Genomic DNA, 56,685 nt, shown 5'->3' with positions numbered 1-56,685 from the left:
ACCCTTGCTGTATATTTTCTAGAACATTTCAACGCGTGAACCGATTTCCGGTCGTGCGTCTGTTTTCGCGCGCGGCCGACCCGCGAACGGAACCCTTACCGCCGCGCTCGGGAAACGCCACTCCATGCGCGACCACTTCGAACTCCGCGACGGGGACCTCGCCGGCCGAATCGGCCGTCTGTCGGTCCCGCGTGCGGGGGTCACCGTCGAGACGCCGGCCCTCCTGCCGGTCGTCAACCCGAACATCGACACGATTTCGCCCGCGCGGTTGGAGTCCGAGTTCGGCGCGGACATCCTCATCACCAACTCCTACATCATCAAGACGAACGAGCACCTCCGCGAGGAGGCGCTCGACGTGGGCCTCCACGAGATGCTCGACTTCCACGGGGCAATCATGACCGACTCGGGGTCGTTCCAACTCGCCGAGTACGGCGAAATCGACACGACGACCGAGGAGATTCTGCAGTTTCAGCGCGACATCGGGACCGACATCGCCACCCCGGTCGACATCCCGACGCCGCCGGACGTGGCCCGCGAGCAGGCCGAGACGGACCTCGAAATCACCAGACAGGCCCTCGCCGACGCCGAGGCGTCCGACACGGGTGAGATGCTCGTCAACGCGCCCGTTCAGGGGTCGACCTACCCGGACCTCCGCGAGGAGGCCGGCCGCCACGCCGACGCGACCGACCTCGACGTGTTCCCCGTGGGCGCGGTCGTGCCGATGATGAACGCCTACCGCTACGACGACATGGTCGACGCCGTCGCGGCCGCCAAGCGCGGCCTCGGCGTCGACGCCCCGGTTCACCTGTTCGGCGCGGGCCACCCGATGATGCTCGCGCTCGCCGTCGCGCTCGGCTGCGACCTCTTCGACTCCGCCGCCTACGCCCTCTACGCCCGCGACGGCCGGTATCTCACGGTCCGCGGGACCGAACACCTCGAAGACCTCGAATACCTCCCGTGTACCTGCCCCATCTGTACCGAGTACTCGCCCGACGACCTGCGGGCCGCGGGGTCGAAAGAACAGGAGCAACTGCTCGCCGAACACAACCTCCACGTCACGTTCGCCGAACTCCGCCGCATCAAGCAGGCCATCCGCGACGGCGACCTGATGGAACTCGTCGAGGAGCGCGCCCGTTCGCACCCGGCGATGCTCGACGGCTACCGCGCCCTCCTCGACCACGTCGACCAGCTCGAACGCGAGGACCCCGCCTCGAAGGGCGCGTTCTTCTACGCCTCCAACGAGAGCGCCCACCGCCCCGAGGTCGCGCGCCACCACGCCCGGATGGACCGCCTGACCGCCGAGGGCCACGTCCTCCTCACCGAGGGCGGCACTCCCTCCGGCGACGACTTCGACGCGACGTGGCGGGTCGTCCCGCCGTTCGGCCCGTTCCCGCGGTCGCTCTCCGAGACGTACCCGCTCACCGCCGAGGTCCCCGAGCGACTCGACCGCGACGCCTACGAGCAGGCCGCCCGCGGCGTCTCGCGGCTGGTCGAGGAGAACCCCGACGCGGCGTTCACGCTGGCGCACGACGACTGGCCCGAGTCGGCACTCGCCCGCGTCCCCGAGTCGGTCGAGCTGGAGTCGCTTTCGACGGTCTCCGAGCGGTTGGGCGACGAGGCGTCGTCCGAGGGGGACGACGAAGGCGAGGCCGCTGACGCCGCCGACGGAGTCGACGCCGGCGACGTGGGCGACTCCGACGGACTGTCAGACGAGTAGCGCCGACCCGGGCGGTCGCGTCGGCGTCTGTCGGTCGATGCTCTTAGGTTCACCCGACGTATCAACGAACACGATGGAGGCTGTCCTCTGGTACGTGCTCACGGGAACCCGCGGCGGCGAAAACCGTGTGCGTATTCTCAAGACCGTAGAGGAGCAGCCGCGAAACGCCAACCAACTGGCCGAGACGCTCGACCTCGACTACAAGACCGTCCGGCACCACCTCGACGTGCTCATGGACAACGACGTGGTCCAGCGGAGCGGCGACGACTACGGCGCGGTCTACCTCCCGTCGCCGCGGTGTCGCGCCAACTGGGAGACCGTCGAGACGATCGTCGAGCGAATGGACTGAGCATGCGAGTCACGGACGCGGTGATTATGGAAAGATTTGGGAAAGCGTATATCAGGATGACGGGGAAAGGAGAGAACGAATGAGTATCTGGGTGGACGTCGCGACGGTCTCCTCGGGCGTCAACGTCGTCGTGCTACTCGCACTATCGGCGGTGTGGGCCCGAAACTACCTGACCTTCAGGTCCAAACACGCCGTCGGACTCCTCGTGTTCGGGGTGTTCCTCCTCGCCGAGAACGCGCTGGCGTTCTACATGTACATCCTCGACCCGACGCTCTCGGGGTGGTTCAGCACCGACGTGCCCGTCATCGCCTGGCGGCTGATGATGCTGTTGCACGTCTTCGAGACGTTCGGCCTCGTGTTCCTCGCGTGGATCACGTTCGACTGAAAACACGATTTTTCCCGCTCCCGTCCGGTTTTGACGCACCTTCGCCCGCTCAGTCGCGGTGTTTCCGCTCGTGGGTCGGGTGTTCGGAGATGAAGACGCTCGTGTGGTCCGGCACGTCCTCCGTGACCCACGAGTTCGCGCCGATGCTCACGTGGTCGCCGACGGAGACCGCGCCGAGCACCTTGGTCCCCGCGCCGATGACGACGCTGTCGCCGATGTCCGGGTGGCGCTTGTACCCCTTCTTGAGCGAGTGTTCGTCGTCTTCGTCCTCCTCGAAGTGGAGCGCGCCGAGGGTCACGTCCTGATAGATGCGCGCCCACTCGCCGATGGTCGTCGTCTCGCCGATGACGACGCCGGTGCCGTGGTCGATGAAGAAGTAGTCGCCGATGGTCGCGCCGGGGTGGATGTCGATGCCCGACTCCATCTTCGCGTACTCGGCGAGTTCGCGGGCGTATTCGGGCGCGCCGGCCTCGTAGAAGGCGTTGGCGACGCGGTGGACGATAATCGCCTGCACGCCGGGGTACGACCGGATGATCTCGATGTAGCCGCGCGCGGCCGGGTCGCCTTTGTAGGCCGCCTCGACGTCCTTCTTCAGCGTCTCGCGGATGTCGGGCAGTCGCCTGACAACCTCGTCGACGACGGGCGCGGGGTCCTCGTCGGCGTAGGGGGCGATACCGGAGTGACAGAGCGCGGCGAAGTTGGCGACCGCGTCGCGGAGGAGCTCCTCGTCGCCGACCCACGGCCCCGCGTTCCAACAGCGCGGGAACAGGAGTCGCTTGATGAGGTCGACGTCCTCTCGCAGGTGATTCCGCCGCGGGAACGAAAGCGACGTGTCCGTGGGGAAGGGGTCGTCGTCGGCGCGGTAGGACGCCGCGAGCCCGAGGTGCGCGTCGCCCGAGTAGGTGTAGGACATCCGATAGCGATAGTTGGTGGACGAGCGGTATTTAACCCCGTCTCATCGGGCCCGATTCGCCGCCTTCGAACCGCGACTCTCGGGCGCGAATCGACCTCGCCAGTCGGCGCGTTCGCTCCGAGGAATCGGCGCGCCCCCGACCGACGGATAAGGCTTCTGGCCGCCGAAATCGGGCGACTGGGGACACAACGGGGAGAGATTTGGGTGACAGTTCGGAAAATCTTCTTTTAAATATTCGTCCCCCTCTGAGACATGCGACGCACACTCGCAGTGTTGATGACACTCGTCGTGGTCGTCGGGGGCATCCCGGCGGCCGCAGCGGCACAACAGGAGACCGCGTCCGTCTCCTTCGAGAACCAAGCGACAGGCGGCACGACGGTGACGGTCGACTCCGTCACGCTCCCCGACGGCGGCTTCGTGACGATTCACGACGCCTCCGTCACGGACGGCAACGTCCTCGGGAGCGTCGTCGGCTCGTCGGCGTACCTCGACGCCGGCACGCACGAGAACGTGACCGTCCACCTCGACGAACCGGTCGGCGAGTCCGGCACGTTCGTCGCCATGCCCCACATGGACTCCGACGGCGACCGCGTCTACTCGTTCGTCGCGGCTAACGGCGAGGCCGACGGCCCGTACACGGCTGACGGCAGCGCCGTCGTCGACACCGCGATGGTCAACGCGAGCGCGACCGTCTCGATGTCCGACCAGCCCACGACCGGCGACTCGGTCGTGGTCGACCGGGTCGAACTCTCGCAGGGCGGCTTCGTGACGATTCACGACGCGACCGTCACCGAGGGCGCGGTGTTCGAGAGCATCCGCGGCACCTCCGCGTACCTCCCGGCCGGCGTCCACGAGAACGTCCGCGTCGAGCTGGACGCGCCCGTGACCGAGAACACGACGCTCGTCCCGATGGCGCACATGGACACCGACGGCGACGAGATGTACACGTTCCCCGAGTCCGAGGGGGAGACTGACGGCCCGTACACGGCTGACGGCAGCGCCGTCGTCGACACCGCGATGGCCATGCCTTCGGACACCGCGAGCGTGAACTACACCGCGCAGGCCACCGGCGGCTACTCCCTCGTCGTCGACTCGGCGTACCTGCCCGACGGCGGCTTCGTGACGATTCACGACGGCACCGTCACCGACGGACAGGTCTTCGAGAGCATCCGCGGCACCTCCGCGTACCTCGAACCCGGCCTGCACCGCGACGTGCGGGTCACCCTCGACTCGCCGCTGAACGAGACGACCACCGTCGTCCCGATGGCCCACATGGACACTGACGGCGACGAGACCTACACCTTCCCCGAATCGGAAGGCGAGGCGGACGGTCCGTACACGGCTGACGGCAGCGCCGTCGTCGACAGCGGCAACGCGACCGTCTCCGCCAGCGTCGACTACACGATGAAGTCCTCGGACGGCGCGACCGTCGTGGTCGACCGCGTCGAACTCTCCGAGGGCGGCTTCGTGACGATTCACGACCCGTCGCTGTCGGGCGGCGCGGTGTTCGACAGCGTGGTCGGTACCTCGATGTACCTGCCCGCCGGCGTCCACGAGGACGTCGAAGTCACTCTCGACGAGCCGATTCGCTCCTCGCAGGTGCTCACCCCCATGGCGCACATGGACACCAACGACAACGAGGCCTACGACTTCGTGACCAGCGAGGGCGAGTCCGACGGCCCCTTCACGGCTGACGGCGGCGCGGTCGTCGCCAGCGCCCACACCTCGGTCAACGCGGTCGTGACCGCGATGGACCAGTCCGGCGACGGCACGACCGTCACCGTCGAGTCCGTCACGCTCCACGACGGCGGCTTCGTGACGGTCCACGACGCGACGGTCACCGAGGGCCAGGTCTTCGAGAGCGTCCGCGGCACCTCCGCGTACCTCGAACCCGGCACCCACGAGAACGTCGAAATCACCCTCGACACGCCGCTCGAGGAGTCCGGCACCGTCGTCCCGATGGCGCACATGGACACCAACGGCAACGAGGCCTACGACTTCGTGACCGGTGAAGGCGAAAACGACGGGCCCTACGTGGCCGCCGGCGGCGCGGTCGTCACGACCGCCGACTACACGGTCGAAGGCACGATGACGGACGAGCCGACCGAGACGATGACCGACGAACCCACGACCGAGATGACCGACGAGTCGATGGAGACGACGAGCGAGTCGTCCACCGACGCGCCCGGCTTCGGTCTCGTCGCGGCCCTCGTCGCGCTCGTCGCGGCGGCGCTCGTCGCCGTCCGGCGTCGGTAACCCCGCTGACGACGCACCGGCCCACCACCACACAGAGGCACCCTTTTTCGTACGCCGCGCGGGCCAAAAGCCACCCCGCGCGGCACGCGCCCCGCTTTGGGGTTATTTCGACTGTTTCATCCGCGCCGCGTAGTCCCACGTATGCAGCCGCTCGGGCCGAATCCGAATCATCACCTCGTCGCGCTCGGGCGAGAGCAGTCGCTCGGCCAGTTCCGAGTCGGTGTCGCCGAGATACCGCGTGATGAGTCGCCGCAGCACTGCCTTCTCCGCGTCGGGTTCGACGGTCGCGGTTCCCCGGCCGCGGACGCCCCGGTACGGCGGGTCGTTCGTCGAGATTTCGAACGCCACGTCGTCGTGGGCGCGGAGGAATCGCACCACGTCGGCGTCAGCCGCGGTGGCACACCGGAGTTCGGTCGCCTCGGCGTCCCACTCGTACCAAAGCGAGAGCATCCAGAGGTCGTCCGCCGGGGTGCGACACGAGAGTCGAACCGGGACGGTCGCGTCGGCGAGGAAGTCGTCGACGCGGTCGCGCGACCACGGGCCGGTGGGGTCGGGGGCGTTCATAGTGGTCGTTCGGGCGGGGCGGGCTAAATTCGGTAGGCTCGGTGGAAGTAGAGCGGCCGAACCGATGGGCTCGGTCGCCGGCGGGTTCGCCGTGCCACCAGACATACCAGTGTCTGGATACAAGGGCCCGTGATGACGGACACAGACCTCGGTACGGCGGTAATCGTCTACGACGACCCCGACGAGGGAACCGTCGAGAAACGCGTCGAAAACGAGAACATCGCCTACTTTCAGGACCACTGGATAGTCAAACTCGACGAGGACGCCGGCGGCAACGACGTCGTCCGCCGGATTCCGATCCAGCGAGTCCACTACGTCGAGCGCTCCGTCGAGGAGTTCGAGACGGAGGTCAAGACGCTCCGAAACCAGGTCGAGTCGTTCGCGAAGAACCTGCAATCGTCGCTACTGGGCGGCCGTGACGACGCCGACGCCGACGCGCAAACCGAAGAACCCCAGCGCATCGAAGTCGAAGACGGCCGGTCAAACGAGTAGTCCGTTCGTTTCCGCTGTTTTTCGCGTGGCTCGCCGTTTACGAAGACTCCCGGCGTTCCCCCGTTTCGGCGCGCCCGCAGAAGACAAGTTAATTGCCTATCGGGGGCCGAAAGCGGGTATGACCGATTACTTCGAGGTTCACGCCCGCGACGGCGCCGCCCGAATCGGGGAGTTGCGGCTCTCCGACTCGGTGACGACGCCGGCGGTCGTGGACGACGCGCTCGCGGACGCCGGCAGCCTCTGGGCGGCCGAGCGCGAGTTCCCCGACGGCTCCGACGACGTGCTGACCGTGCTCCCTCACCGCTCGCTTCCCGCCGGGAGCGCCGACGAGGTCCGCGAGTCCTTTTCGGTGGACTACCCCGACGTGGAGTTCCCCTCGGCCGCCGTCGTCACCGCCGACACGGCCGCCGACTACGGCGCTGACGCCTACATCCTCTCGGACGCGCAGGGCTTCGTCGGCCACGCGCGCGCCTTCCGCGACAACGTCATCGAGGCGAAGGAGAACCTGCCCGCCGACACGGCGCTCATGCTCTCGGGCGTCGCCACGCCCCGGAACGTCTCGCTGCTCGTCTACGCGGGCGTCGACCTCGTCGACGAGAAACTCGCCCGCGCCCGCGGCCTCGAAGGGTTCTACCTCACGAGCGACGGCGAGTACTTCCTCGAAGACCTCGACGAACTCCCCTGCGCCTGCGAGGCCTGCCGCAAACCTGCCTCCGAGTTCACCCGCGCCGACGCGGCCGACCACAACGCCAACGCCCTGCGCGCCGAACTCGCGCGGGTCCGCCGCCGCGTGCGCGACGGTCGGCTCCGGGACTACGTGGAGGGGCAGGCCCGCCACGACCAGTGGCTGACCGCCCTGTTCCGGCGGTTCGACCAGCAGTACAGCTTCATAGAAGAGCGGGTTCCCGTCATCCGCGACTCGGAGCTCACCGCGGCCTCCGAGGAGTCCATCGACCGCGTGGAGATTCAGCGGTTCGCCGACCGCGTGACGAAGCGCTACCGGAACCGCTTCGACCACCCGCTCGTGCTCCTGCCGTGTTCGGCGAAGAAACCCTACAGCGAGTCCCAGAGCCACCGGCAGTTCCACGAGGCGGTGCAGTACCGCGCGCACATGGTGTCGATGACTTCGCCCATCGGCGTCGTCCCGCAGGAACTCGAACTCACCTACCCCGCCCAGCACTACGACTCGGTCGTCACGGGTGACTGGTCAGAAGACGAGAAGTCGTTCGTCGCCGAGGTGCTCCGACGCTATCTGGAGCGCAACGACTACCCGCGAATCATCGCCCACGTCCCGCCGGGAGCCTACACGGAAATCGTCGAGCGCGTCGCGGACGACCTGAACCTCGACGTGGAGTTCACCGTCTCGGAGCACCCGACGACGACGGAGTCCATCGGGAACCTCATGCGAACGCTCGACGGCGCGCCCAAGTTCACCCGCGAGGAGCGCGAGCACAACGTCGTGAAGGCGCTCGCAGACTACCAACTCGGCCCGGACGCGGGCGACGCGCTCTTCTCCGACGTGGAGTTGGAGATGACGAGCCGCTACCCCAAACTGCAGGTGTGGAACGACGCGGGCGAGCAGCTGGCGACGATGGTCCCGCAGTACGGCGTGCTCTCCTTTACGCTCGAAGGTGCGAAGGTGTGGCGCGACAGCGACGCGCCGACGAAGACGGTCGAAATCGACGGGTTCGTCCCGCACGGGTCGGTCCTCGCGCCGGGCGTCGTCGACGCCGACGAGGACATCCGGCCGGGCGACGAGGTCATCGTCGAGGGGCCGAAGGCGTTCGCCATCGGCCGCGCCGAGATGGGCGGCCGCGAACTGGTCGAGTCCACGCGCGGCATCGGCGTCGAGATTCGACACGTCGAAGAGCGGTGACGCGAACGCGGGGCGGGTGACGCGTCCCCGACTCGCCTCGGAAATCGCAGGACATCTCGCCGCCACCGGGTGAAGTTACTTAACTTTGATATACTTATCGCCGTCGTTAATCGGCTCCGAAACGCCAGTAAATGGTACGTATAGTGGGTTTCCTATCGAACCCGAAACGTCGGAATTATCACGTCGCTATAACTTTAAATAGTATAACGTCCCAACGTGGGCCATGATGGCAGAACGATACGAGGGGGAGCGGTTGGAGTTCGACGAACTCCCCGACGACGGGACGGTAGACTGGACGATTACCCAGGCGCTGTTGGCGGCGAGTGACTCCACGTCGCGGGCCTTGGAGTCGCATTTGCTGCAGGCGCAGTACCACGATGACGCCGGAGTCGACACGGCGGCGACGGCGCGGCATATCGACGATGCAATCGACCGCCACACGCGGATTATCGAGGACTTGCGCCTCGCACGCGACGCGCTCGACCATCGGTAAGACCCGAAATCGCCGCCCTATCGCCCCTCGCCGCGCGAACCCGGCCGTAGGCCCTCGCAATAAGCTGTTTATTTAACAGCGGCTACGAACAACCATGTATGAAGTTGGCCGTCCCAACTGACTTCGATATCCTCGAGGCACTCTCAGATAGGAGGCGGAACACCGCCGTGAATCTCTCGTATATCCTCGATAAGAACCGTTCGTACATCAACACGCGACTGCCGATTTTAGCGGACTACGACCTGTTGGCGCGAGTCGGGCCCGCGCCGAACTCCGGGCTGTACGAAATCACAGACAAGGGGCTGGTCGTCATCGACAACCGCGACCAGTACCGGACAGACGGCGTCGACTTCGACGCCCTCGTCGAATCCGAACTCAGGGCGCGGACCGACGAGACGAACGCGTAACAGAGCGACGCGCCGCAACCGGAGGTCGGGACGGCCTTCGGAGGCACCCCGGCGCGCTGTTCTCGGTGACGAGTGGTGACGCTGTTCGACACCGCCATCCCGACGGCGTCGTGGTGTCGGATTCGTCCGCGCCGTGCTGCGACCGTCGCCGCCTTTTTGCCGCCTTGCCGCCCAGTTCGAGGTATGGCTATCGAACCACTCTCGCTCGGCGTTCCGAAGCCCATCATCGACTCGCTTCCGGAGGCCGACGGCACGGCGGCACAGGACATGCAACGCGCCGTCGAGGGGCTCGAAACCCGACTGAACCGGGCCATCGACGGCGCGGAGACGGAATCGGAGGCCGCCGGCTACGTGGTCGACGCTCTCGAACGCCTCGAAGGCCACTACGAGCGCTACGACGAGTTCATCCCCGAACTCCGCGCGTGGGGGCAATCGCCCATCTACGCCATCGCGTGGCGGAACCTCCAAGCGGACCTCATCCTCCAAATCGAGGAGTACGACTGGTTGAAGCCGCACATCGACCGGGAACGAAACCTTCGACTGGTCGAAGACGGCATCAGATTCGGCAAATAACCAACACAGTAGACTTTCTGACTCGGCTGGTCGATACCCGGTCCGGGTCGATTTTACCTAACGACAGTATTGGCAAATATGAGAACTTCTACTACGTAGTCGTGCGCCCCCACGTTCGCGCCAGAGTGGAATCTACAGCTTGACGAACTCTACGAACTAGATAAAAGCTGGCTAATCAGATTCGAAATCTTCCCTATCGAGAAGAAATCCACGCACTTATACTCATTTGGGTTATTGCGTATTCTGAACCCTCGTCCACAGATTCTTCGACCCCGATTCCAGAAACAGTCAGTATTGTCTGAATATATCAATATTGAAACGCCGATTTCGACCATAAATTCGAGCAGGCGAAATCCCACTCTCGATATCTATTCGTCTTCCCATACGAAATTTATCAGCTCGTCTGTCCCCCCGAGACGGTGTATAACGCTATCCTGTCTTTCGCCGGCAAAGCCCCATACATTAAGTGAACCCCCTACGAGTTCAAAACAGTGAAACACGTTGGGAACGGGGCACGTTCTCGCTCTCGTTCCCGCCCAGTCGCCACCGCTTCACGAACTCCCTCGCAACCCATGCTCACACCCATCGGCCACTATGGCAGACCGTGACGATGCGGAGTCGGGAGACTCCGACACCGAGATACAGAACTCGCCGTCGTTATCTGACCTTGCGGACCGCGTGGAAGACGGGACGCCGACCTCGGATAAATCGGGTGACACCGCCTCGCCGGCGGGAGAGGACGGACCGACGACCGACCGGACGCCATCGACGCTCTCCGAACTCGCGGAGTCGATTCGGCGGAAGCAGGGTCCGTCGGCGTCGCTACCGGACGACGAGGCGTCCGAATGGGACCTCATCGACGACCGCTCGGACACGCCGTTCGACGAGGCGAACTTCGACGAGAAGGCGGCGGCGGTGTTCGACCTCGTGTCCGAGCAGTCTAACATCCTCGTCGTCGGCCCGGCGGAGACCGCCGCGGAGTACAACCTCTGTACGCAACTCATGACCGGCGACTCGGGGGGCGCAAACCAGCTTCTCGTGTCCGTCGAGACGACGCCCGAAGAACAGCTCAACATCCTCAACAACTACCGCGTCGGGAGCGTCGAAAACCAGACGCTCATCAGCGTCCAGTCGTACGACGCCTCCGGGACAATCGACGCCGCCGACCTGCCGATAACTATCAAGACCGTCACGAAGGCGACGGACCTCCGTCGCATCGGACTCCTCATCACGAAGTCGCTGAACGAGTGGGGCGAGTCGTCGGTCCAATCGACGCTCTGTGTGCACTCGCTTTCGAACCTCATCGCCGCGGTGAACAACGACCAGCGCCTCTTCCGGTTCCTCCACATCCTCACGAATCGCGTCTCCTCGGCGGGCGCACGCGCCCACTACCACGTCGACCCGGCGCGACACGACGACCAGACGCTCCGGACCTTCAAATCCCTGTTCGACGCGGCGATAGAGTTCGAGGCCGACGGGTCGCTATCGCTCGGCTGAGGCGGGCGTCGCGCCTCACCGGAAGTCGTCTTCGTTCCACTCGAACGTGCTCTCGTCGGCGTCTATCGCCGCGTCCGGGTCGATAGCACCCGTCGCGTCCGCCGTCTCGTCGGTCCCGGTCGTCCCGTCGTCGCCGGTCGATACCGACTCGAACGAGTCGATTATCTCGTCGACCGCTTCCCGACTCTGGCTCACCGGGCGGTCGGACGTTCCGGACGCGCCGCGCTTCGGTTCGGACGGTTGGCCGCCGGAGTCCGCGGGGTCCCGCGCGGCGTCGAGGTCGGGTCGAGCGGTCGTCTCCGACGCGCGCCGCGTGCCCCCGTCGCTGCTCGCGACCGTCACGGTGTAGTCGGTGAGCACGAGCCACTTGGTCTCTTTTTCGACGCCGTGCAGCGGGCGCTGACAGTTCGGACACTCGGGACTGGTGAGAAGCGCGAGGTCGATGGTCTCCCCGCAGTGTTCGCAGTCTCCCTCGTGGGTATCGGCCTCCTTTGCGGCCTGTTTCACCCGACGCAACTGCTCGCGTTCGGCCCGAATCTCCCGTATCTCGGCCCCGTACTGCGTCTCTATCTCCTTGAGTTTCGTCTCGACGCGGTCGTCGGTCTCGACGAGGTACTCGAGAATCGTCTGGAGGTTGTCGAACTCGTCGTCGAACCGCGTGTCGAGCGCTTGGTGTCGCTCGCGGAACGTGGACTCGACAGCGTCGAGTTCGGCCGGTAGGTCTTCGACCTCGTCGAGCGCGTCTTCGACCTCGTCCAGTCGCGTCGTAAGCGTCTGAACCGACTGTTCGAGGCGCGCGCGCCGCTGTGCTTCCGTATCGACCTCCGATTGAAGTCCCTCGATGAGTTCGAGGACCTCGGCTAGTTCGTCGTCGCTCACGGGCTTGTTCGGTTCCGTATCATCTCTGGACGGCGAGCGCGTCGCGCTCTTCGCCTCGCTGGGTCTCTCGTCCGAGGCGTGGCTGTCGCGACCCAGAAGTTCCGTGATCTCGTTGAGTTGCCAGTGCGACGCGAGCAACTCCTGGCACAACTGGTCGCGCGATTTACCGGTCTCGCTCATTCGCTGGTCCAGCCAGGCTTCGAACGACGACGGGATGTCGTCTGCTCGGTCGTTGTCGACGGGGTCGGAGACCATGTACTGTACTGCCTCGCAAAACCTATCGGTCGCTAGGACAAAAGTTTTCTTGCGCCTCGAACTATCTGCCCGTATGTACATCCCGCGAGTGCCGCGCTCCCCTCTCGATAATGGGATTTGACGACCGCCTCGAACTCTTCGTCACGCAGCAGGCTCGGGTGCTGGTCGCCGTCCTCGCCATCGCGGGCGTCGCGTGTCTGGTCGCCGCCGGCTACGTCTTTCTCACGCCGACGACGCAGACGGTGACCGAAGAGACGAACGTGCAGTCGGTCGAGACCGGCGTCGACACGCGGGCGGTCGTCACCCAGAACACGACGCTCTACGAGCGCGGGTCGACGCTGGAGAACCGCTCTGTCTACTTCATGACGATTTCGCCCGACGTGTCGTTCCGCGTCCACACCGACGTCCCCGCGAACCAGTCGGTCAACGTCACACAGCGGTTGGTTCTGCGCACCGTCGGCGTTCGCGACGGCACGCCGTTCTACGAGAACGAGACCGTCCTCCTCGACGAACAGACGCTCGTCACCGACGGAACCGCCGTCGACGCGCCCTCGCTCAACGTCTCCACGCTCGACCGCGACCTCCAGCAAAAGCGGACCGAAACCGGCGGAGTCGGTCAGTTCAGGACGAGCCTCAACCTCACGGTCACGTACCAGACGGGGTCGTACAGCGGCACGCTCGAAGCGAGCACGCCGCTCGCGTTCTCCGGGCGGGCCTACTACCTCGAACGGTCGCTGGCCGACGACCGGCGACACTCGACGACCGTCGCGCGGACCGTGACGCGACCGCCGAACCCCGTCGAGTACGGCGGACTCGCCGCGGCCGCGTTGGTGCTGTTCGGACTCGCCGGCCTCGTCATCCGCACCGAGTACCGAAGCGACCCCGAGGAACTCCGCACGAGAATCTCGCACAGTCGCCACGAGGAGTGGATTTCTCGCGGCGAGTTCCCGACGGACGCGAACAAGCCGTACATCTCGATTCTCACCCTCGAAGACCTCGTCGACGTGGCCATTGACACGAACCGTCGCGTCATCTTCGACCCCGAAATCGAGACGTACGCCGTCATCGACAGCAGCGAGATCTACTACTACTCGCTCGACGAGACCAACACGCACGCGTGGCTCAATCTCTGAGCCGGCCCCTCGGGCGTGACCCGTCCTACGGCGGCCGTTCGAGGTTTTCGAACTGGTAGCGGCGGTTCGTCACGGTGTGGTACGCCGCCGAGAGGCCGAACGCCGCGACGATGACGGTCGGGTAGGCGAGAAGCGGGACCGTCCCCGTCGGCAGCACGTCGGCCCACAGGGCCGCCACGACGAGACTCGACAGGACCGAGAGGCCGAGGTAGTACACCCCCCACGGAACCGAGTTCTCGGGGACGATGTCCATGTAGATGTCGAGGCGCTCCATGCGCTCTGTGAGTTCGACTTCGCCCCGGTCGTATCGGAGGACGCCGGCCTGTTCGAGCCGCGGCAGGTGCGTCTGCTGGAGCGACGTGTAGACGGTCTTTCGCTCGGCGGAGGTCAGGTCCGAAATCTCCTTGTCCTGTTCCCACGCCGCGACCTGCTCTGCGAGGTCTCCGAGTTCGACCGCGCCGTCGGCCCGCTTGCAGTAGTGGAGGGTGTACCGCCGGCGGTGGTTGCTCATCAGGTCGAAAATCTCGTCGCGCGTCAGCGCGTCGCCGTCCTCGCCGCCGCCGTCCGGCGTCGAGGCTGACGTGCGGCCGAGCAACCCGCCGGCACCGCTGGGACTCATCTATCGACCGTCGATACTGCCCCGCCGCACATAGTTCCTCTGCTGTCAGCGGCCGCACAGATAGCGCCTCGCGCGGCGTACCGACGACACCAGCCCGATTAGTCGCCGGAGTCCGACGATTCTCGCTCGACGTGAATCCGTAGCGTGGCGCTGTACGCCTCGGGGTCCGGAAGATCCTCCAGCGTGCTCGGTCCGGTCCACGGGATGAGGTTGAGTTGGAGGCCGAACGGGACCGACTCCCCCGGTTCGAGCACGCCTTCCGGACCCGACACCGCCGTGCTTACGTCGAGCAGGTCGTCTCCGTCCGTGCCCGGGGCGAGCGCCTCGTCGCCCGCCGTGACCTGTAACGCCGCCTCGACGTCTTCGAGCGTCGAGTCCGAAAGCGAGTCGCTCGTCACGTCGAACTCGAAGTAGACGCCGTCGATGTCGGCCTCGCTGACGTTGGTGAGGCTGACGATGTCCTCGAAGCGCGTGATGGCGCGCTTGTTGACGCCATTCTCGTCGCCGCCGGGGGTGAGCCGCGTCACGTAGCCGGACGAGTCCGTCTCGACGTGAATCGGCGGGTCGTTCGTCGCCGTGAGAGAGAGGTAGTCGGGCGCGACGATGCGAAAGCTCGCTCCCGACGTCGATTGGGTCGTCGTCGTGGCGCTCACGCCGAGAACGCCGCCGACGATGAAGAAATTGCTGAGGGCGAAGAGGGTCTGGCGGCGTGTGGGCATTGGTTCTCTGTCTCGTGTTCTCCCGGAGCGCTACGCGTTCGGGTCGGTCTGTGTCGCGACCGCGGTCACTTCGTCGATGAGCGTGATGCTCTCGCTGTTGTTCCCGAAGTCACCAGGTGAGAGGGCGTCTTCGATGCTCTCCGCCGTCGTGTCCACGGCGAGTTCGACAGATTCGGTCCCGGCGTCCGCGGGTACTGTGACGTAGTTCGCCGGCTCGGTGGAGTCGGTCGTCGTGTCGGTTGAAACGGTGTTTGAGATGCTGTCCTTGAACTGGAAGGCGGTGTACGCCTCTTTTTTCGTGATGTCGCCGCCGGTGACAGCCGTGCCAAGTTCGGTGAACTCGAAGCCGACGTAGTAGTCGTCGTTATCGTTGTTGTTCGTGATGTCTAGGATATTCCCGAGGTTTTTGTCTTGGTTCGCTTCCACGGCGACCTGAATCTCTATCATGTCGCCGGAGGGCGTGCTTGACCGCTCGATGACGTGGACTTTGGGAAGTTCGTCCGGTTCGAGAGTCTCGAAGTCGATGTTCCCGTCGCTCGTCCCCGCGTCGGAGTACGTCGAAACGTTGCTACCCGGGTTGTCCGGGACGCTAATCGAGATGTTCGCCCCCGGCGAGACGACGCGGAAACTCCCGTCTTCGTTCGACGAGAGGACTTCGGTCGCGCCCGTCCCGAGGACCGTCCCGGTTCCGACTGCGAGCGTTCCAATCGCGGTGATGACGTTGCGTCGTTTCATTGTGTGTTACGATATCTCTGATTTGTGTGCTTACGAGGAACCTGCGTCATTCGCGACGATTGTCAAGTCGCTCGTTCCTTCGGCAGTAGTTACTGAATCACCCTCGGCTGCAGTCATGTCACTAGGTATCGTGTTAACCGTCACGTCAATTTTCGCTTGCTCACCGTTTGAGAGAGTCTGGACAGCTCCGTCGTCTTCAGGATTAGTTGAACCGCCGATCATGGTAAACGTGACTAGCGCGTCGTTTGTTGTACTACCATCTTCGGTAGTCTGGAAGAGTATCTGAGTACTTCCTTCTGGACTCGGACTCCCACCTGGGGCAGTTGTCGTAACTCCGACGTTGATGTTTTCTTCGTCGGCCGCGTTGTTCGTCACAGTCAGAACAGCACTTAGCTCGGTAATCGCGTTTTTGTTGAATCCATTGCTGTCGTTCCCACCGAGATTAATCGTCACGGTATCACTACTTCCATCGTCAGAAACGTAGTCTGAAGTCTCTTCGAGAGTGAGGAACGCGCTCCCGTCGCCGGCCGTGCTCACGCTCACTTCACGCGCCGCGCTCACGGTCGTAAACGCGCCCGTTCCGACGAGTGCGCCGCCGCCGCCGACGAGTGCTCCGAGTCCGATCAAGATGTTGCGTCTGTTGATTGCCATGGTTGTGTTCTCCCTGACACAGGTGACTGCGTCGTTATCCCTTCCAACAGGACCTACCCACTTTGTATTCCGGTGCTTGAACGAGTTCTCGGTCGTCGTTCCGTTCGACAAGCCCGGCTTTCTCCCCGTCGAGTCGGGTTCAAGCCCACCTTTCGCGGGTCGGTTTCGGCGTTCAATCGAGGGTTTAGGACGGTGCAACTGACTCGCAGTCTGTCGATTTCTGTTCGGAACCGGTGTCTGTGGTGCGCCGTTCCATGATGATTGGTAACGCGTGTATCGAACCGAGCTACCACAGAACACGACATACTAGCACATCGAAAGTGAGGGCCCCCAAGCCGGGACGCGTGACGACCCCACCGACACCCACGCGCCGGGGTCACGAGTGCTGTCGAGTCGGCGATAGGTAATTACGGGTTCACACGTAGTGTCTCATACACGCCGTGAAACTCAGCGACGTCCTCGAATACGCGGTGCTCGGCCTCCTCGTCCTCGCCGTCGTCGCGCTGCTGTTCGGGCAGGCGCTCGGCCAGCCGGTGCTCCTCGGCTACGTCGAGACGGGGAGCATGTCGCCGACGATGGAGCCCGGCGACGGGTTCATCGCGGTCCCGTCGGTCCTGCTCGAAGACCCCGAATCCGGCGACGTGGTCGTGTTCAACGCGCGCGAACTCCACGGCGGCGGGCTGACGACCCACCGGGTTGTCAGGTGGACCGAAGAGGGGTATATCACGCGCGGCGACGCCAACCCCTTCACCGACCAAGAGAGCGTCGAGCCGCCGGTCAAGCGGTCCCAAATCGTCGCCGAGGCGCTCCAGATAAACGGGAACGTCGTCGTCATCCCGCAGCTCGGTGCCGTCGTCGGAGCGGTCAACGGTCTCGCGACCGGCGCGTTCGACCTCCTCGGGAACCTGCCGGGGTTCGAGAGCGCCGCCGACGGGGAGCCCTCGCCCATGTTCCTCGTCGCTATCGGCGGGATTCTCATCGCGTTGAGCCTCGTGTTCGACGGCTCCGGGGGCGGGCGAAAACAGAGCTCGCACAGCCGTCGCCGTCCGGACTACTACACGAGCGGCGTCGTCCTCCTCCTGCTCGTCGTCATCGTCGTCACGCCCGCGACGCTGAGCATGGCTCTCGGGTCGGGACCGACGGAACTGACCATCGTGAGCTCCGAGTCGCCGAACGAGAACCCGCTCGTCGTCGGCGTCGGCGAGACGACGGTCATCGACTACACGCTGACGAACAACGGCTACGTCCCGATTATCACCGTCCTCGAATCCCGCGACCCGGGCGTCTCGTTCGGCCAGTCCGTGTTTGTGGTCCCCGGGAAGGGGTCGAAAAACACGACGCTCACCATCGAAGCGCCGGACCGAACCGGCGCGTACGACCGCGAGATACGCGAACAGCTGTACGTTCCCGTGCTCCCGCAGACGGTCATCCTCGGCTTACACGAGGTTCATCCGTTCCTCGCAATCGCGGCTATCGACGCCGTGTTGGCGTTCGCGACGCTCCTCGTGAGCGTCCTCGCGCTCGGTCTCGGCCCGATTCGGTTGCGCTCGACCGACCGGAACGTCTCGCTCGTCGAGCAGTTCAGACGCAAGTATCTGTGAGTGCGCTGGACGCCGGTGGTCTGCTGCGTCCGCGCGCTCCCGACTTCGACTACCCGCGAACCTGCCCGGCGCTCGGCGTTCCGGTCACTCCCGCGCCGCCGGGGTCGTAGTCGAGGGTGTCGTCTCGGTCTCGGATTTCGAGGCCGTCGACCGAGAGCGTCGCCGACGCGTCGCCGAGTTCGACGGCGAGTTCGGCGTTCGTGGTGCGCAGGTCGGCGTCGCGGAGGAACGCGTCGCCGTCGGCCGAAAGCGACACGTCCGCGTTCGTCGTCTCGAAGACGCTCTCGTTCGCGCGGAGGTCGCCCGCGGACTCGACGGTAATTTGGGCGTTCTTCGTCTCGACCGTCGCGCCGTCGAGCGTCACGTCGCCGGACCCCGACCGGAGGTCGATTTGGGCGTTTTTCGTCTCGATAGACGCGCCCGCGGCACCGATGCGCTCGCCGGTGAGGTCAATCTGCTTTTCCCCGTGGACCGTCGCGTTCTCGATGTCGAGGAGGCCGTCGTCGGCGTCGAGCGAAATCCGCCCGTTGACGACCGTAATCGAGGCGTTCCGCGCCGACACCGTCTCCCCGCTCACCTCGATGTCGCGGTTCTGGTTCTGGAGACTCGCGTCGCGGATGTCCACGGAGCCGTCGTCGGCCGCGAGGTCGATTTTCCCGTTTCGCGTGCTGATGCTCGCGCCGCGAGCCTGAACCGACTCGCCCGAGAGCGTGACCTTGCCGTTCTGGTTGTCGAGCGTCGCTCCCGTGACGTTCACGGGGCCGTCGTCGGCCGCCAGTTCGATTTCGTCGTTCGTGTTCCGGATGGTCGCGCCACCGGCCTGAACCGTCTCGCCGGTCAGTTCGACCTTGTCGTTCTTCCCCCGGACCGCACTCTCGCGCACGTCGAGCGTCCCGCCGTCGGCCGCGAGTTCTATCTTCCCGTTTTTCGCGTCTATCGTCGACCGACGGAGCGTTATCGACTCGCCCGAGAGCGTAACCTCGCCCCAGTCGGAGTTGACCGTCACGTCGGTGAACTCGATGCCCGTCTCCGCCTCGATGTCGACCGAGTCGCCGCTCGTGAACGTCGTGTGCGTGACGACGACGCGCTTGGCCGAGATGTCGATAGCGCGCCAACTGTTGTCGATGGTGCCGTTGTCGGTCCCGACGACGAGCACCGCGTCGTCGTCGTCGAACGTCGCGACCTCCTGTTCGGTCAGGACGCGCTCGCCGTCATCGTAGGCGATGTCTTCGTCGCTGTCGACGTAGGCGACGCCGTTCGACGGCCCCGAGGGGTTGCCGTCGCCGCCATCGCTCCCGTCGCCGCTATCTCCGCCGTCGTTGCCGCCGCCGTTCCCGGGGTTGTCGTCGCCGTTCCCGGGGTTACCGCCGCCGTTCCCGCTCGTGCAATCGTACTCGACTCGCGCTTCGAGCGTCGCACCGGAGATAGAGACGCCGTCCGCCTGCGCGGAATCGACTTCGACGACGAGTGTCGCCACGCCGCTCCCCGCGTTCGGTCGCCGGCAGTAGGCCGTCACCTGGTGCTCGCCGCCCCGGCTGAGCGTCGGAGAGCCGCCCGACTGCGCGAGCGAAAGCGCGTTCACGTCGATGCTGGCGGTGTAGTCGACGGTCACGTCGGTGCCGAGGTTGTTTACGATTGAGCCGACCGCCACGGCGTTGCCGCGGCTTGGACTCGTCACGACCTCGCCGGTCGGTTCCAGCGCGACGAGGGCTCGGTCGTCGTCGACGACCGAGACGTCGACCGGCCGCTGTCCGGAGACCGAACTAAAACTGCCCGTCGGAACCGCGGCGAGGGTGACGCCGAGCACCACGATGAGGACGCCGGCGTACCAGAGATTCTGATTCATGCGACGGTCTCCAGAGCCTACTCGTCAGTAGGACGTGGAGCGCCTTGTACACACCGACTGTCGGCGGTTCGGCCGGCCGCGCTTCTCGTCCGACGGACGTCACTCTTGAGAACAGTTTCGCCCCGTAAAGGGGTGACCGAACCTAAAGGGGAAGGGGGGAAGGGGGGATGAGTTCGGTCATGTGGATGCGTCCGAGGGGTTACTCTGTACGGTGCTGCATCCACGTAGGCGTAACCACTTCGAATATATAAATCATTCTGATTGTCAGCTCGGTAAACAATCTTGTGGCCAGCTATAACAGACATAACATTATTAGACACACTGAAACGACTATGCCATTTGCTGACCTAAGTCAAACAATGGCGGAACACACACCGGCACGACGGCCCAGCGACGCACTCGAACGGGCGACGGCTCACGTCGACCGCGCCGAGGAACTCCTGTGGGAGTGCGCTCGCGACCTCCCGGACGACGCGGACGACGAGTTCGACCGACTCTTCGAGCGGTTGTGGGCCGTACAGAACGAACTCGGACGGGTCTCGTTCCCGGCCGCCGACGCGGCCGACGAGGCGGAGCAGACGCTGGGCCCTTTCGACTTCCCGTCGACCGACGACTGACCGGTCTCGACCGGGTTCGGTGACTACTCCGCCTGCCGTTCTAACCACTCTCTCGCGTCGGTGACGAGGTCTAACAGCGCCTCCTCGATGGGGCCCTCGCCCGCGAGGTTCACGCTCCAGGTGACCTGCGACTGTACCGCTTGGAGGTTGAGCATCGTGTTCTGGATTCGCGACGCCAGCACCACCGGGACCGTCGCGTCGAACCGCCGGATACCCTTGACCGCCTCGACGCCGTCGAACACCGGCGGGGCGTGGAGGCAGATGATGAGATGGGCCGGTGCCTCGGTCAACCGTTCGAACAACTCTCTGCTCGACTCCACGAACTCCACGTCCACGTCGGACTGTGCTATCGCCGAACCCGCGGGTTGCGGGCCGTACGCGAGGATGCGCGGCGTCGCCGCTATGCTGGTCTCAGACACGCACCTAGCTGTTCGCCGAGAGAGTATTTGACAGTTTCTCCGGAACGAACCGCCGCCGGCCGCACCCCCGCCTCGGCGGCGGTCGGCGACGCGACCGAGTTAAAACAACGTATCGAGGCGCTCGTCGACGACGCCCTCCGCATCGTCGTCGGCGTCGGCGCTCGTGTCGTCGGCCTCGCGGTCGCGGCGGTCCCGCTCGGCCTCGACGGCGGTCGACCGGACCTCGGCCACGCGGTCGCTCCGCGACACGTCGCCGAGGAGGACGAGCACGCCGACGTGGTCCGACTCGGGGAGCGGGTAGTCGCCGCCGCGGACCTCCATGCTCCCGGTCTGCTCTTCGACCCACGTCCGACTCCGCTCGATGGCCTTCCGGTTGAGCCACTCGGGCGGGCCGCTGACGACGACCAACCCGCGGGACGCGGAGTCCACGTCACACGGGAGGGTGAGCCGACCGAGCACCGCCTTCCGCGTCTGGGTCGTGATGCGGTTGATGGAGTCGAGTTCGTCCACCGACGACGACCCCCCGCCCAGCAGTCCCTTGATGCTGAACCCGCCGCCGTCGTCGCTCTCGGGGAGTTCGCTCGCCGCGTAGCCGATAGTCGAGATGCCGCCGCCGCGGAGGGTGTTGATGACCTCCGAGGAGTCGACGACGCTCTCGCCGACCGTCCCCGACTCGCTCACCTCGCCCGAGGCGAAGAGGATGCCGAGGCGCCGCACCAGCTCTTCGTTCATCGAGTCGTGGGCCTGCGCGACGTCCTCGCCGCTTTTCGCCCACGCCCCGTTGTCGAACGCGAACACGTGGTCGGTCACGTCCACGAACGTCTTGAGCGACCGCGCGGCGTTGCGCGAGTAGAGCGCGCCCTCGTCTGCGGCGGGAAGGATGCCGACGCCGTAGATGGGCTGTTCGTAGATGCGCTGGAGGTGCTTTGCGAGCACGGGGGCCGCGCCGCTGCCCGTGCCGCCGCCGAGTCCGGCGAAGATGAGAAACGCGTCGGCCGTGGAGGTCGGGGAGTCGTCGGTGCCGCGAAGGAGCTGTCGGCTGTCGCGTTCGGCGAGTTCGGCGGCGAGTTCGTTGTCCGCGCCGACGCCGTGACCGCTCACCTCGTCCGCGCCGAAGAGGATGCGATTCTCCTCGGGGACGAGGTCGAGGCCGCGGAGGTCCGCCGACGCGGTGTTGTACGCCACCGCGTCGACGACGTAGTCGGCGTTCGTGCGCTGTTCGTACCGAAGGAGGGCGTCGAGGACGTTCCCACCCGCTTGTCCCACTCCGAAGCAAAGGACCTTCATCGTCTCTCTGTGACACGCCATCAGTGGTGAATCTTCTGTTAGCGGACTGTCACACGTGGGTCTTCGGCGCGGCCGACGGGGTAGTTCTATACGACCCGGGCGAGAACCACCGGCAAACTGCATGACCTGTCCGCGGTGTTCACAGCCCCTCTCGACGCTCTCGCTCGACGGCCGCGCGGCGCGCTACTGCGAGCGGTGCGGCTTCGTCGGCGTCGAGACGGTCCACGAGCGCGACGCGCCGAACCGAGAGTCGTGGGACGACGCGATAGCCCGCTTTCACGCACGGGCGGTCCGCGGGGCGCGCGAGCGCGACGAGGGCGTGGTGGCTGAAGACGAAGGCGGCGACGACGAGTCCGCTGGCGGCGACAGCGAGTCTGCTGACGGCGACGACGAGTCCGGAGCCGAGGGCGACGAAGCTGACGCCGACAACAGCGAGAGCGACGCCGTCACCGACGAGAGCGACGCGACTGAAGGCGTCGCCGAGTCCGGAGCCGTCGAGGCCGACGAGACGGGTGACAGCGACACCGCTGACCGCGAGTCCAGCGACTACCAGCGCAAAAACGGGGAGGACGGCGACCGCGGGGACCGCACGGGAGACGAGTAACGCGCTCGCTCGCGCGCTCCCGGCGGCGCGTCGACCTCGGTCGTGACGTACTGTCCGGTCGGGTGCGTCAGTTCGGGTCGGCGTTCAGTTCGATTCCGGTGCGGCTTCTGCTTCGGGTTCCGGTTCGGGCTCTGGTTCCGAGGCGCTCCCGTCGGACTCCTCTTCGGAGCGGGCGGCGACGAGCGACCCGCGGGCGACGCTGTACAGCGGGCGGTCGATGCTCCGAACCTCGTTGACCGAGAATGGAATCGTGGAGTCTTCGAGGTGGTGTTCGAACAGCTCTTCGAAGCCTTTCGGGCTGGAGGTGCCGCCGGTGACGACGACGGGCACGTCGAGGCCCTCTTCGATGTCTTCCTCGTCGACCTCGCGCTCGATGTTCTCGATGACGTAGTCGAGGAGGTTCTCGTAGTAAATCGACAGCGCGCCCTCGACGCCGCCGACGTCCGTGCGGAAGTCGAGCTGGAAGTCGTCTTCCTTGATGGACGTGACCTTGTCGACGGCCGTGCCGGTGGCCTGTGCGGTCTGCTGGTCGATCCAGTCGCCGCCGCGGGCGATGGAGAACTGCATGACCGGCACCGCGTAGTACGCCAGACAGATGTTCGTCATGCCCGCGCCGAAGGAGACGCCGAGACCGGTGAAGTTGTTGTCGGCGAGTTCGCTGTAGATGACCGCCATCCCCTCGTTGATGGGTTCGGGGTCGTAGCCCATGTCGCCGAGCATCGATTCGAGCGTCTTGTCGTGATACAGCGTCGAGAGGTCCGAGTCGATGGGGTCCGCCGGACTCGAATAGAAGAGGCGCTCGTTCGGCCGGGAGGGCGAGCCGACGACCTGCTCGATGATGAGCTTGATCATCGGAATCGCGGAGGACTCCTCACTGGAGAGGATGCCGTGTTGCATCGGCCGGCGCGTCTCCTTGCCGAAGATGTTCGCGAAGTTGAGCGCGTCGTCGCCGACGACGTACACTTTGTCGTCCTTGCGGATGTGGAGCACGTCGCTCCGCGAGAGCATCTGCTCCGCCATGTCGCTGTAGTCGATTTCGACGAACGAGTTTCGCTGCTGGACAAATACGGTCTCACTTCCATCCTGGCTCGCGGACAGGATGTTCATGGTACCTACGTCAAGGCCTTTCGCCATACCTCACGCGTCGTAGGGCTGTCGCATAAATCTGTATGCGCTTTTGACATTCACTTCTGCCGATGAATCCAACGCCGAACCGATAGCCCGGCGTCCCGCGACGACTCAGGAGAACAGTCCGCGAATCCGGTCGACCACGCCGTCCGAGTCCTCGCGTTCGGCGTCGGCCTGCTGTTGCTTCCGGAGTTCGGCCAGCGCGGCGGCCTGGTCGTCCGTGCTGTCGCCGACCGCCGTGTCCTTCTTCCCGCCGCGGAGCCCCTGTAGCCCGGCGACCGCGTCGTCGACCCCGCCGCCGCGCGTCTCGGTCACCTTGGCGTTCTCGAAGCTCGCCCGGTCCACGTCGTCGACGGCGGAGGTATCGAGCTTCAGGCGGGTGGTCTCGGTTTTGCGGACGCCACCCCACGACAGTTCGGTGTTCGACATCGCCTCGTCCATGTCGCGGCGGACCTGCGCGGAGACGGCTTCCTCGTCCTCGCCGTCGTCGGTCGCGTCGGTCTCCGCATCGCCCCCGCCCGCGGCGGGGCCGCTCGTCCTCGCGCGGGCGAGTTGGAAGCCGACGAGCGACGTGCCGCTCGCGGCGACGACCGCCACCGCGCCGAGCGAGTAGATGCCGACGATGCGGCCGCTCTGGTCGGCGCTCGCGGAGACGTTCCAGTTGTGGGGGTACGCGCCGACGAACTGGACGACTGCGACCGCGCAGACGAGGAGGCCCGCGCCCGCGAGGACCGTCGGGAACCGGTACTGGGAGGGAAGCAGGACCACGACGGAGACCAAGAGGAGGGGAATCCCGAGCGCGCCGGTGACGCCCGCGACCTCGCGGAGTTCGTACTTGAAGATGTTCTCGGGCGGGATGCCGCCGCTCCACACCACCGCCGCGAGCGCGACGGCGAGCAGTCCGATAGCCGTAAAGAACAGCGCGAAGCCCGCGTAGACGGTCGTCTCGTCGGGGTCGGCGTCGACGTACCGCCGGTAGAGGGCGATGAGGGTGTTCTGCCCGTCACTCGACATGCCTCAGACCACTCTCCGGCGCGACATATAATGTTCGCTGGGTTCGGGGTTCGTACCGCCGCCGGCGTCCGAACCGACGCCCCGTCACGACCCGCTGGCGCACCGTTACTGTCCGCCGAGTCGCTACTGTCCGCCGGCGTGCTCGACGGACATGTCGTAGGCCGCGACCGTGTCGCCGAGGGTCGCCTCGGTGAGCGTGGGGTCCGCGTCGAACCGCGCGCTGGTGAACCGAGCGGGCCCGCGGACGACGGTGTCGCCGAAGGCCGCGGCGTCCGTCACGTGCGTGTACGCGAAGTCCAGTCGGCCCTCGATTTCCACCCCGAAAACGAGCGAACCCACGGTGCAGTCGGAGAAGTCCACGTCGCGCGCGACGCGGACGCCCGAACAGAACACCTCGTCGCCGAAGCGCGCGTGGTCGCAGACGACGCTCCCGCCGACCGTGGTTTCGACCACTCGAACCGGCGAGTCGGCGGAACAGACCGCGTCGGAGAGGTCGAGGCCGCCGGTCACGGTCGCGCGGACGAACGACGCCGCCCCCGACTCGAATCGCGCGCTCCGGAACCGGAGCGCCCGCCCCTCGACGGTCGCGTTGTCGAAGGAGACCGGGCCGTCGAACGCGCTGTGCGTGAAGTCGACGGTCCCGTCGCGGGCGGTGAGCCCCGTGCAGTCGACCCGGCCGCCGAAGCCGGCGCTCGTCGCGTCGATGCCGCCGTCCACCGTGAGCCGCGTCGCGTCGAGTTCGCCGTCGACCGTCAGGTGTTCGAGCGAGAGGCCGTCGTCGACGGTCGCCGACGCGGCGACGATGTTCTCACGGACGCGGCAGTGCGCGAGGGAGAGCCGACGGTCGCACGCGACGTTCCCGAGGTCGAGGCGACCGCCCAGTCGGGTGTGGGAGAACCACGCCGGCCCGCCGAACTGCGCCTCCGCGACGGACACGTCGTCGTCGACGACGCCCTTCCGGAACGTCGCCCCGCCCTCGAAGCGCGCCTCGGTCGCGACGACCGCCCCTGCGCTGAAGCCGGTCGCGTCGAAGCGCTCGCCGAAGCGCGACTCGCAGAGCACCCAGCGGTCCCCGACCTGGAGACTGCGACAGGTGACTGTCGCGAGCGTGTCGAGCCGCTGCATGCACACCGCGCCGCCCACCGAGACGCGGTCGAGCCGCAGCGGGCCCTCGAGCGCCGCGTCGCGCAGGTCGATATCTCCTTTCACCATCGCGCCGCGGAAGTCGAGCGGCGCGTCGTCGGCGAGCGTCAGCCCTGCGAGGTCGATGCGTTCGAACGACCCGCCGACGAACGCCGACGGCCGTTCGGGGTCGGCAATCGTCTCGCGGAGCGCCTCGGTGACGGCCGCGGTTCGCGTTTCGCCGACGGGGCGGTGAAAGAGACAGCGGTCGGCCGCACCGCTCGCGGGGTGCGGACACCGCCACACGGATGGCGATTCGTCGGCACCCGTCTCGTCGTCGGCGTCGAAGACGTGCTTGTAAGCACAGCGAGCGGGGCGTTCCACGTCGCTCGACCGTTCGTCGTTATCACGTAAATAGGTTGTCACGATGTCGCGAACGTCCGATTTCACCTTCGTCGCCACCTCAGTCGGCTGCTCTGATTACCGCTCGATGAAGGGCGCGCCGGCCTCCGCGTCGCCGACGACGGCCGAGAACGTCGCCGCGAACTCGAAGTCGCGGACGGGGAGCGTGACCAGCCGAACCGTCTCGCCGGCGCTGTCGTGGAAGCCGACGACGGTCCGGTCCGATTCGAGTTCGACCGAACAGCCGGCGAAGACGGGGCGGTTGAGCTGTATCGTCCGCACCTCTCGGACTTCCTCGGGGGTCGCCTGCTCGCCGTCGTGTCGAATCTGCACGAGTCGCGTCTCGGTCAGAAGCACCGTCATCTCCTCGTAGTGGCTGACCGACCGGAGCGTCTCGTGTTCACCGACGAACTGGTGAATCGACTCGTAGAGGCTCATACGTCGCCTACTCGACCCACTCCTATCAACGTATCTACAACAGTTTTCGGCGTCTCTCGACCGTCAGCGCGGGTCGCGGACCTCGCGACTCGCGGCCTGAACGGTCGGGGCCCGACCGTCTGTCAGAGGCGTGCAGGCGGGACGGGCCGCCGTGACTGGGCAATCGCGCTGTCCACATCCTGACCAACACGACTGCCCGCTATACGGTCGTCGTCGGGAGTATATCAACGTATGTGCCCGTCGCTGCGTGGACAGTCGAAAACCGATGTTCGAGCTCAGTCGGCGGCCTCGATACCGGGGTCGCCCGTCAGGACGATGATGTCGGCCATCCCCCGCACGGACCTGAACGGGACCCGAATCCCCCGCGGACCGACTTCCATTCCCTCGGGAGGGTCTTCGACCGAGACGAGAAGCGCGGTCACGCGGTCGTCGTCGAGGTCGACACAGAGGTCGACTGCCTCGCCCAACCGGTTCCCCGAGGCGGTGTACACGGGGCGGCCTTCGATGCTCGGAATCGGTTCGATGCCCGTCGGTGACTGGGGGACCATACCTACGCCATCGAACGTGTCAATAAAAAATACCTCGGTCGATGCGGGCGGTTCGGTCCCGAGGGGCATCGAGGGGTACGAGGCGTTCCGGTCCAGACGCGTACCGCGCGATAGTCGCCGAGAGACGACGCGAGCGCTGGATATTCTCCCGCGTCGATATGTATTTAGGCACGCCTAATGGATATGAATCTGGTCAGGAAAACTGAGCCTCGGTGTTCCTTCCACAGACCCACCACCACTGCCGAGGCCGACTGACCATTTTCTCACGGGCAGGCGGTTGGTCGTGTTTATCCCGCTGTCGTCTCTCCCGCCGAGCGCCGTCGCCGCCTGCGCTGCGTACAGTCCCGTTGCCATGATGCAAAGTAATCTTCACATTTATGTTTTTGAATACACACTTTCTCCGTATGGTAGACAGTCCGGTCCGGGCGTATGGTGCGCTGTTCGTCGTCGTCGCGGCGGCGGTCAGCGGTGCCATCATCCTCTCGGGATTCGTCGCTATCGACTTCGTACTCGACACGGTCACGGTCTGGGGATACATGGCTGCGGTCGGCGTGATGGTCGTCTGTGCGGCGGTCAGTTGGCTGACCGACCTCCCCGGAATCCTGTCGAGCGAGTTCGGAAGCGGCGGACGGTGAGACGACGCTGAGGCTGCCACTACCGCGCGTTCGAAAAAGAACCCCTGTCGGGACGTTCCCCTGACGGGGGTGTTAGTCCCGAATCTCGACGAACAGCCGCTGTACGTCGACGATGTTGACCTCGCCGTTTCCGGAGAAGTCGAACGCGTCGGCGTTGTCGGTGATGCCCGGACTGTTCCGGTTCGCGAACATGGCCTGCACGTCGGAGACGGTCACGTTTCCGTCGCCGTTGATGTCTTCGAACGTTCCGTCGCCGTCCGGGTCAGTCGGCACGGCGTCCGATGCACCGACCGGCTCGAGCGCGACCGCGGTGAGGGTCGCGCCGCTCTCGGAGCCGACGTCGTATTCGGTACCCGGCTCGCTTCCCAGTACCGTCTCGGAGACTGCGAGTTCGGACGTTCCCGCCGACGTGAGTGTGACGTTCACGCGGGCGAAGGTGACGGTCCCGTTCTGCGCCGTGTCCATGCCGAACGCGTCGATTGCGACCGAGTCGTTCTCCGGGCCGTACGTCGCATTCGCTTCGAGCGGCGACCCGAGAACGGTCACGTCGGTAATCGTTCCCGCCGTGCCGTTCGTCAGGTTGAGCGTCGTTTCGAACGCGCCGACGCCGTCGGTGACGTTCGTCGCGACGAGGTCGACGGTCACCGTCTCGTTCACGCTCGCGGTCGTCGGCGTCGCGAGCGCGCGAACGTCGACCGCATCCGGCGTCGTGTTGCTCTCGTCGTCCTCGTCACCGTCCAACTGGACCGTCACGGTTCGGTCGTCGTCGAGCGAGAGCGTCTCGGTGGTCTCGATACCTTCGAGGTCGGTCGCGTTCGGCGGCGCTTCGACGGTCAGCCGAAGGTCGCCGACGAGTTCGACGCCGGGGCGACCGGTCGCGTCCAGCACCATCGTGCCGTTCGGAAGCGTGCTTCCGGAGACGAAGCCGACCGAACCGTTGTTGCGGTGGTCGACGGTGACGCGCGCGTTCTCGACCGCGTCGCCGCCGGCGTCGACGACGGAGACGTTGAGCTGGTGGGCCTCGGGGAGCGCGACTGTTCCGACGTCGTGCGGGGCGGCCCCCACGTCAATCGACGTCGCCGCGTAGACGTCCGGGACGCCGTCGCGCGGGAAGCTCGTTCCCTCCTCGGCGTACCGTTCCTGTCGGAACTTCACGTTGTAGGTCCCGTTTTCCGCGACGGACACGCCGAACGCCCCGTCGTCGGCCGTGCGGGCGAAGCCGCCGCCGGACGTACCGTTCGTATCGCCGAGGACGACCGCGGTCCGGTTGACCGCCGGTTCGCCGTCCGGCCGGACGAACCGACCGGTGACGTTCACTCGGTCGGTCAACTGAACCGTGAGGTTCGTGTCCGACGTGACGTTCAGCCGCGTCCCGACGAAGGTCTCGTTCGGGCCGTAGACTTGGACCTGCACGTTGCCGCCGTAATCGTTGGGGACCGCCTCCGGGCCGGCGACTTCGACACCCTGGGTCTGGCCGAAGATGAACTGGCCGTCACTAGCGGTCTGCCCGCTGACGGAATCGAACACGCGGTTCCCGCCGTACGCGACGACGACCGTCGCGTCGTCGGCCGGGTCGCCCTGCCGGTCGAGTACGGTCACGTTGAGGCGGTTGGCATTCGGTAGTTCATCGCTTCCGAGGTGCGTCGAGTCGTCGGCGTAGACGCGGTGGAGCGGGTAGAGGTCCGGCACCCCGTCGACTTGGCTACTCGGCTGGACGAACGAAACCTGATACGTTCCGCGGGCGGCCGTCAGGTCGTATTCGCCGTTCGGCCCGAGCGACGACACGTCGCCGTCGGGTGCGCCGAGACGAGTGTCGAGGACGACCTCACCGGGCGGGACGGTCCCGTCGGCGGCTTCAACGAAGCCGGTCAGATTCGCCGGCGACCCGTCCGTCTCGTTCGTGGCGAGCGTGAACGAGAGGTCCGTGTCGTTCGTCACGGTGACGCGCTGCCGTTGAATCGTGTCCTCGTACGCGTCGGACTCAACCGGCGGTGCGACCTCCACGGTCACGTTGCCGGTGACTTCCACGCCGGGCCGAGGCGCGTCGTTGATGATGAGTCGTCCGTTCGCATTCGTCCGGCCTCCGAACACCACTCTCGCGGAGCCGTTCGCGTGCGTGATTCGCAGCCGTGCGTCTTCGACCGCACTTTCGTTTTCGGCCGTCACGGAGACGTTGAGGACGTGGCCCTCGGGAATCTCGGCATCGACGGTCGTCGTCTGTGACGTGTTGATTCGGTCGACCGCGTAGATGTCCGCGACGCCATCGCGGGGCCACGCGTCGGCTCTGGAGGCCGACTCGCTCGCGTTGAACTGGTAGAACCCGACCTGGTACTCGGTGTCTTGGAGCACCGACTGGTCGAATTCGGCGATGTCCTGCGTCGTGTTGTAGAACCCGGAACCGTTCGTCGTTGCGGCGGCTGACGGGCTATCGAACGACTCGTCGAAGAACGCGACCGTGTCGTTGACCAGCGGCGTCCCGTTGGCCGTGGTTACGTGACCGGAGACGGACGTGGTCTCGCGGATCGGCTCTGCGTCCTGGTCGATGCTGATGTAGCCCTCTGCCGACGAGAGCCGACCGTCTGCGGTGACGGTCTGGACCATCGCCGAGTAGCTACCGGCTTCGGTCGTCGCCGGAATCCTGACCGACGCGTTCTCGCCCGGCGCGAACGTCCGGGTCGTGAGCACGCGTTCTTCGGCCTCTTCATCCCACGAATAGACGGTGAGCACGCCGCCCTCGACGGTCTCGTCGGGGACGTCGTAGTTAATTGTCACCGTCTCGCCGGGCGCGACTTCGGTGTAGCCGTTCCCGCTGTCAGTGACGTTGACGTCCACGACGTACTGGCTCAGCGACGGCGACGTCCAGTAGTTGAAGTCCCGCGTTCGGCTGTCGGCCGCGAGGGCGACCGAGAGCTGCGCGTCCGCGGGCACGTCGTAGGTGAACGACGCCTGCCCGCTCGCGTTCGTCGTCACCAACCCGGTCGCGAACACGCCGGCTCGCAGGCCGTTGCGTGCACCGACGTACGCGACAGGTGCGTTCGAGACGGGCGAGCCATCCGCGTCGATGAACGCTATCGAACCGTTCGCCGACTGGCCGGCTTCGGTTCCGAACTCCCCGTCAAGTTCGGTTTCGCCCTGCGAGATGTCCGTGTAGCCGTAGCCGACGACTGTGCTGTCGTCGACAGTTGTCGTCGCGCGCAGTCGGATGTTCCTGTTGTGGTAGTTCGCGAGCGACTGCGGCAGGTCGAACGAGACCGTTGCCGCGCCGGTGCTGTTCGTCGTTACGGTCCGGTAATCGAGAACTGTCGCGTCGACTCCCGAGAGCACGCGAACGTCCTGATTACTTACCGCCGTGCCGTTTTTCTCGACGACGACTGTCGCCGTCGCGCTTCCGTCCGGGCTGACGTCACCGCCCGTCCGGACTTCCACCTCGGCCGCCGGTTCGTCCGGCACCGGTTCGTCGTCTCCGCTCGTTCGGTTCTCGACTTCGAGTTCCGCGTCCTCGGCGATTCGGACGCCGTTCGTCTCGAGGGTGACGTCGTAGTGGACGCGGTACTCCGTCTGGTTCGCCGGCACGTCCCACGACGTCACGAACTGGCCGGCGGCGGTCGTCGTGAGCGTCTGGGTATCGAGGACCACGTCGCTCTCGTTTTCGACGCGCAGCGTTAGCTCCTCGTTCGCCAGCGGCTCGCCCGTCTCGGTGAGAACCGTCCCGGAAATCGACGCGCGCTCGCCCGGGCGAAGCTCCCACCAGTTCGGGATGTTGACGCTACTGATATACTCCGCCGAATCGATGGTCGCGCGCTCGGTTTCGCCGTTCGGTCCGGTCGCACGAACGACGTACGACCCCGTCTGTGTCGTCGTGAGATTGAGCCGAGCGAAACTGTCGGTCCCCGTCGTCACGTTCTGTTCAGTGACGCTCCCGTCGGGTGCCCGAATCTCGACGTGAACCGGGTCACCGGTGGTGGGTTCCCCGTCGACGCTCGTGTGAACGGCGACGCCCACGGTGCTGTTCTGCGGCGTCGTCTGGCGGTAGTACTGCGGGACGAGCTGGGCTCGCGCGCCAGCGGTAAAGCTCGCGTAGCCGGAGTACCCGCTCGTGTCCGACGTAACGAACACTTGGTACTCGCCGTCGTCGCGTCCGGCGAGGTCGTAGCTGACCACCGCCGTCCCGTCCTCACCGGTCGTCGCGTTGAACGTGTCCGTGCCGTTCGGCGTCTCGACTTCGACCGTGAGCGACGTGTTCGCCGGCACGTACTCCTCGGTCGTCACGTTCACCGCGCTCACGCGGATGTCGACAGTCCCGTCGCTGTCGTACGACGGTTCGCCGTACTCGTAGGCGACACTTGCCCCTACGTCGATCTCCGGTTCCGAGTCGTGACTGAACGAACTGAGGAGTTCGTCGGACGACTCGGCGTCGGTCGCCGTGACCGTCGAATCGTCCGAGAGCTCGACGCGTTCGGTCTGCTTCTGGATGCCGTCGTCGGTCCGCGTGTAGGTGACGACGAGATACTCCCCGCGCGGGAGCGACGACGTGTCCACGTCACCCCCTTCGAAGTGGTAGTCTGCCCCCGAGCCCGTGTCGATGAACACCACCTCGAGGACCCCGCTTTCGTTTATCGGTTGTACCTCTGTATCCGGTTGCTGCTGTATCTCCTCTGCCGCACTAACCCCAACCAATGCGACCGAGCAGACGAACAGCACTGCCCCTAGTGTAACTGCTATCCGTGCTCGCATCGCTCGCAAGTGTTTATCGAAATAGTATAATTGTATGGTTCGTTGGAAACAATTGACTGTCCCGCGTTTTCGACGGACTCCGCGGCTTTCTACTGACCCCTTTCGAGAACCGTTCTCGAGGTCTCTCAGAGCGGAGTCGATAGGTATAATGACTCTAACATTGTTACACCACTGTGCGACTTGGTAACGATACTTTCCCTCTCCGACTCGTCGACGCTGATGAACACATCGACTGTCACTCGGAGAAACAATTATTGGCTGTCACATGGACTTCCAACCGAATGAGTGCCTTCAGTACCCGTGAACGTGCGGATTCGTAGGTGCTGACAAGAACGTTCCATACAATATGGTGGCTACACACTACGAAGTGGGTGAAACAGTACCTGCGGACATCTGCTCGGTCCCCGCCGAGGAAGAAGAGATAACGTTCGCCGTCTCCGTCGACGTCTACGACGGATACGGGAGCGCCAAGCACGTCTATCCGACAGAGCAAGTCGAACGCGTCTGGGACCTGTTCGTCACGAACACCGAAACCGACGAGGTGGTGGTCGAAGACGAAGTTCGGCTCTACACGATTCCCCACGACGCGCTCCGCTGAGTGGGTCGTGGTCGCACGCTCGCTCGCCTCCGCGTCCTGCCCGAGTCGCGAACCCGAGTCGCGTTCGACGACCGTCCGCAGGGGCCGAAATATCCGAGAGCTGACTATGTACCGAACGGTCAGAGACTCGCGGACGTACCACCGAACCGACCAGACAAACCTGCGACAGCTATGCGCGACCGCGCGACGACGGCCGCATCGGTTCGGACCGGTCGTGGGGTGTCGATGCCGAACCGTTCGCGTACAGACGGCTCACGCGGCGCGTCAAGTGGCCGTGGTCAGAACTCGGAGACCGTGCCCAGACTGTGGCGCGGTGAGTCGACAGTCGGAGAACTCCCGTGTCAAACGTATCAATCTATCAGTTAGTTATGCGAGTTGAGTAATAATTATCACGGTGCTCGTTGGACATATGGCTGAAACTTGAGCAGTACGCCTTCCGGTGTATGGGTAGGGAGCGATACTGCTTATAGTATCGAAAAATCGTGTGGGTTGTCAACGCATGGCCAAAGAGAGATACGATGCAGGGGAAACCGTACCGTCGACCATCTGTACAATCGCCGACGACGAAGACGGCCTGACGTTCGGGGCGACAGTCGAAGTCGACGAGGGAGAGGTTGCGTTCGCCGTTCCGGTTGAGGTCTACCACGGCTACGGAAGCGCGAAGCACATCTATCCGGTCGAGCAGGTCGAAGACGTTTCGGACCTGTTCGCGACGGAGAGCCACTTCGAGGAGGTGACCATCGCGGAGAACGTGCAGTTGTACACGATGCCGCACGAGTCGCTCCGCTGACTGCGCGGCGCGCGAGTCGGCCTCCGCGTCGACCGCGACCCGCCTCGCTCCGCTCGTTCGCCTCCTCGTCGTGAAATCCCGGTTCTGTGTCTCCGTATTCTACATCATTATTTCTACGCGCGTCTCTGTCGGAGCGAAGACTCTACCTACCTCAGCGTTCCCATCACGAGCAATGACGCTCGAAGACGACGCCCGGGACTACCATCGACGGCCGCCCGCGGGAAAAGTGGAGATAGCGACGACGAAGCCGACGAACACGCAGCGCGACCTGAGCCTGGCGTACTCGCCGGGCGTGGCCGCGCCGTGTCTCGACATCGCCGACGACGAGACGGCGGCCTACGAGTACACGGCGAAGGGCAACCTCGTCGGCGTCGTCTCGAACGGCTCCGCGGTGCTCGGCCTCGGCGACATCGGGGCGCAGGCGTCGAAACCGGTGATGGAGGGCAAGGGCGTGCTGTTCAAGCGCTTCGCCGACATCGACGTGTTCGACGTCGAGTTCGACCACGACGACCCCCAGGCGTTCGTGGAGTCAGTCGCCGCGATGGAGCCGACGTTCGGCGGCATCAACTTGGAGGACATCCGCGCGCCCGAGTGCTTCGAAATCGAGGAGTCCCTGCGCGACCGGATGGACATCCCCGTGTTCCACGACGACCAGCACGGCACGGCCATCATCTCCGGTGCGGCGCTACTCAACGCCGCCGACATCGCGGACAAGGAGCTGTCGTCGCTGAACGTCACCTTCTCGGGGGCGGGCGCGGCCGCGACCGCGACGGCGCGGTTCTACGTCTCGCTGGGCATCCCACACGAGAACATCACGCTGTGCGACATCGACGGCGTTCTCTCGGAGTCGCGGGCCGAGGCCGGCGAACTCGACGAGTACGCCGAACCGTTCGCCCGCGGCGTCGACGACGGCGACCTCGAAGACGCAATCGAGGGCGCTGACGTGCTCGTCGGCCTCTCGGTCGGCGGCATCGTCAGCCAGGAGATGGTGCGGTCGATGGCCGACAACCCAATCATCTTCGCGATGGCCAACCCGGACCCCGAAATCGCCTACGAGGACGCGAAGGACGCCCGCGACGACACGGTCATCATGGCGACCGGGCGCTCCGACTACCCGAATCAGGTGAACAACGTCCTCGGGTTCCCGTTCATCTTCCGCGGCGCGCTCGACGTGCGCGCGACCGAAATCAACGAGGAGATGAAGCGCGCGGCCGCCGAGGCGCTGGCGAACCTCGCCCGACAGGACGTGCCCGACGCGGTCGTCAAAGCTTACGGCGACGGCCCGCTGCAGTTCGGCCCCGACTACCTCATCCCCAAGCCGCTCGACCAGCGCGTCCTCTACGAGGTGACGCCCGCCGTCGCCGAGGCGGCCATGGAGAGCGGCGCGGCCCGCCGCGAGCGCGACCTCGACGACTACCGCGAGGAGTTGGAGGCCCGCCTCGGGAAGTCCCGCGAGATGATGCGCGTCGTCCTCAACAAGGCGGCGACGAACCCCAAGCGGGTCGTTCTCGCCGAGGGCGAAGACGAGAAGATGATTCGCGCCGCGAGTCAGTTGGTCGAAGAGGGCATCGCCGAACCCATCCTCGTCGGCCGGACGAAGGAGATTCTCCGCACCGCCGAGGACCTCGGTCTCGATTTCGACCCGACCATCGCCGACCCCGAAAGCGGCGAGTGGAACCACTACGTGGACCACCTCTACGAGCGCCGCCAGCGCAAGGGCCTCACCCGGACGGAGGCTGCCGAACTCGTGCGGAGCGATTCGAACTACTTCGCCAGCGTGATGGTCGCCATGGACGACGCGGACGCGATGCTGACCGGTCTCACGCATCACTACCCCTCGGCGCTCCGCCCGCCGCTGCAGATTATCGGCACGGCCGACGACGCCGACTACGCCGCCGGCGTCTACATGCTGACGTTCCGGAACCGCGTCATCTTCTGCGCCGACGCGACGGTCAACCTCGACCCCGACGAGAACGTGCTCGCCGAGGTGACGAAACACACCGCCGAACTCGCCCGGCGGTTCAACGTCGACCCCCGCGCGGCCCTGCTCTCGTACTCCGACTTCGGGAGCGTCACCAACGAGGGGACGCGCAAGCCCCGCGACGCGGTCGAACAACTGCACGCCGACCCCGCCGTTGACTTCCCGGTCGACGGCGAGATGCAGGCCGACACCGCCCTCGTCGAGGAGATGCTGACCGATACCTACGACTTCGCGGAGCTCGACGACCCCGCGAACGTCCTCGTGTTCCCGAACCTCGAAGCGGGCAACATCGGCTACAAACTGCTCCAGCGTCTCGGCGGCGCGGAAGCTATCGGCCCGATGCTCGTCGGCATGGACAAGCCGGTCCACGTCCTCCAGCGCGGCGACGAAGTGAAAGATATCGTCAACTTGGCCGGTGTCGCCGTGGTGGACGCCCAAGAGGAGTAACGCGCTCCGAGCGGCGTCGAGCCACCTCGGCCGGCCGCGGCGGCCACTCCGTCGTGTCAGCACGAGAAATTAAATACGTTCAGCCGAGTCAGGGTGTATGGTCGAGTTGGGTACACACACGTCGGCGTCGGAGCGCCGGTTCGCACTCGGGTGGGTCGGGATGGCCATCGTGATGTCGCTCGCGGTGGCGGCCATCGATTTCCTCGAACTGCCGTTGCAGACGGTGTACGTGTTCGCGGCGGGCGTGACGCTTCGGGAGGTCATCGGACTGGCCGTCTGGCTGCTCCGACGCTGACGGCGGGCGGAGAACAGCTATATCGACGTCGTTCGAACGTTCGCGCGTGCCATCACGTCGCCTCGTTCTCGGGTCGTTCGCCTCGCTTTTCGCCGGCTGTAGCGCGTCGCCGTCGCCGCCGACGACGCCCGATTCGCCGACGACGCGAGCGGAGCCGGAGTCGCCGACGGCGACGTCGTCCCCTGACCCCTACGAGTCCCATCTCGCCTCGTTCGGACGGTTCCTCGACTCGGAGTCGGTGGCGCTCGCGGAACTGACCGCCGACGAACGGGCGTCTGTCGTCTCGCTCACTTACGAGAGCGACGCGCGCAGCACGGACCGCCTCAGCAACGAAATCGGGACCGTCGCCGGCGGGTTCTTCAGGGAGGTCGCCGCGGGGTGGACCGCGTCGCGGCTCGAAGCGACCATCGTCGCGGCCGCCGCCGACTCGGGCGCGGTCGTCGCCCGCTGGCGCGCCGAGTCCGCGTGGTTCGACGCCTACGACCGCGGCGACATCAGCGCGGACGAGCTATCGCTCCGGGTATTGCAGACTCTCGAACGAGCGTAAACCGAGAACGCGGGTCGACGAGACCGCGCGCCTGCGAGTCGCTGCTCGCGACGCCCCGCACCTACGTCCGTCGCCGAGCGAGTGCGACGAGCGCCGCCAACGCCGCCGCGAGCGCTGCGGTCACCGCACCGAAGCCGGGGGTACTGGTCCCGGTCGTCGCCGGTTCCGACTCGGTCGTCGCGGTCGGCGTCGGCGTCGACTCGGCGTCGACCCGGAGCGTTCCGGCCGAGACGCCGTCCACCGCGACGTCGTAGCGCCCGACGGCGTCGGCTGTGACCACGAACTCGACGGACCGCGTCTCGCCGGGGGCGAGGTCGAGCGTTCGCGACTCGCTGACCGCGCCGTCGACCGTCAGGTCGACTGTCGTCTCGCCGCGGGTCTGGCCGGTGTTTTCGACCGTCGCGGTCACGGTGACCGAGTCGCCGACCACCACCGAGGACGGCAGGGGCCCCGTCGTCACCGCGAAGGCCGCCCCGGCGGGCGCGGGGGCGAGCGCGAACACCGAGAGGCCGGGCGAGACGGCGGTGAATCGAACCTCGTCGTCGGTCTCGCCGGCGACGCCCGTCGAGAGCGCCCGCCACTCGCCGTCGCTGTAGCGGTAGAGCCGGAGGTCGGCCGGGTCGAGGTCGCGGTCCGTCAGCGTCGCCTTCGAGACGGAGACGGTGAAGTTCACGCCGGAGATGGCGCTGTCGTCCACGTCGTGGGCCACGTCGAGGTACGAAAGCGGCCCCCCGTCGAGCGCCGGCGTCCCGTCCGGCACGGAATCGAGCGCCCGCACCGTGAGTTTCGCGTCCGACTTCGCGCCGAGCGTAAGCGAGAGGCCGTCGACCCGGACGCCGCCGCGCTCGACGCCGGAGAGGTCGACCTCGACCGGCGCGCCGGGCTTCGCGTTTCGGATGTCGACCGCGAGGCCGCCGTTACTGGCCGACGTGCGAACCGACGTCCGCGCGCCGCCGGAGTTGGAACCGCCCGACGAGCCGCCGGTGTCGTCGTCGCTCTCGCCGCCCGGGTCGTCCGGGCTGTCCGTCGTGTCGCCGCCGTCGGTCTCGCCGCCGTCGGAGCCGCCGGTCACCTCGACGGACGCGTCGGCCGTCGTGCGCGTAATCGCCGACCCGTCCGCGTCGGCGAGGGTGTCGACCTCGACGCCGAGCGTCGCGTCGCCGGCCGACTCGCCCGTCACGTCGAGCGCCGCGAGCGCGACGTCGCCGGTCGGGCCGGACCGGGCGTCGGTGTAGCCGACGATTCTGAGGACGCCCGATTCGGGCGCGGCCGTCTCGACCGCGAAGTCGCTGTCGGCGACGCGCACCGAGACGACCGAGGGGTCGTAGGTGACGTTGACTGCGAACGCGCCGACGCCCGCGCCGGCGGGAACGTCCGCGGCCCGCAGGGTCGCCGTCGCCGTCTCCTCCAAGCCGACCGAATCGACGCCCGCGACGGAGACGGTCGCCGAAGATGCCGCGCCGGCCGCGGAGACCGCAGCGAACGGTGCGACGCCCGCGAGGACGACCGCGCAGACGACCGCCGCGACGACGACGCGCCGCGCGAACGCGAGACGGCTCATCGCGCACCTCCGTAGTCGGCGGTGCGGTTGCCGGCGTCGTACTGGGCGACGAGCATCGCATCGACCGCCGTCACCTCGCCGTCGCCGTCCACGTCGCCGTAGGGGTCGCCGTCGTCGACCGCGGCGACCGCGGCCGCGATATCCGCGGCGTCGCCGTCGTCGACGGTCCCGTCGCGGGTCGCGTCGCCGACCGGGAAGCCGACGAACTCGATGGCCACGTCGAGCAGGCCGGGCGAGTCGAGGGCGACGGTCGTGGTTCCACCATTGCGGCCGGGCGCGACCTGCTGGCCGTCCACGGTGGCCGTCACGTCGTGGTAGCCCGACGGGAAGGCAGCGGGGTCGGCGACGCCGACGACCGCCCGGCCGTCGGGCACGTCCGCGAGGAACGCGACTTCGAACCGCGCGCGGGCGGTGGCGTTGCCGGCCTCGGTGACGGCGCTCTCGGCGCTGCCGTTCGCGACGGCCGACTGTGCGTCGGTGGCGACGACGACCGCGGGGTCGTCCAGCGAGCCGTGGCGGTAGGTCACGTTGGTCTCGCCGCCGGCGACGACCGAGACGTTCAGCGCCGGGTAGGTCGCGCCGCCGACGCTGACGGAGACGGTGTGGTCGCCCGCGGTCACGTCGTCGCGGACGGTGGCCCCCGCGCGGTCGGTGCCGTCGACGGTGACGGTCGCGCCCGACGCCGGGTCGCCCGCCTCGTCGAGCACGTCCACGGAGAGCGCGCCGGTGGCGACAGCGGTCGCGGTCGTCTGCGCGCGGACGTTGTTCGACTCGTTGTACAGGGGGCGCACGTCAGCCCGAACGGTGCGCTCGCCCGCCGACTCGACGGTGACGGTGAAGACGTAGGTCCGCGACTCGCCCGCCGGGACGTTCCGGCCGTAGACGAACAGCGAGTCCCCGCTCGTAATCGTGCTGTTCTGGACGGCCCACGTCCGGGTTCCGTCGGTCGATTTCACCACTGGATTCGGGTCCGCCGGGGCCGACAGCCCGGCTTCGAGGGGGACCTCGACGATGGGGCTGAACAGGTCCGTGCCGCTCGCCGTGTTGTCGACGGTCACTTCGAGTCGGTTGTCGCCGACGTGGAAGTCGGCCGGCGCGTCGATTGAGACGCCGTAGCCGGCCGCGGCCGCGGTGGGCGCGGAGACGCCGGCGACGACGACCGCGACGAGCAGGAGTCCCGTCACGGCGCGTGCGACGGACATCTCAGGCACCTCCCTCGTTCGCGGCGTACTCGTCGCGGGCGACGAGTTGGTCGTTTTCGAGACCGACGACGAGCACGCCCGTCCCGGTCGTATCGACCTGCACGGTTATCGGCCCGTCGGCGTTGTCCCGGAGCGTCTGGAGTTCGCTCTCGGTGAGTTCGACCGAGTCGAGCGCGTCGGTCGAGTCCACGTCGATGGTCTTCGTCACGAGCGCCGGGGTCGACTCCGTGCCGAAGGTGACGGTCACGTCGTGGGTCGGGTTCGAGCCGCCCTGTCCGAGCGTCAACAGCGTGTTGATTGCGAGGGCGGTCGCGCGGGTGTAGCCCCACGACCCGCGGTCGTCGTAGACGGTGACGAGGTAGGTCTGGCCGGCCTGCACGGAGGCGTTCGTGTTCTCCAGTCCGGTCGCGTTGAGCGCCATGAGCGCGTACGCGGTCGTCTCGGAGGTGGTGCCGACGTCGCTCCACGAGGCGGAGCGACGTTGCGACCACGCCCCGCTGTCGGCTTGGTTGTCGAGCAGCCACGCCCGGCCGTCGTCGATGGCCGTCCGGACGGGAGCCGTCTCGACGCCCGAGGCTTCGAGGCCCCAGACGGCGAGCGCGGTGGACATCGTGTTCGGGGTGGAACCGTCGCCCCACGCGCCGTCGGCGCGCTGGGCGGTCACGAGGTAGCTCGCGGCGTCGCCCCGGAGTTGGTCTGCGGTCGCTGCGGCGGTCGCGTTGTACGGGCCGGCCTGGTCGAGGGCGACGAGGGTGAACCCGGTCATGGCGGCGTCATCGTCGAAGTAGAACTTGTCGTTGCGGATGCGGCCGTCGGCGGCCTGTTCGTCCGCGAGCCACGCGACGGTCGCGTTAGCGTCTATCCGGTCGAGGTCGGCGCGGACCGGCGCGCGAGCGCTCTGCACGGGGTCGTTTCCGACCGCGCTCGTGCCGAACAGCGCGTAGGCCGTGTAGAACACGTCGCCGTCGGGGTCGTTGCCGTACATGCTCCACGAACCGTTCTCGTGTTGCGCGTCCTGTCCGGTCGTCAGACGGGCGACGCCCGCGTCCACGCTGGCGTTGATTTGGCCGGTGTCGTATCCGCCGGGTGCGGGGTTGCGCCGGTAGTACTGGCCGGTGTACAGCGCCCCGAGCATCGGCGAGGTCGTCTGCTCGACGCAGGCGTGGGGGTACTCCACGAGGTAGTCGAGCCCGGCGAGCGTCCGCCCGTCGGTCCCGAGGTGCGTGGAGATGGTCACCCCGTGTTCGTAGGTCGTCTCGTTGCGGAGGGTGAGCGTCGCGGAGTCGCTCCCCGTGCCGGTGAAGTTCACCGCCGCCGTGTCGACCACGCGGGTCTTCGGGCGCTCGACGGGGAGGCGTTCGGTCGCCGTCTCGTTCTCACCGCGGGCGCTGAGGTTCAGTTCGAGGTCGTAGGTCGCGTCGCGGTTCGCGGTGGCGACCACGGTCCACTCGAAGTACGTTCGGTCGTCGGTGTCGTACTTGGTCGCGGTCTCGCCGGGCGCGAATTCGAGGCCCGCCGGGAGCGACAGGTTCGCGGTCACGTTGCTCTCGTAGTTGCTGTAGCCGCGGCCGTAGACGGTGACGTTCCGGCCGACCTGCACCGGGTCGGCGGCGGACAGCCGTCCGCGGAGTTCGTACGGCTGGCTCGTCGTCACGTCGCGGTCGGCGTTGCCGCGCGGGGCGTCGGGGTCCGCGACGGAGGCGACGAGCGTGTGCCGCCCGGTCGCGAACGTGTGATTCCGCGTGAAGACGGCCGTCTCGCGTGGGTCGAGCGCCGGCACGGCGAGCGTCTCGTTCGACGACCCGTCGCCGAAGTCGAGCTCGGCGGTGCGGGCGTCGCTCGGGGCGTTCCCGTAGTTCCTGACGTAGACACGCGTCTCGGCGGCCTCGGTCGGGATGACCCGCCACGGGGCGTTGACGGTGAGTCGGAGGTCGGCGTAGCTGACCTCGGTCGTCGCCGTGGTTCGATTGTCGGTCTCGTCGCCCTCGGCGACCGCGCCGTCGGGGTCCGAGACGGCGACGAGTTCCACGTCCGGATACGCCGAACTCAGGTTGCCGCGGAGCCAGTCGGTGAGGTCGACCGTCACCGTCTCGTTCGCGCCGGCGGCGACGGTGCCGACGGCGCGGGTGTACGTCGTCGAGGCGTCGTCGTAGTAGCCGACGCGGGACCGCGCGACCAGTCGCACGTCGACGTCGGTCGCCTCGGCGGTGCCGTCGTTGACGACGGTGACGTTCGCGGTCACGCGGTCATTGCCGAGCGTCTGGGCGGGTTCGACCGAGATGCGCGGTTCGAGGTCGGGCGCGGCCGAGGCGTTCACGACGAGCGTCGTCGCGTTGCTGTTCCCGGACGCGTCGGTCGCGGTGACGGTGACGGTGTGTGCGCCCGCCGTCGCCAACGAGAGGTTCGTCCGGTTCGCGGCCGTCGTCACCGACTGCCCCTCGTCGGTCTCGAAGGTGTAGTTCGCGACGCGGTGGTTGTCGGTCGCGCTCGCGGCGACGCTGAAGTTCCCGCCGGTCCTGACTGGCGACGGCGCGCTCGCCGAGACCGTTGGCGGCACGCGGTCGACCACCGGAACGGTCGTCGAAAGCGTCACCAGCGTCTGTTCGGTCGTCCCGTCCAGCACCTCGACCGAGACGGACGCGTCCCCGAGCGCCGCGTAGGTGTGGTTCGTCCGGTTCGCGCTCGTGAAGACGGTCTCGCCGTCACCGAACGACCAACCGTAGCGAACGTCCGTCACGGACGCCGGGAGCGAGCGGTTGGTGACGGCGAAGGAGACGTTCGTCACGTTCACGTCGGCCGGCGTCGGGGCGACGCGGAGGTCCGCAGAGCCGATGTCGCGGACGGTCACGGCCGTCGTCGCGGTGTAGAGTTTGCGGTCGTAGCTGTCGAAGCCGGAGACGCGGGCCGTGTACGTTCCGGTCCGGTCGTACGCGTGCGAGACGTTCCGCGCCGTCGTCTCGGCGGTCGCGCCGTCGCCGAACGACCAGCGGTAGGTCTCGACGCTGTCGGCGTCGCCCGAGACGGTCGTCTCGAAGGTGACGTTCTCGACGGTACGCCGCGGGTCCGCGGGCGTCGCCGAGAGCGACCCCGAGACCGACGCGAGCGGTTCCACGTCGCCGAGTGCGACGAGCGAGCGGTTGATGTCCGACGACGACCCGGTCTGGACGTAGAGCCAGCCGTCGCCGCCGACGACCGCGCTCGCGACGGTGGTGTCGAAGCCGGGGGCGTCAAGCGAGTCGTTCCACACCGGCGCGCCCGTCTGCAGGTCGAGCGCGTGGACGGTGCCGTCGAACTCGGCGACGTAGACCGTGTCGCCGAGGACGGCCGGCGCGCCGAGGACGGCGCTGTCGGTGTCGTAGCTCCACGCGCGCGAGCCGTTCGTGGCGACCGCGACGACGCCCTTCTCGTCGTCGTAGAAGCCGCCGCGGGTGTCGACGACGATGCCGTCGGCGACGGCGGGCGACGAGCGGCTCTCGGTCTCGCCGGCGGCCACGGACCACAGTTGCGCGCCCGTGTCGGCGTCGAAGGCGACGAGCGAGCCGTACGTCGAGACGTAGAGGACGCTGTCCGAGACGGTGGGTGCCGCGCCGCGGTGGTTCGAGAGGCTCCGGTTCCACCGCTCGGTGCCCGTGTCGGCGTCGAAGGCGTAGAGGTGCGAGCCGAAGCCGGTGAAACGCGAGCCGTCCCACCCCTGCGTCACGTAGACGGTGCCGTTCGCCACCGCGGGCACGGCCTGCGCGTCACCGGTCGTTTCGAGTTCGGTCAGGTTCTTCCGCCAGCGGAGCGAGTGCGACCCCCGGTCGATGGCGTAGAGCGCGTCTTCGGCCTCCGAGACGACGTAGACCGCGTCGCTCGTCACCGTGGGCGCGGAGAGCCACTCGCCGTCGGTGAACAGACCGTCGCTGTCGGCCGGCACCGACACCGACCAGCGTTCGGAGCCGTCGGCCGCGTCGAACACGGTGAGCGTGTCGCGCTCGTTGTTCGCGGCGTCGTTGTGACTGCTCACGAACACCGAGTCGCCCTCGACGGTCGGGGGCGCGGTCACCTCGTCGGGGTAGGCGCTGGCGGACCACAGCGTCGAGCCGTTCGCGGCGTCGTAGGCGACGATTCCGTAGCCGCTGGCGACGAACACCCGCCCGTCAGCGAACGTCGGCGGCCGCGAGTAGAGCGTGGACGTGGTCTCGTTCCAGCGGACCTCGACGGGTCCCGCCGGGCCGACGCCGGCGACGTTCGCGCCGGTGTTGGCGTCGTCGTAGCCGAACTGCGGCCAGCCGTCGGTCGGCGCGGCGAACTCCTCGGCGGCGACGTCGACCGCCGCAGACGCCGTGAACAGCGGCGTTCCGTTCGCATTCGTCACGGTCACGGCGGCGTCGTAGGTACCGGGGTCGGCGTAGGCGTGGCTGGTCTCGTTGGCCGCGGTCGTCGCGTCGGCGGTCCCGTCGCCGTCGAAGTCCCACCGGTACTCGCCGACCGACTGGCCGGCCGCAAGCGAGACGTTCCGAACCGCGAACGCGACAGATTCGCCCTCGGTGAGGCTGTCGGGCGTGGCGACGAGCGTGCCGTTTCCGGCGGCCGTCACGTCGAGTCGGAGCGTGTCTTCGACCAGGAGCGCCTCCGTGCTGTTGTCGCGGACCCGCACGGTCGCGTTGTACGCGCCCGGCTCGGCGTAGGTGTGATTCGCCGTCGCGTTGGGGTGTCTCGTGTACGCGCGGTCGCCGTCGCCGAACGTCCACGTGTAGAAGTCGCCGTCGCCGACGCCGGAGACGTTCACGAGGGCGAACCGAACCGTATCGAGATTGGCGCGGGCGGGCGTCGGTGCGGCGGTGAGCGTGCCGTCTCCGGCCGTCACCGCGTCGAGCGTGAGCGACTCCTCGAAGAGGAACTGCTCGCTCCCGCTCCGCGCCGTGACGGCGACGGTGTGCGGGCCGGGGGCGGAGAACCCGGGGAGGACGAGGCTCGCGTTCGGATGCGTCGTGTACCCCGCGTAAGAGCCGTCGACCGTCCACGTGTAGAACGAGGGCGTCTCGCCCGTGATGTTCGACAGCGAGACGTTGACAGGCTCGCCGAGCGCCGGGGCCGTCTCGTTCGCCGTCATCGTCGCGCCCGGCTGTTCGGCCGATTCGAGCGTCACCGTCACCGTCTCGTCGCCCGTCACGTCGAGCTGTGTCGTGTAGACGCGCTGGACGTAGCCGCTCGACGACGAGACGGGCTCGCCTTCGAGTCCGCCGTCGTAGCTGAGTTGTCTCGGCGGGGCGACGGCGACGGTCACGTTGCCCGTGAGTTCGATTCCGGCCGTCCCGTTCGAGAGGTGGACGTCGCCGTCGGCCTCGGTGAGGAACCACTCTCCGAACTGCGAGGTGTTCACCGTCGCGCCGTTCGCGTTCGTGTGCTGGAAGGCCACGGCCGCCCCCGAGACGGGCGCGCCGGTCTCGTTGACGACCGAGAGGTTCACCACGTGCGCACCCGGAAGCGCCGCGTTCCCGAGGTCGGCGGTCGCGCCGGGTGACGCCCGCTGAAGCGCGAACACGTCGGGCGACCCGTCTCGGGGGAACGCGCCGGGAGCGCCGGGTTGCGACCCGTTGGCCGCGAGGTAACTCACGTCGTACGTGGCGTTCGATTGGAGGCCCGAGAGGTTGTACGCCCCCTGCGCCGAGAGTTCGTCGTAGCTCGGTTCACTTCCGTCGGTCGCGGCGAAGACGACGTCGCTTGCGGCGGGCGCGCCCGTCGCGCGGTCGACCGACCCCGCGAGCGACTGCCCGGCGGCCGCCCCCGAGAGCGCGACGAACGGACTCGCCAGCGAGACGAGGACGATAATCGTGAGCGATGCTGCCCCTACCTGGTGTCGATAACGTGTTGTCATGCCCCACCTTCGTCTCTCCGAAACCCGCGATAGCCACGAAATCCGGAACGATATCGTGTGTCATCATGGCGAGGCTATAATTCTGTGTTACTGGCCATACAGCGGTGTTTCAGGGCCTGAAACGACGTTTCGAACCGCGAATCATAGGCCGCCGAGTCGCGCCGCTGTCGGCTGTTCGACCGCGGCGGCGAGTCCGTCGCCTCAGAGGAACGCGTCGCGTTCGGCCGGCGTCGATTCGGTGCGATACCGCGTGTACGTCGAGTGGGCCCAGTCGACCACGGCGTCGGCCTCGGCGTCCAACACCGCTCGCGGGCGGCCGTGGTCGTCGACGACGCCCATGCCGACGCGGTCGGCGTCGAGAATCGAGAGGACGTACGGCACGCGCTCGTAGCGGTACAGAGAGACGTTGGGGGCGTCGAAGAGGTCGGCCAACTGCCCCGCGGTCTTCTCGCTTCGCGCCATCGCCTCGTAGGCCCCGTCGGTCATGATGACTTCGACGTCGACGTCGTCGTTCCGGCGGCGATGAACCGTCGCCAACACGTCGGGCGAGGCGGCGTGCGTCAGGATGCGAATTCGGTCGGCCGACTCGACGTGCGACACCGCGAGCCGAAGCGGGGCCTGCGGGTCGCTCGGCGTCGGCGTCACGACGGTCGCCGACGCGAGCGCGCCGAGACGGAAGCCGGGGTCGTCCAGCGGGAGCCACTGCAAGAGGTCGGCCTCCGCGAACGTCGTCGCCGCCTCGACGGTCGAGACGGCGGTCTGGAGCTGTTCGACCACGACCACACCGAGCGGCGTAATCTCGTAGTGTTCGCCCGTTTTCGAAACCCACTCCCGCTCGGTGAGCGACTTCATCACCCGCCAGGCTGTCGACCGTGACGTGTCGAGCGTCGCCTGCAACTCGCTCGCGGTCGCCGGTCCCTCGTCGAGCGCCCGGAGCGCCGCTAACCGGTTCGGTGAGGTGATGAGACTCCGAAGTTCGTCCACGACCCCGTCCATGGTAGACGATACGACACCGCCGTAATAGTGGTTCCCCTCTGCGTGGGTGCGAAACCACACGCGAACGAGGCTGTGTGCCGCGGAATCGCCGCCACCGCGTCAGTCGCGAACCCCCCGCCTCGTTCCCACCGCGAGCGAACGCACCTCAGCGGTTATGTGGGCTCGTTGAGAACATCGAACTATGTTCGACCGACTCCTCTTTCCGACGGACGGGAGCGACGGCGCGGACGCCGTCCTCGACCACGTCATCGACATCGCCGCCGCCCACGACGCGACCCTCCACCTGCTGCACGTCGCCCCGCCGGAGCCCGAGCGACGCCCGAACCTGCGCGACGAAGGCGACGGAGCGGCGGGCGAGCGCCGCCGAACCGACGGCGAGCGATTCGTGAGCGACGCCGCGGCCCGGGCGTCCCAGTCCGACGCGGCGGTCGTGACGAGCATCGAGCGCGGCGAGCCGTATCGGGTCATCACCGAGTACGCCGCCGAACAGGACGTCGACCTCGTCGTCATGCCGACCCACGGGCGGACGGGGCTGAGCCGCCTGCTCCTCGGGAGCACCACCGAGCGCGTCGTCCGACGGTCCGACGTGCCCGTGCTCACCGTCCGACCGGACGCGGCGACCGACCTCGCGTACCCCTACGCAGACGTGCTGACGCCCACCGACGGGAGCGCCTGCGCGACCGCGGCGGTCGCGTTCGGCAGCGAGTTGGCGGCGGCGACCGACGCCGCGCTCCACGCGGTCTCGGTCGTCAACGTCGCCGCCTTCGGCGCGGACATCCGCGGGCCGCTCCTCATCGACGAACTCGAAGAGCGGGCGAGCGACGCGGTCGAACAGGCGGGCGACGTGGCGGCCGCCGCGGGCGTCGAGACGGTCAGGGAGTCCGTCGGCCGCGACGTGTCGATTCACCACGGCATCCTCGCGTACATCGACGAACACGACGTGGACCTCGTGGTGATGGGAACCCACGGCCACACGGGCTTCGACCGCTACATGCTCGGGAGCGTCGCAGAGAAACTGGTCCGAACCTCGCCGGTGCCGGTGGTGACGGTCAGAGAGCCGCGAGACGAGTAGGTCGGGGCGTCGGGTGTCGGCCCGCGGTCGGCGGACGACGCCCGCGTCCGCCCGTCAGCTCCGAAGCAGGCTCGTGACGCCCGCGGTCTCGGCGATGACCCACCCGACGAAGACGAGATACGCCGCGCCGAGCGCGTAGCACTCCACCCGCGAGAGCGACAGGTCCGTCCGGAGCAGGCCGAACAGCAGGACGGTCGCCAGCGTCAGCACGCCCAGCATGGGGACGGCGACGGCGAAGTCGACCGGGACGCTCCCGACGATGAGGACGCCCACGGGGATGGCGACGAGCAGGTCGAACGTGTTCGACCCGAGGACGTTGCCGAGGCTCGTCGCGCTGTTGCCGTCGGCGGCCGAGCGGACGCTGACGAGCGTGTCGGGGAGGCTCGTCGCGGCGGCGACGACGGTGACGCCCGCGAGGAACGTCGGGACGCCGAAGGTCCCGCTGAGCGACTCGACGCTCCCGACCAGTTGCTCGACGCCGACGAGGATGACGAGGAGGCCGCCGAGGAGGCGCATCCACTCGCGACCGATGCCGTCGGCGACGCCCGCGTTCTCGGCTTCGTACTCCGAGACGTCCTGCCACTGGATGAACAGGTAGAGGCCGTAGAGGAAAAGCGGGATGAGCGCCACTGGACGGGTGAGCTGTCCGGTCAGCGCCGGGCCGTCGGGTACGGGGAAGTAGATGACCGCCAGCGAGAACGTGACGACGAGCGTGGCGACGGCGACCATGTAGAACTGCGCTTCCTTGTAGACGACCAGCCGGCTCGTTTCGAGGTCGCCGTCGGTGGCGAGCCCCGATAGCGCCGGAATCACGAGGATGTTGAAGATGGCCGAGCCGACGATTGCGCCGACGCCCATGTCGAAGACGCCCGCGGTGGCGGCGATGGCGACGCTGGCGAACTCGGGAAAGCTCGACCCGAGAGCGACGATGATGGAGCCCTGGACGACCGCGGGGAGGCCGTAGTACGCCGCGAGGTGGTCGGCGGACTCTTCGAGCCAGCCGCTGCCGACCCAGATGAGCCCGGTCGTCAGGAGAATCACGACGACGTTCGCGAGCGGCGACGACGGGACGAGACTGCCGAGGACCATTGGTACTCCCTTTCAGCGACGCGGAAAAAGAACCCACCGACACGGGGTGGTCGGCGGTGGGGGCCCGGTCGGCGGGTGGCCCGCGGACTCGGTCGATGGCCCGCGAACTCAGACGGTCGTCAGTCGTCGCCGTGGGCCGATTCGGGCGTGAACGTGACGCCGCCGATTTCGATTTCGTCGGGGACGCGGTCGGTGTCGTGCGCGCCGACCGGAGGGAGGTTCGCGTCGGCCGCCGGCGACGCGTCGAGGTCGGTCGCGGACGCGATTGTCTCCATCTCGCCGTCGGCCTCGCGCGCGTCCTGGTCGATGCGCATCGAGCAGAACTCGACGCCGCACATCGAGCAGAAGCGCGCCTCCTTGTAGTTGTCGCCGGGGAGCGTCTGGTCGTGGTACGACCGCGCCCGCTCGGGGTCGAGCGCGAGGTCGAACTGCCGCGCCCAGTCGAACTCGTAGCGGGCCTCCGAGAGCGCGTCGTCCCAGTCGCGCGCGCCGGGGAGGCCGGTCGCCACGTCGGCCGCGTGGGCGGCGATTCGGTAGGCCGCGAGCCCCTCGCGCACGTCCTCGCGGTCGGGAAGCCCGAGGTGTTCTTTCGGCGTGACGTAACACAGCATCGCCGCGCCGGCGCGGCCCGCCTCGGTCGCGCCGATGGCGCTCGTGATGTGGTCGTAGCCCGGAGCCACGTCGGTGACGAGCGGGCCGAGGACGTAGAACGGCGCGCCGTCGCAGACCTGCTGTTGGCGCTCGACGTTCTCGGCGATTTGGTCCATCGGGACGTGGCCGGGTCCCTCGACCATCACCTGCACGCCGTAGTCCCACGCGGTCTGCGTGAGTTCGCCCAGCGTGTCGAGTTCGGCGAACTGCGCGTCGTCGCCGGCGTCGGCCAGACAGCCGGGTCGGAGGCCGTCGCCGAGCGAGAACGTCACGTCGTGCTCGGCGAAGATGTCGCAGATGTCCTCGAACGCGACGAAAAGCGGGTTCTGCTCGCCGTTTTCCTCCATCCACTGGGCGAGGATGGAGCCGCCGCGGGAGACGATGCCCGTCTTCCGGCCGTCGGTCAGGGGGAGGTGCTCCATCAGCACGCCCGCGTGAATCGTCATGTAATCGACGCCCTGTTCGGCCTGTTTCTCGATGATTTCGAGGAGCAGGTCGCGGGTGATGTCCTCGGGGCTGTCGACGCGCTTGACCGCCTCGTAGATGGGGACGGTGCCGATTGGGACCGGCGAGTACGCCACGTTCGCCTCGCGAATCTCGTCGAGGTTCGACCCCGTCGAGAGGTCCATCACCGTGTCCGCGCCGTAGTGGACCGCGGTGTGGAGCTTCTCCAACTCCTCGGTGAGGTCGCTCGTCGTCTCGCTGTTACCGATGTTCGCGTTGACCTTCGTGGCGAACTCGCGGCCGATAATCATCGGGTCGAGCGAGTCGTGGTTGCGGTTCGCGGGGACGACCGCCTGGCCCTCGGCGACCTGCTTCCTGACGAACTCGGGGTCGCGGTTCTCGCGCTCCGCGACGCGTTCCATCGCAGGGGTGACGCGTCCCTCTCGGGCGTGCTGGAGTTGTGTCGACGCCATTGATTACCTAGTGATACAACTGGCTAATAACAGTTGTGACAGCCGCGGCCAGCGGGAGATGGTCGTCGGAGAGGGCGACTCACGCCGGGTTCAACACGTCCACAGAACCCTCACGAGCATTGTCTGAGGCGGCGTGACACAGACGGCGACTCAATCTATCGAGTGACCAAGACGATGCCGACGACCGCGAACGCGATACCCGTGAGTTTCGTGAGTGTGAGGTTCTCTCCGAGAACGAGCATCCCGATGACGGCGGCGACGACGAAGTACATCGCACCGAGCGTGGAGACCACTGTCGTCGACCCATGAGTGAACCCGATATACATCGAAATGAGACCAATTCCGGTGAACAACCCGGCCACGCCGGCAAGGAGACCTCCCCTTGCGGTAACTGCGAGCGATGCGTCTGAAACGATGATGAAGCCGAACGCGAGAAGCGCGGCGACGAGATACGAGATGGCGGCGGCAGTCCGCGGATCCATGGACTCCGACGCGGCGTTGCCTAAGATTATCCAAATCCCCCACGTCACCATTGTAACCAGGCCGAACAACACAGCCGAGTCCATCTCAGCGAATTCCATCTGTAACGCCTCACGTCGCCGTTCAAAAGAAACCGGACCTCGATTATGACTGGTGTATATAGGGGGCGGGCAGAGATGCCGGCACGGAGGTCCGTTTATTCTACCCCACCGACGCTGAACTAACTGCCGAGTAGCGCCTGTGGATCTATCGGCAGAACGGGTCCACGGTTAGCATTCGATGTCGGCAACCTGCGCCAACTGCGGTCGTTCGTCGATTGGATGGGAGTCCCAGAAATGGAATTGGAGACAGTAGTTCTCATCAAGCTCATCGACACCTAAGATGTCGACTCTCTCGGCGAAGTCCTTGACGACTCCGTGTACTGCGACCGGGGTGACATCTTTGTCTGGGGCTATCGTTACTGGCTCGTCAGCGCCCGCGTTGACACGATGCGACTCCCAGTCTAGCATGCCAGATTCGGTTTCGAGCGCGAGGTGGAACGTCTGCGCTCCGTCGTCCGTATTCCGGAGTTCGACGTTCACCTCTTGAAGGGATCCGTCGGACGTGAACGGGGCGATACAGCCGGAGAACCCGAACAACGTGGTGGCCGCACCGAGGAGGACGTGGCGGCGTTGCACACGTCCGACTACATCCGACATTAGTAAGTATGTTATCACTTCTGAACGATTCGATTCTCTCATACTGGGGACTGAGCCCGTGACCGATTCACAGAGATGCAAGGGGGAAGCCCACGGCTTCAGCCGTGGGTCACTGACACAGAAACAGTCGCCGAAACGTCGCCGGAAGCGCGCGTGAACCGCGCTACCGACTCGTCACCTCAACCCTCGTAGCCGGCGTACTCCATCAGTTTCGCGAAGATGTCGGTATCCATCGCCTCCTTGTAGACGACGCCGCCGAGCATGCCGCCGGGGTAGAAGTTCCCGTTCATGACGTGGTTGACCTTGTGGCAGTGCATGAGGTAGATGCCGGGTTGGGCGTCGGCCGTGAACTCTATGGTGTGGCGCTCCGCGGGCGCGATGTTCGTCACGTCCATGTCGTGGCGGGCGGCCTCGGGGACGACGCCGCCGTCCTTTTCGACGACCTGGAAGCGGTGGTTGTGGATGTGCATCGGGTGGCTCATGTAGCCCGCGTTGACGTAGTGGATGCGGACGGTGTCGCCCCGTTCGACGATGATGGGCGAGCCGTCTTCGGGGTGGAGCGTCCGCGGCGCGCTCTTGCCGTTGACGGTGAACACGTCCGGCTTCCGGTTCCGGGGGTCGTAAGCCACGTTCTCGCCGGCCATCTGCCGGGGGAGCCGCGAGTCCCAGTCGCGGACGGTCATGAAGTACTCCCTGTCGGCCGGTTCGTACCCCTTCGGGTCGACGCGGAGGATGCCGTACATCCCCATCTCGATGTGCCGGTGGGTCTGGTAGTGACAGTGGTAGAGGTGCGTCCCGGGGACGTTCGCCGGGATGGTGTAGGTGTGTTTCTCGCCGGGGTCGACGCGGATGCCCGTCGTCGTCGGCACGCCGTCGTCCTTCCAGGCCTTGCGCACGCCGTGGAAGTGGACCGTGTGCGGGCGCATCCCGTCGGTGTTGTCCAGCGTGACCTCCATGTCGTTGCCCTCGGTCGTCCGGAGAATCGGCCCGGGGACGCTCGGCGCACCGTCGTCGGCGCTGAACGCCCACACCTGCGGGAGTTCGACCGGCCCCCCCATCGTTTCGAGGGGGTGCGCCGCGTGGCGCGCCGGCGCGCTCTTGAGGGTGACCTTCCCGCCCTGCTCGTCGACCTGCACGACCTCCGGCGGGCTGGTGTACGGCAGCGCCGACTCGCTCGTCTGGGCGACCGTCGTCTCGTCCGCGCCGACGGCGGCGTTGCCGTCGCCGTTCGTGGGCGCTGCGCACCCCGCGAGGCCGAGCGCTCCGACGCTCCCCGTTGCGGCGAGGAATTCGCGACGCGACACCGTCGAACCGGGTGCACCGACGTAGTTGCTCATTACAGTCGGTCGTTGGCCCGGGGGAGTGGAATACCGTCTCGCCGGTTCCCGTCTCTCAGTACGGCTCCGAACATGTTCGGCGCGGTCGATACGTACCGGGCGGGGAAACGGTCGAGTCGGGCGTGCCAGTGCGAATCGACGGCCATCGATTCGACCGACTCGACGCTGGTGCCCACACCTTTCATACGACCCGGTGGCGTATCGGAACCCGAACTGACGGCGCGCGCCGCGCCGAGCAACCCAAGCCTACGCAGATGTCGACGAATCCACTCTCAGACGCGCTCGAACCGGACTTCGAGACGGTGTTCGACGCCCTCACCAGCACGCAGTGTCGCGCCGTCCTCAAGCGGCTCGACGGCCCGATGACCGCCTCGGACATCGCCGCCGCGTGCGACCTCCCGCGCTCGACGGTGTACCGAAAGCTCGAACAGATGGTCGAGGCGGGGCTGTTGGAGAAACGCGACCGCGGCCGCGAGGCCGCCCGCTACGCGCTCGGCTTCGAAGAGGTGGTCGTGACGCGCGAACCGGGCGACCTCTCGATTTCCGTGTCGTCGCCGTCGCGGTCCGCCGCGGACCAGCTCTCGACGCTGTGGTCGGCCGTCAGCGACCAGACCGACGACTGAGAGTTAGACCGTCGCGTCGTCTCGCGCGAGAAACGCCTTCATGACTTTCCCTTCTGCCCGGTGGAGCTTCTCGCTCGTCGTCGACTTCGCCAGCCCGACGGCCTCGGCGAGCCCGGTGAGCGTGCACGTCCGCGGCGTGTCGTAGTAGCCCTCGGCGACCGCCGTCTCGAGGAGCGCGTACTGGTCGTCGGTGAGAAGCGACTCCGTGTCTATCGACTGGTGGATGGAGACGAGGTCGAACGGGATACCGAACTGGGTGAGCTGTTCGCCCAGCTCCGAGAGGTTCTCGCGCGGCGCGGTCACCTCGACGGTCACCTCGCCGTCGACGATGGTGATGGGCAGTTCCAGCGGGATGCCCACCTCGCTGAGCGTGAGAATCAACAGCGGCTCGGTCGTCTCGAACTGCACCAGCGCGCGCTCCGGCTGCGCTTCGAGAATCGTCACCGAGACGACCGACTCGTACTCGTCGATGGTGGTGACGACCGGCTCGATGTCGGCCGCCCGTATCTCGACGAGGCCGACGCCCGTCTCGTCGGCCGGCATCGCCGCGAGGACGGTGAACTCGGCGTCCGGATAGCGGCCCGAGAGGTCGGAAACCCAGACCTGCTCGGGGAGCGTGATGGAGAGCGTTGCTCGGGGCATCGGTAGTGAAACGAACTCGTCCCCGCCGCACAAAGATAGTTCCGAACATGTTCGGCCATCGACCGCGGTTCGGGAACCACCGAGACGGGCTTTTCACCGGAACCCCGACCGTCGAGTGTCGAGCGGGGTGGGTCCACCGCCTCGCCGCACTCAATCATGAGTTCGAACGATTCCACATCTCCGACGCTCGGCCGGCGAACCGTACTTCGACTCCTCGGCGGCGCGGCCGTCTCTACGACCGCGCTGGGAGGCGTCGCCGACTCCGCGCGAGCGCAGTCGGGGACCGACCTCGACTCGTGGTTCGCACAGACCTCGAACTACGAGGGGGTGGTGGACGAGACGGGGAGTTCGACGGTGACGGTGACAGTGGGTTCGCAGGCGAACGGCGGGGCGTTCGGGTTCGGCCCGGCCGCGGTTCGCGTCGACCCCGGAACGACCGTCGTCTGGGAGTGGAACGGGAAAGGCGGCTCGCACAACGTCGCCGCCAGCGACGGGAGTTTCGAGTCCGATCTCGTCGGCGACAGCGGCCACACGTTCGAGCACACGTTCGACGCGGAAGGCGTCTACACCTACGTCTGTACGCCGCACGAGACGCTCGGCATGAAGGGCGCAGTCGTCGTCGGCAACGCCGGCGGCGCGACCGCGACCGAGGCGGCCGACTCGGCCGGTGAGGGCGAGTCAGAGGCGTCTGCCGAGAGCGCCGGTGAGGGCGACGTTGACCTCGACGCGTGGTTCGAAAACACCTCGAACTTCGACGGCGTGGAGGGACAGACCGGCCTCCAGCGCGTGACGGTCGAGGTCGGGTCGCAGGCGAACGGCGGGGCGTTCGGGTTCGGTCCCGCGGCGATTCGCGTCTCGAAGGGGACGACCGTGGCGTGGACGTGGTCCGGCGAGGGCGGGTCGCACAACGTCGTCGCCGAGGACGGGAGCTTCGAGTCCGACCTCGTCAGCGCCGGCGACCACACGTTCGAACACACCTTCGAGGAGGCCGGGACGTACAGATACGCCTGCACGCCCCACGAGACGCTCGGGATGAAGGGCGCGGTCGTCGTCACCGACGACGAGGGCGGGTCGAACGAGCAGGTCGCCGAACCGTTCGGCGACCCCGAGGCGGAGCGCCTCGGCGGCATCGCGCTGGCCGGGACGTTCGGCGCGATGCTGGCGTCGCCCGCGCTGTTCGGCGCGTTCATGTGGCTCAAAGGCGAGGGTGGCGAGTCGGCGGGCGAGACGTATCCGAAAGAGAAGTCGGAGTAGTCGCCCACGGCCCGGCAGCGCTTTCGAAGACTGGGCGACTGCGACGCGGTCGTCACGAGACGACGGCGACAACCCATCGCGGCGGTGTCGACGGCTCCCGGCGCTGTCGTCGGTCCAGAACATTGTTACTGCCGCCAACGTGTTGACAACTATGCGCCGCCGCGCGTTCCTCGCGTCCGCCCTGACCGCCGCCTCCACCCTGACCGCCGGATGTGGTTCCATCCGGTCGCCGACCGAACACACGGACCCGGTGGTCGAGCCCGACGACAACCCCCGAGACAGGGGAAAATACCTCCAGTTCGACGGGGATGGAGACGACGGAGACCTCGCCACCGTGGGCGTCGACCCCACGTCCGGGCCCCTCCCGAGACCGCTCGCCGTCTCGATTTCGCACTCTCGCGACACCGAACTGCGGTCGCTCACACAGCGCTTTACGGCACCCGACGGTGACGGGTCCCCGCCACGACTCTCGCTACGGGGGCCGTTCGAGGGTGGCCGCAGACCTCACCCGTCCGTGTCGCTGTTCCGAGACGGGGCGGCCGCGGTCGTCGAAGTTCACCGGTTCGGCGAGCTCGCCGACGAGACCGCGTTTCTCAACCTCGCGGTCACCGAATGGCCGGAATCGGCCCGCAGGCTCGCCGTCGACAGTACCGTGGAACTCGTCGAGACGGGGGTTTTCGAGCACACGCACGTCCTCGACGGGGAGTTGGAATTCGACTTCTTCGCCGAACCGGACG

General features: G+C 66.8%; 50 protein-coding genes (1 of these 50 only partly in view). 24 read left to right on the top strand and 26 right to left on the bottom strand.

The window, feature by feature from the left end:
* Positions 1–124: 124 nt before the first annotated feature.
* The 3 genes from tgtA to DEQ92_RS14810 all read left to right on the top strand — a co-directional run bounded on the left by tgtA (position 125) and on the right by DEQ92_RS14810 (position 2,451).
* Positions 125–1,717 (top strand): tRNA guanosine(15) transglycosylase TgtA, encoded by a 1,593-nt coding sequence (tgtA, locus tag DEQ92_RS14820; RefSeq protein ID WP_115821086.1) that lies wholly within the window; start codon positions 125–127, stop codon positions 1,715–1,717.
* A 73-nt stretch (positions 1,718–1,790) separates the two neighbouring features.
* Complete coding sequence (locus DEQ92_RS14815; protein ID WP_004041883.1) at positions 1,791–2,066, top strand: winged helix-turn-helix domain-containing protein; 276 nt, start codon at positions 1,791–1,793, stop codon at positions 2,064–2,066.
* 79 nt (positions 2,067–2,145) lie between these two features.
* Entirely contained in the window at positions 2,146–2,451 is a 306-nt protein-coding gene (locus tag DEQ92_RS14810; protein WP_042662634.1) for a hypothetical protein, read from the top strand.
* 49 nt (positions 2,452–2,500) lie between these two features.
* Here DEQ92_RS14810 and epsC read toward each other — a convergent pair whose 3' ends face one another.
* Complete coding sequence (gene epsC, locus DEQ92_RS14805) at positions 2,501–3,364, bottom strand: serine O-acetyltransferase EpsC (protein WP_004976205.1); 864 nt, start codon at positions 3,362–3,364, stop codon at positions 2,501–2,503.
* Positions 3,365–3,640: 276 nt separating this feature from the next.
* On the opposite strand from epsC, the gene DEQ92_RS14800 reads away from it, so the two are divergent.
* On the top strand, positions 3,641–5,620 hold the full coding sequence (locus tag DEQ92_RS14800; RefSeq protein ID WP_199522925.1) for a PGF-CTERM sorting domain-containing protein: 1,980 nt from the start codon (positions 3,641–3,643) through the stop codon (positions 5,618–5,620).
* 102 nt (positions 5,621–5,722) lie between these two features.
* On the opposite strand, the gene DEQ92_RS14795 is transcribed toward DEQ92_RS14800, so the two are convergent.
* Positions 5,723–6,184 carry a pyridoxamine 5'-phosphate oxidase family protein gene (locus tag DEQ92_RS14795; protein ID WP_115821084.1) on the bottom strand — a complete coding sequence of 154 codons (462 nt, stop codon included), beginning with the start codon at positions 6,182–6,184 and terminating at the stop codon, positions 5,723–5,725.
* 132 nt (positions 6,185–6,316) lie between these two features.
* Here DEQ92_RS14795 and DEQ92_RS14790 point away from each other — a divergent pair, with 132 nt between their 5' ends.
* From DEQ92_RS14790 to DEQ92_RS14765, 6 genes are all read left to right on the top strand, one after another.
* On the top strand, positions 6,317–6,676 hold the full coding sequence (locus DEQ92_RS14790; protein WP_004976191.1) for a hypothetical protein: 360 nt from the start codon (positions 6,317–6,319) through the stop codon (positions 6,674–6,676).
* A 118-nt stretch (positions 6,677–6,794) separates the two neighbouring features.
* Positions 6,795–8,552, top strand: a complete 1,758-nt coding sequence (arcS, locus tag DEQ92_RS14785) for an archaeosine synthase (protein WP_050459331.1) — start codon at positions 6,795–6,797, stop codon at positions 8,550–8,552.
* Between the two features lie 223 nt (positions 8,553–8,775).
* Positions 8,776–9,045 (top strand): hypothetical protein, encoded by a 270-nt coding sequence (locus DEQ92_RS14780; RefSeq protein WP_004976187.1) that lies wholly within the window; start codon positions 8,776–8,778, stop codon positions 9,043–9,045.
* A 98-nt stretch (positions 9,046–9,143) separates the two neighbouring features.
* On the top strand, positions 9,144–9,452 hold the full coding sequence (locus DEQ92_RS14775) for a hypothetical protein (RefSeq protein WP_004976186.1): 309 nt from the start codon (positions 9,144–9,146) through the stop codon (positions 9,450–9,452).
* Between the two features lie 183 nt (positions 9,453–9,635).
* The gene (locus tag DEQ92_RS14770; RefSeq protein ID WP_004976185.1) at positions 9,636–10,025 is read left to right on the top strand and encodes a hypothetical protein; all 390 of its coding nucleotides are present in this window, start codon (positions 9,636–9,638) and stop codon (positions 10,023–10,025) included.
* Between the two features lie 594 nt (positions 10,026–10,619).
* Positions 10,620–11,522 (top strand): hypothetical protein, encoded by a 903-nt coding sequence (locus DEQ92_RS14765; RefSeq protein WP_004976184.1) that lies wholly within the window; start codon positions 10,620–10,622, stop codon positions 11,520–11,522.
* Between the two features lie 15 nt (positions 11,523–11,537).
* Here the strand turns inward: DEQ92_RS14765 and DEQ92_RS14760 are convergent, their stop codons facing one another.
* Positions 11,538–12,656, bottom strand: a complete 1,119-nt coding sequence (locus tag DEQ92_RS14760; protein ID WP_115805295.1) for a hypothetical protein — start codon at positions 12,654–12,656, stop codon at positions 11,538–11,540.
* Positions 12,657–12,766: 110 nt separating this feature from the next.
* Between DEQ92_RS14760 and DEQ92_RS14755 the strand changes: the two genes are divergently transcribed.
* Entirely contained in the window at positions 12,767–13,789 is a 1,023-nt protein-coding gene (locus DEQ92_RS14755; protein ID WP_004976181.1) for a DUF5305 domain-containing protein, read from the top strand.
* A 25-nt stretch (positions 13,790–13,814) separates the two neighbouring features.
* Here the strand turns inward: DEQ92_RS14755 and DEQ92_RS14750 are convergent, their stop codons facing one another.
* The 4 genes from DEQ92_RS14750 to DEQ92_RS14735 form a co-directional block, all read right to left on the bottom strand.
* Entirely contained in the window at positions 13,815–14,408 is a 594-nt protein-coding gene (locus DEQ92_RS14750) for a hypothetical protein (protein WP_197092890.1), read from the bottom strand.
* 98 nt (positions 14,409–14,506) lie between these two features.
* Entirely contained in the window at positions 14,507–15,127 is a 621-nt protein-coding gene (locus tag DEQ92_RS14745; protein WP_115821083.1) for a hypothetical protein, read from the bottom strand.
* A 30-nt stretch (positions 15,128–15,157) separates the two neighbouring features.
* Entirely contained in the window at positions 15,158–15,862 is a 705-nt protein-coding gene (locus DEQ92_RS14740) for a hypothetical protein (protein WP_115821082.1), read from the bottom strand.
* Positions 15,863–15,892: 30 nt separating this feature from the next.
* Positions 15,893–16,513, bottom strand: coding sequence for a hypothetical protein (locus DEQ92_RS14735; RefSeq protein ID WP_115821081.1), 621 nt, complete (start codon positions 16,511–16,513; stop codon positions 15,893–15,895).
* Between the two features lie 440 nt (positions 16,514–16,953).
* Between DEQ92_RS14735 and DEQ92_RS14730 the strand changes: the two genes are divergently transcribed.
* A complete protein-coding gene (locus tag DEQ92_RS14730) occupies positions 16,954–18,114 on the top strand; it encodes a signal peptidase I (RefSeq protein WP_115821080.1) in 1,161 nt (386 codons plus the stop codon).
* Between the two features lie 49 nt (positions 18,115–18,163).
* On the opposite strand, the gene DEQ92_RS14725 is transcribed toward DEQ92_RS14730, so the two are convergent.
* Positions 18,164–19,960 carry a hypothetical protein gene (locus tag DEQ92_RS14725; RefSeq protein WP_115821079.1) on the bottom strand — a complete coding sequence of 599 codons (1,797 nt, stop codon included), beginning with the start codon at positions 19,958–19,960 and terminating at the stop codon, positions 18,164–18,166.
* Between the two features lie 359 nt (positions 19,961–20,319).
* Here DEQ92_RS14725 and DEQ92_RS14720 point away from each other — a divergent pair, with 359 nt between their 5' ends.
* Positions 20,320–20,577, top strand: a complete 258-nt coding sequence (locus DEQ92_RS14720; protein WP_050459339.1) for a hypothetical protein — start codon at positions 20,320–20,322, stop codon at positions 20,575–20,577.
* Positions 20,578–20,600: 23 nt separating this feature from the next.
* Here DEQ92_RS14720 and DEQ92_RS14715 read toward each other — a convergent pair whose 3' ends face one another.
* Both DEQ92_RS14715 and DEQ92_RS14710 read right to left on the bottom strand, forming a co-directional pair.
* Positions 20,601–20,996: a response regulator gene (locus DEQ92_RS14715; protein ID WP_004976171.1), complete on the bottom strand. Its 396-nt coding sequence runs from the start codon at positions 20,994–20,996 to the stop codon at positions 20,601–20,603.
* A 99-nt stretch (positions 20,997–21,095) separates the two neighbouring features.
* The gene (locus DEQ92_RS14710; RefSeq protein ID WP_115821078.1) at positions 21,096–22,283 is read right to left on the bottom strand and encodes a tubulin/FtsZ family protein; all 1,188 of its coding nucleotides are present in this window, start codon (positions 22,281–22,283) and stop codon (positions 21,096–21,098) included.
* 121 nt (positions 22,284–22,404) lie between these two features.
* On the opposite strand from DEQ92_RS14710, the gene DEQ92_RS14705 reads away from it, so the two are divergent.
* On the top strand, positions 22,405–22,887 hold the full coding sequence (locus DEQ92_RS14705; RefSeq protein WP_115821077.1) for a zinc finger domain-containing protein: 483 nt from the start codon (positions 22,405–22,407) through the stop codon (positions 22,885–22,887).
* 84 nt (positions 22,888–22,971) lie between these two features.
* On the opposite strand, the gene DEQ92_RS14700 is transcribed toward DEQ92_RS14705, so the two are convergent.
* The 5 genes from DEQ92_RS14700 to DEQ92_RS14680 all read right to left on the bottom strand — a co-directional run bounded on the left by DEQ92_RS14700 (position 22,972) and on the right by DEQ92_RS14680 (position 27,539).
* Positions 22,972–23,994: a cell division protein FtsA gene (locus DEQ92_RS14700; RefSeq protein ID WP_004976166.1), complete on the bottom strand. Its 1,023-nt coding sequence runs from the start codon at positions 23,992–23,994 to the stop codon at positions 22,972–22,974.
* A 132-nt stretch (positions 23,995–24,126) separates the two neighbouring features.
* Positions 24,127–25,029 (bottom strand): hypothetical protein, encoded by a 903-nt coding sequence (locus tag DEQ92_RS14695; protein WP_004976165.1) that lies wholly within the window; start codon positions 25,027–25,029, stop codon positions 24,127–24,129.
* 123 nt (positions 25,030–25,152) lie between these two features.
* The gene (locus tag DEQ92_RS14690) at positions 25,153–26,535 is read right to left on the bottom strand and encodes a pentapeptide repeat-containing protein (RefSeq protein WP_199522739.1); all 1,383 of its coding nucleotides are present in this window, start codon (positions 26,533–26,535) and stop codon (positions 25,153–25,155) included.
* 96 nt (positions 26,536–26,631) lie between these two features.
* Complete coding sequence (locus DEQ92_RS14685; protein WP_004976160.1) at positions 26,632–26,991, bottom strand: hypothetical protein; 360 nt, start codon at positions 26,989–26,991, stop codon at positions 26,632–26,634.
* A gap of 275 nt (positions 26,992–27,266) precedes the next feature.
* Positions 27,267–27,539 (bottom strand): PRC-barrel domain-containing protein, encoded by a 273-nt coding sequence (locus DEQ92_RS14680; RefSeq protein ID WP_004976157.1) that lies wholly within the window; start codon positions 27,537–27,539, stop codon positions 27,267–27,269.
* Between the two features lie 404 nt (positions 27,540–27,943).
* Between DEQ92_RS14680 and DEQ92_RS14675 the strand changes: the two genes are divergently transcribed.
* Positions 27,944–28,174, top strand: a complete 231-nt coding sequence (locus DEQ92_RS14675) for a hypothetical protein (protein ID WP_004976153.1) — start codon at positions 27,944–27,946, stop codon at positions 28,172–28,174.
* A 72-nt stretch (positions 28,175–28,246) separates the two neighbouring features.
* Here DEQ92_RS14675 and DEQ92_RS14670 read toward each other — a convergent pair whose 3' ends face one another.
* Entirely contained in the window at positions 28,247–32,764 is a 4,518-nt protein-coding gene (locus DEQ92_RS14670; RefSeq protein WP_233516880.1) for a dockerin type I domain-containing protein, read from the bottom strand.
* Positions 32,765–33,254: 490 nt separating this feature from the next.
* On the opposite strand from DEQ92_RS14670, the gene DEQ92_RS14665 reads away from it, so the two are divergent.
* From DEQ92_RS14665 to DEQ92_RS14645, 5 genes are all read left to right on the top strand, one after another.
* Entirely contained in the window at positions 33,255–33,506 is a 252-nt protein-coding gene (locus DEQ92_RS14665; RefSeq protein WP_004976149.1) for a hypothetical protein, read from the top strand.
* Between the two features lie 499 nt (positions 33,507–34,005).
* Positions 34,006–34,296: a hypothetical protein gene (locus DEQ92_RS14660; protein WP_004976145.1), complete on the top strand. Its 291-nt coding sequence runs from the start codon at positions 34,006–34,008 to the stop codon at positions 34,294–34,296.
* Positions 34,297–34,468: 172 nt separating this feature from the next.
* A complete protein-coding gene (locus DEQ92_RS14655) occupies positions 34,469–36,724 on the top strand; it encodes an NADP-dependent malic enzyme (protein ID WP_115805286.1) in 2,256 nt (751 codons plus the stop codon).
* Between the two features lie 97 nt (positions 36,725–36,821).
* A complete protein-coding gene (locus DEQ92_RS14650; RefSeq protein WP_004976138.1) occupies positions 36,822–37,019 on the top strand; it encodes a hypothetical protein in 198 nt (65 codons plus the stop codon).
* Positions 37,020–37,065: 46 nt separating this feature from the next.
* Positions 37,066–37,566 (top strand): hypothetical protein, encoded by a 501-nt coding sequence (locus DEQ92_RS14645; RefSeq protein ID WP_115821075.1) that lies wholly within the window; start codon positions 37,066–37,068, stop codon positions 37,564–37,566.
* Between the two features lie 61 nt (positions 37,567–37,627).
* Here DEQ92_RS14645 and DEQ92_RS14640 read toward each other — a convergent pair whose 3' ends face one another.
* The 4 genes from DEQ92_RS14640 to DEQ92_RS14625 all read right to left on the bottom strand — a co-directional run bounded on the left by DEQ92_RS14640 (position 37,628) and on the right by DEQ92_RS14625 (position 47,185).
* Positions 37,628–39,127, bottom strand: a complete 1,500-nt coding sequence (locus DEQ92_RS14640) for a PGF-pre-PGF domain-containing protein (RefSeq protein ID WP_115805285.1) — start codon at positions 39,125–39,127, stop codon at positions 37,628–37,630.
* Complete coding sequence (locus tag DEQ92_RS14635; protein WP_004976131.1) at positions 39,124–40,329, bottom strand: hypothetical protein; 1,206 nt, start codon at positions 40,327–40,329, stop codon at positions 39,124–39,126. The genes DEQ92_RS14640 and DEQ92_RS14635 overlap by 4 nt, the downstream gene beginning before the upstream one ends.
* Before the next feature lies 1 nt (position 40,330).
* Positions 40,331–46,189, bottom strand: coding sequence for a PKD domain-containing protein (locus tag DEQ92_RS14630; RefSeq protein ID WP_115821074.1), 5,859 nt, complete (start codon positions 46,187–46,189; stop codon positions 40,331–40,333).
* A gap of 201 nt (positions 46,190–46,390) precedes the next feature.
* Positions 46,391–47,185 carry a winged helix-turn-helix domain-containing protein gene (locus tag DEQ92_RS14625; RefSeq protein WP_004976123.1) on the bottom strand — a complete coding sequence of 265 codons (795 nt, stop codon included), beginning with the start codon at positions 47,183–47,185 and terminating at the stop codon, positions 46,391–46,393.
* A gap of 181 nt (positions 47,186–47,366) precedes the next feature.
* Here DEQ92_RS14625 and DEQ92_RS14620 point away from each other — a divergent pair, with 181 nt between their 5' ends.
* Positions 47,367–48,257: a universal stress protein gene (locus tag DEQ92_RS14620; RefSeq protein WP_115821073.1), complete on the top strand. Its 891-nt coding sequence runs from the start codon at positions 47,367–47,369 to the stop codon at positions 48,255–48,257.
* A gap of 54 nt (positions 48,258–48,311) precedes the next feature.
* Here the strand turns inward: DEQ92_RS14620 and DEQ92_RS14615 are convergent, their stop codons facing one another.
* From DEQ92_RS14615 to DEQ92_RS14595, 5 genes are all read right to left on the bottom strand, one after another.
* The gene (locus DEQ92_RS14615; RefSeq protein WP_115821072.1) at positions 48,312–49,346 is read right to left on the bottom strand and encodes a sodium:calcium antiporter; all 1,035 of its coding nucleotides are present in this window, start codon (positions 49,344–49,346) and stop codon (positions 48,312–48,314) included.
* Between the two features lie 119 nt (positions 49,347–49,465).
* Positions 49,466–50,914 (bottom strand): phosphomethylpyrimidine synthase ThiC, encoded by a 1,449-nt coding sequence (gene thiC, locus DEQ92_RS14610; protein ID WP_115821071.1) that lies wholly within the window; start codon positions 50,912–50,914, stop codon positions 49,466–49,468.
* A gap of 155 nt (positions 50,915–51,069) precedes the next feature.
* Complete coding sequence (locus DEQ92_RS14605) at positions 51,070–51,495, bottom strand: EamA family transporter (protein WP_050459356.1); 426 nt, start codon at positions 51,493–51,495, stop codon at positions 51,070–51,072.
* Positions 51,496–51,663: 168 nt separating this feature from the next.
* Positions 51,664–52,071 carry a hypothetical protein gene (locus DEQ92_RS14600; RefSeq protein ID WP_169330636.1) on the bottom strand — a complete coding sequence of 136 codons (408 nt, stop codon included), beginning with the start codon at positions 52,069–52,071 and terminating at the stop codon, positions 51,664–51,666.
* A gap of 200 nt (positions 52,072–52,271) precedes the next feature.
* Complete coding sequence (locus DEQ92_RS14595) at positions 52,272–53,429, bottom strand: multicopper oxidase domain-containing protein (RefSeq protein ID WP_004976108.1); 1,158 nt, start codon at positions 53,427–53,429, stop codon at positions 52,272–52,274.
* Between the two features lie 254 nt (positions 53,430–53,683).
* Here DEQ92_RS14595 and DEQ92_RS14590 point away from each other — a divergent pair, with 254 nt between their 5' ends.
* A complete protein-coding gene (locus DEQ92_RS14590; RefSeq protein WP_004976107.1) occupies positions 53,684–54,052 on the top strand; it encodes a helix-turn-helix domain-containing protein in 369 nt (122 codons plus the stop codon).
* 3 nt (positions 54,053–54,055) lie between these two features.
* Here the strand turns inward: DEQ92_RS14590 and DEQ92_RS14585 are convergent, their stop codons facing one another.
* Positions 54,056–54,694, bottom strand: a complete 639-nt coding sequence (locus DEQ92_RS14585) for a helix-turn-helix domain-containing protein (RefSeq protein ID WP_004976105.1) — start codon at positions 54,692–54,694, stop codon at positions 54,056–54,058.
* A gap of 156 nt (positions 54,695–54,850) precedes the next feature.
* Between DEQ92_RS14585 and DEQ92_RS14580 the strand changes: the two genes are divergently transcribed.
* A complete protein-coding gene (locus DEQ92_RS14580) occupies positions 54,851–55,948 on the top strand; it encodes a halocyanin domain-containing protein (RefSeq protein ID WP_115821070.1) in 1,098 nt (365 codons plus the stop codon).
* Between the two features lie 151 nt (positions 55,949–56,099).
* Positions 56,100–56,685, top strand: the 5' portion of a protein-coding gene (locus DEQ92_RS14575; protein ID WP_199522921.1) for a hypothetical protein. 41 nt of this gene lie beyond the right edge of the window; 586 of the gene's 627 nt are visible here — the first part of the coding sequence; it begins with the start codon at positions 56,100–56,102; its stop codon lies off the right edge, out of view.

This window comes from Haloferax sp. Atlit-6N (genome assembly GCF_003383195.1).
Lineage (GTDB): Archaea > Halobacteriota > Halobacteria > Halobacteriales > Haloferacaceae > Haloferax > Haloferax gibbonsii.
The sequence above is the reverse complement of the archived record's forward strand: the minus strand, read 5'-3'. Positions and strand labels throughout refer to the sequence as shown.

Bases quoted from the DNA above. Each gene is read 5' to 3' on its own strand.
- tgtA (WP_115821086.1), top strand. From the start codon at position 125: ATGCGCGACCACTTCGAACTCCGCGACGGGGACCTCGCCGGCCGAATC.
- DEQ92_RS14815 (WP_004041883.1), top strand. From the start codon at position 1,791: ATGGAGGCTGTCCTCTGGTACGTGCTCACGGGAACCCGCGGCGGCGAA.
- DEQ92_RS14810 (WP_042662634.1), top strand. From the start codon at position 2,146: ATGAGTATCTGGGTGGACGTCGCGACGGTCTCCTCGGGCGTCAACGTC.
- epsC (WP_004976205.1), bottom strand. From the start codon at position 3,364: ATGTCCTACACCTACTCGGGCGACGCGCACCTCGGGCTCGCGGCGTCC.
- DEQ92_RS14800 (WP_199522925.1), top strand. From the start codon at position 3,641: ATGACACTCGTCGTGGTCGTCGGGGGCATCCCGGCGGCCGCAGCGGCA.
- DEQ92_RS14795 (WP_115821084.1), bottom strand. From the start codon at position 6,184: ATGAACGCCCCCGACCCCACCGGCCCGTGGTCGCGCGACCGCGTCGAC.
- DEQ92_RS14790 (WP_004976191.1), top strand. From the start codon at position 6,317: ATGACGGACACAGACCTCGGTACGGCGGTAATCGTCTACGACGACCCC.
- arcS (WP_050459331.1), top strand. From the start codon at position 6,795: ATGACCGATTACTTCGAGGTTCACGCCCGCGACGGCGCCGCCCGAATC.
- DEQ92_RS14780 (WP_004976187.1), top strand. From the start codon at position 8,776: ATGATGGCAGAACGATACGAGGGGGAGCGGTTGGAGTTCGACGAACTC.
- DEQ92_RS14775 (WP_004976186.1), top strand. From the start codon at position 9,144: ATGAAGTTGGCCGTCCCAACTGACTTCGATATCCTCGAGGCACTCTCA.
- DEQ92_RS14770 (WP_004976185.1), top strand. From the start codon at position 9,636: ATGGCTATCGAACCACTCTCGCTCGGCGTTCCGAAGCCCATCATCGAC.
- DEQ92_RS14765 (WP_004976184.1), top strand. From the start codon at position 10,620: ATGGCAGACCGTGACGATGCGGAGTCGGGAGACTCCGACACCGAGATA.
- DEQ92_RS14760 (WP_115805295.1), bottom strand. From the start codon at position 12,656: ATGGTCTCCGACCCCGTCGACAACGACCGAGCAGACGACATCCCGTCG.
- DEQ92_RS14755 (WP_004976181.1), top strand. From the start codon at position 12,767: ATGGGATTTGACGACCGCCTCGAACTCTTCGTCACGCAGCAGGCTCGG.
- DEQ92_RS14750 (WP_197092890.1), bottom strand. From the start codon at position 14,408: ATGAGTCCCAGCGGTGCCGGCGGGTTGCTCGGCCGCACGTCAGCCTCG.
- DEQ92_RS14745 (WP_115821083.1), bottom strand. From the start codon at position 15,127: ATGCCCACACGCCGCCAGACCCTCTTCGCCCTCAGCAATTTCTTCATC.
- DEQ92_RS14740 (WP_115821082.1), bottom strand. From the start codon at position 15,862: ATGAAACGACGCAACGTCATCACCGCGATTGGAACGCTCGCAGTCGGA.
- DEQ92_RS14735 (WP_115821081.1), bottom strand. From the start codon at position 16,513: ATGGCAATCAACAGACGCAACATCTTGATCGGACTCGGAGCACTCGTC.
- DEQ92_RS14725 (WP_115821079.1), bottom strand. From the start codon at position 19,960: ATGAATCAGAATCTCTGGTACGCCGGCGTCCTCATCGTGGTGCTCGGC.
- DEQ92_RS14720 (WP_050459339.1), top strand. From the start codon at position 20,320: ATGGCGGAACACACACCGGCACGACGGCCCAGCGACGCACTCGAACGG.
- DEQ92_RS14710 (WP_115821078.1), bottom strand. From the start codon at position 22,283: ATGAAGGTCCTTTGCTTCGGAGTGGGACAAGCGGGTGGGAACGTCCTC.
- DEQ92_RS14705 (WP_115821077.1), top strand. From the start codon at position 22,405: ATGACCTGTCCGCGGTGTTCACAGCCCCTCTCGACGCTCTCGCTCGAC.
- DEQ92_RS14700 (WP_004976166.1), bottom strand. From the start codon at position 23,994: ATGAACATCCTGTCCGCGAGCCAGGATGGAAGTGAGACCGTATTTGTC.
- DEQ92_RS14695 (WP_004976165.1), bottom strand. From the start codon at position 25,029: ATGTCGAGTGACGGGCAGAACACCCTCATCGCCCTCTACCGGCGGTAC.
- DEQ92_RS14685 (WP_004976160.1), bottom strand. From the start codon at position 26,991: ATGAGCCTCTACGAGTCGATTCACCAGTTCGTCGGTGAACACGAGACG.
- DEQ92_RS14680 (WP_004976157.1), bottom strand. From the start codon at position 27,539: ATGGTCCCCCAGTCACCGACGGGCATCGAACCGATTCCGAGCATCGAA.
- DEQ92_RS14675 (WP_004976153.1), top strand. From the start codon at position 27,944: ATGGTAGACAGTCCGGTCCGGGCGTATGGTGCGCTGTTCGTCGTCGTC.
- DEQ92_RS14665 (WP_004976149.1), top strand. From the start codon at position 33,255: ATGGTGGCTACACACTACGAAGTGGGTGAAACAGTACCTGCGGACATC.
- DEQ92_RS14660 (WP_004976145.1), top strand. From the start codon at position 34,006: ATGGCCAAAGAGAGATACGATGCAGGGGAAACCGTACCGTCGACCATC.
- DEQ92_RS14655 (WP_115805286.1), top strand. From the start codon at position 34,469: ATGACGCTCGAAGACGACGCCCGGGACTACCATCGACGGCCGCCCGCG.
- DEQ92_RS14650 (WP_004976138.1), top strand. From the start codon at position 36,822: ATGGTCGAGTTGGGTACACACACGTCGGCGTCGGAGCGCCGGTTCGCA.
- DEQ92_RS14640 (WP_115805285.1), bottom strand. From the start codon at position 39,127: ATGAGCCGTCTCGCGTTCGCGCGGCGCGTCGTCGTCGCGGCGGTCGTC.
- DEQ92_RS14635 (WP_004976131.1), bottom strand. From the start codon at position 40,329: ATGTCCGTCGCACGCGCCGTGACGGGACTCCTGCTCGTCGCGGTCGTC.
- DEQ92_RS14630 (WP_115821074.1), bottom strand. From the start codon at position 46,189: ATGACAACACGTTATCGACACCAGGTAGGGGCAGCATCGCTCACGATT.
- DEQ92_RS14625 (WP_004976123.1), bottom strand. From the start codon at position 47,185: ATGGACGGGGTCGTGGACGAACTTCGGAGTCTCATCACCTCACCGAAC.
- DEQ92_RS14620 (WP_115821073.1), top strand. From the start codon at position 47,367: ATGTTCGACCGACTCCTCTTTCCGACGGACGGGAGCGACGGCGCGGAC.
- DEQ92_RS14615 (WP_115821072.1), bottom strand. From the start codon at position 49,346: ATGGTCCTCGGCAGTCTCGTCCCGTCGTCGCCGCTCGCGAACGTCGTC.
- thiC (WP_115821071.1), bottom strand. From the start codon at position 50,914: ATGGCGTCGACACAACTCCAGCACGCCCGAGAGGGACGCGTCACCCCT.
- DEQ92_RS14605 (WP_050459356.1), bottom strand. From the start codon at position 51,495: ATGGAATTCGCTGAGATGGACTCGGCTGTGTTGTTCGGCCTGGTTACA.
- DEQ92_RS14595 (WP_004976108.1), bottom strand. From the start codon at position 53,429: ATGAGCAACTACGTCGGTGCACCCGGTTCGACGGTGTCGCGTCGCGAA.
- DEQ92_RS14590 (WP_004976107.1), top strand. From the start codon at position 53,684: ATGTCGACGAATCCACTCTCAGACGCGCTCGAACCGGACTTCGAGACG.
- DEQ92_RS14585 (WP_004976105.1), bottom strand. From the start codon at position 54,694: ATGCCCCGAGCAACGCTCTCCATCACGCTCCCCGAGCAGGTCTGGGTT.
- DEQ92_RS14580 (WP_115821070.1), top strand. From the start codon at position 54,851: ATGAGTTCGAACGATTCCACATCTCCGACGCTCGGCCGGCGAACCGTA.